Origin of the sequence: Ruegeria sp. HKCCD7221, assembly GCF_013031225.1 — a bacterium.
Taxonomy (GTDB): Bacteria; Pseudomonadota; Alphaproteobacteria; order Rhodobacterales; family Rhodobacteraceae; genus Ruegeria.
The window spans coordinates 57,672-113,621 of sequence record NZ_WPZE01000002.1 but is presented as its reverse complement, the minus strand read 5'-3'; the positions used below and the strand labels follow the sequence as shown (position 1 = coordinate 113,621).

Sequence of the window (55,950 nt, the reverse complement as noted above, 5' to 3'; positions counted from 1 at the left end):
CGCACCAAGCTGTTGGAATTCGCCGAACAGAACCAGATTCCGATTGCCAAGGACAAACGCGGTGAGGCTCCGTTCTCGGTCGATGCGAACCTGCTGCATACCTCGTCCGAGGGTAAGGTTCTGGAAGACCCCGCCGATATGGCACCGGATTACGTCTATCAGCGCACCGTCCACCCCGAAGATGCGCCGAACGAGCCTGAGTTCATCGAAATCGGCTTTGAAAAAGGCGACGCAGTCAGCATCAATGGCGAAGCGATGAGCCCGGCCACCATCCTGACCAAACTGAACGAATATGGCGGTAAGCACGGCATTGGCCGTCTGGACCTGGTCGAAGGCCGTTTTGTTGGCATGAAGTCGCGCGGTATCTATGAAACGCCCGGCGGCACCATCCTGCTGGAAGCGCACCGTGGCATTGAATCCATCACCATGGACCGCGGCGCGATGCACCTGAAAGACCAGTTGATGCCGCAATATGCTGAGTTGATCTATAACGGCTTCTGGTACTCGCCCGAACGCGAAATGCTGCAGGCGGCCATCGACAAGAGCCAGGAACACGTAACCGGCGCCGTGCGGGTGAAACTGTACAAAGGTCTGGCCTCGACCGTGGGCCGCTGGTCGGATCACTCGCTCTACTCCGAGGCGCACGTCACCTTCGAGGAAGACGCGGGTGCGTATGACCAGACAGATGCGGCGGGCTTTATCCAGTTGAACGCCCTGCGTCTTAAACTGCTGGCAGCCCGCGACAAGCGTTTGTCCAAGTGACCGAAGACGACGGCATCGGTGATGAGCTTGATCTGTTCATCGAAGCGCAGGACACGGTTTGGTCCGACGTCCTGCGCGAGTTGAAGCAGGGGCAGAAAACCAGCCACTGGATGTGGTTCGTCTTTCCGCAACTGGCCGCGCTTGGCCGGTCCGACATGGCGCAGCTCTACGGCATTGAAGATCTGGACGAGGCGACCGCCTATCTGGATCACCCAGAACTGCGCAAACGCCTGATAGAAACAGCGCAGTTGATGCTGCTGCACAAGGGCCGCGATGCCACGGACATTCTGGGCGGGGTAGATGGCAAGAAGTTGCGGTCTTGCATGACGCTGTTCTCATCCGTACCCGATGCCCCGCCGGAATTTCTGGCTGTTCTGGACGCATTCTATGACGGTCAGCGGTGCGAACGCACTGTCCAGCTTTTGCAGGGGTCGTAGGCAGTGGTTCTCGTGGGGTCATCCTTGCCTGGCTAACCGGTTTAGCCTTACGCACAGGTCAACCGAGGAGAGATACCATGTTGCAATCAATTGCGGACGACATTCAGAAAAACCTGGTTGGCAAAAGCTTCGAAGGCTCGTTGAAGTTCGATTGCGGCGATGACGGTGTGATCGTCCTGTCTGACAATCAGGCCACCACGCAGGATCGGGAAACCGACTGCACCATCCGTATTTCGCAGAAGAACCTGACCAAACTGCTGACCGGCAAGCTGAACCCGATGACAGGAGTGGCTTTGGGCAAGCTCAAGATTTCGGGAAATATGGGCGTTGCGATGAAACTAGGGCAGTTGCTCGGATAAACTCCTCTCACCAGCGCGTGACAAACGATGTCAGGTGATTGCTTCGGGCAAAAAGACAAGGCAGCTTAATCTCAGAAGGAGACCTGCCATGACCCGCATCGCTTTTCTCGACTACGTCAAACCGACGCTTCTTTTTACTCTGATCGCAATTGCCGCTCTGTTGCGAGCGACCCCGGCACCCGCCGCGGGAACCGAAACCCTGACGGTAGCCGGCGGGTGTTTCTGGTGTGTCGAATCCGACTTTGAATCCGTGAAAGGTGTGACTGGGGCAGTTTCCGGATTTACCGGCGGCAAAACCACAAGCCCTACGTATGATCAAGTCTCCAAAGGGGGCACCGGTCATTACGAAGCCGTCCAGATCACCTTTGACCCATCGGTCGTTTCCCGTGAAACGCTGTTGAACCTCTTTTTCCGGTCCGTAGACCCTACCGATGCCGGAGGGCAGTTCTGTGATCGGGGGGATAGTTATAGAACTGCCATTTTTGTCTCTAATGCAGGCGAAAAAGCGTCTGCTGAACAGGCCAAGGCAGATGCACAACGTGCGCTGGGGCAGACCGTGGTTACGCCGATCCTGCAGGCTGGCACGTTCTATCCTGCCGACGCATATCATCAGGATTACTACAAAGGGTCCAAGCTGGTTCTCACGCGGTTTGGCCCAAAACGCCAACACAGCGCATACAAGGCTTACCGCAAAGCCTGCGGCCGGGACGCCCGTGTCAAACAACTTTGGGGCGGCGACGCGCCATTTGCCGGATCCTAATCGAGCTTCGCGTCCCGGACCTCTTTCAAATCCGGGATGACATCTGCTGTACCGTGCCGCGTGACCATCAGGGCCGCGGCACGGTTTGCTTGGGAAATCGCCTGCGGGATCGGCATTCCGCGATCCATCCCGGCCAGAACATAGCCGGTAAAGGTATCCCCCGCGCCGGTCGTATCCACAGGCTGCACTTTATAGGCCGGGAACTCCGACGTCGCAGCGCAATGATGGTACAGCGCGCCTTTTGATCCCAAGGTGACAATTACATGCTCGACCTTCAAATCCGAGACCGATTGACCGGTGGCTTGACGCAGTTGATCGGCCTCAACTTCGTTCAATATCAAGAAATCCAGATAGGACAGCACGGCCTGCACCGCATCGGCCTGAAACGGGGCTGCGGCATAGCAGACAGTCAAACCCATCTCACGACCCATCTTCGCGGCCTCAACCTGAAGATTGGTTTCGTTCTGCATCACCAGCAAATCACCGCGCGAAGCTGAAGACAGCGCCTGCCCCAACTGATCCTGCGAGATTGCGTGGTTCGCCCCCTGAAACAGGATGATGTTATTCTCACCTTCGGCATCCACGGCAATGATGGCGTGACCTGTCGGCACGTCGACCTGGGCGATATGGCGTGTGTCCACGCCATATTCCGTCAAACGATCCAACGCCCAGCGCCCATCCGACCCCACGGCCCCAACATGCGCCACCTGCGCCCCGGCCCGCGCCGCCGCCACGGACATGTTCGCGCCTTTGCCGCCCAGAAAACGATCCAAACGGTTGGCCGAGAGCGTCTCCCCCGGCCCGGGAAGGTGCGGTACGTCGTAAATCATGTCCGCGTTGATCGAGCCGAGGTTCCAGATCGTCATCGCTTATCCAATGTCACAAGACGCCAGGATAGCCATGTTCAAGATGTCATTCGCCGTCGAAACGGTCGAACAAATCTGAATCGGCTTGTCGACACCTGACAGGATCGGACCGATGACCGTAGCACCGCCCATTTCCTGCATCAGCTTGGTCGAGATCGACGCCGAATGGCGCGCGGGAACGATCAGGATATTTGCCGGGCCTGTCAGACGCTGGAATGGATAGCTGGCCTGTTGATCCACATTCAGGGCTACGTCGACGGTCATCTCGCCCTCATATTCGAAGTCAACGCCACGCTGGTCCAGAACCGCAGGCGCACGGTGCATTTTTTCAGCCCGCTCCGACATCGGATAGCCGAATGTCGAAAAGCTGACGAAGGCCACGCGCGGCTCGAGCCCCATGTGGCGCGCAACGGCGGCCGAGCGCTCAGCGATGTTGGCCAGATCATTCTCGTCAGGCCATTCATGAACCAGTGTATCGCCGATCAACACGATCCGCCCCTTGTGCAATAACGCCGTTACACCAGCCGCGCCATGCGCCGCGTCCGCGTCGAACACGTGATTGATCCGGTCCAGAACATGCGCCGACTTGCGCGTGGCCCCGGTCACAAGACCATCGCCATGCCCATGCGCAAGCATCAGCGAGGAAAACACGTGACGGTCCCGCGCGGCAAGGCGGTGAATGTCCTTGCGGTCGAAACCCTTACGCTGAAGCCGATCGTACAGGAAGTTCGAGTAGGTCTCGAGATGCGCGGTATTGGCAGCGTTTACCACCTCAAGCTCACGCACGGCATCGCCCAGACCGGCCTCTTCCAGCTTGGCCTTTACGTCATCGGCACGCCCCACAACCAGCGCCTTGCCAAAGCCCGAACGCTGATAGGTGACAGCCGCGCGCAGCACGCGGGGATCGTCGCCCTCGGCAAAGATCATCCGGCTTTGCGCCTGACGCGCCCGCGCATTAAGGCCCCGCAGAATGCTGGCGGTCGGGTCCATGCGGGACTTGAGGCTCAGCTCATAGGCATCCATGTCGATGATCGGACGCCGCGCGGCCCCGGTATCCATACCGGCCTTAGCGACGGCAGGTGGAATACGGTGGATCAGGCGCGGGTCAAACGGCGTAGGGATGATATAGTCGCGCCCAAAGGTCAGCGATTTGCCATAGGCCATCGCAACCTCATCCGGCACATCCTCGCGCGCCAGGTTGGCAAGCGCGTGGGCACAGGCGATCTTCATCTCATCATTGATGGCGCGGGCATGGATATCCAGCGCGCCGCGGAACAGATAGGGAAAGCCCAGAACATTGTTCACCTGGTTCGGATAGTCGCTGCGCCCGGTGGCAACAATGGCATCAACACGAACTTCGTGCGCCTCTTCCGGGGTGATCTCGGGGTCGGGGTTGGCCATGGCGAAAATCACCGGGTTATCGGCCATCGACGCAACCATATCCTGCGTCACGGCCCCTTTGACCGACACGCCCAGAAACACATCCGCGCCCTTCATGGCTTCTTCCAGCGTGCGCAGTTCGGTCGTGATCGCATGAGCCGATTTCCACTGGTTCATACCTTCGGTCCGACCCTGATAGATCACGCCCTTGGTGTCACACACGATGCAGTTCTCGTGCCGCGCGCCCATTGACTTAAGCAGTTCGATACAGGCGATCCCCGCCGCACCCGCACCGTTCAGAACAATCTTCACATCTTCGATCTTCTTGCCCGAAATATGCAGCGCATTCAGCAAGCCCGCCGCACAGATCACCGCTGTACCATGCTGATCGTCGTGGAAGACGGGGATATCCATCTCTTCCTTGAGGCGCTGTTCAATGATGAAGCACTCGGGCGCTTTGATGTCTTCAAGGTTGATGCCGCCAAATGTTGGCCCCATCAGGCGGACCGCGCGACAGAACTCATCCGGATCTTCAGTGTCCAGTTCGATGTCGATCGAGTTCACGTCGGCAAAACGCTTAAACAGAACGGCCTTGCCCTCCATCACCGGCTTGCCGCCCAGCGCGCCCAGATTGCCGAGACCCAGCACAGCCGTCCCGTTCGAGATCACGGCGACCAGATTGCCCTTGTTGGTATAGTCATAGGCAGTCTCGGGTGCTTCGGCGATAGCTTCACAGGGAACGGCCACGCCAGGGCTATAGGCCAATGACAGATCGCGCTGCGTGGTCATGGGAACGGTGGCCTGCACCTCCCACTTGCCGGGGGTGGGGTCCAGGTGAAAGGCCAGCGCCTCTTCTTTGGTGATCTTCGCTTTGGGCATCTTATCGGTCGTTTCCATGAATTCGGGGCTGTTGCGTCATAGCGCAGGCGGGGCTGCGCCTCAACGACAATACGTTTTCACCTTTCGTCGCGGTTGGGGGATTTGTAAGGTCGCCACCGGAAGACGCCAAAAGGGGGCCGCTTTTGTCCACAGTCACGCCAATGATGGCGCAATATCTTGAGATCAAAGAGGCCCATTCAGACGCCCTGCTGTTCTACCGCATGGGTGATTTCTACGAGATGTTTTTCCAGGACGCGGTGAATGCCGCCGAGGCGCTGGACATCGCCCTGACCAAACGCGGCAAGCACAATGGCGAGGATATCCCCATGTGCGGCGTTCCCGTTCATGCGGCCGAGGGCTATCTGCTGACCCTGATCCGCAAAGGCTTTCGCGTGGCTGTGTGCGAGCAGATGGAAAGCCCGGCCGAAGCCAAGAAAAGAGGCTCTAAATCAGTGGTTCGGCGGGATGTTGTGCGTCTGGTGACGCCCGGCACACTGACCGAGGACGCCCTGCTAGAGGCCCGTCGCCACAATTTTCTGGCCGCCTACGCCGAGGTTCGTGATGAAGCCGCGCTGGCCTGGGCCGATATTTCGACCGGAGCGTTCCACGTGATGCCTTTGACCTCGATCAGGCTTAGCCCCGAACTGGCGCGGCTTGCTCCGTCCGAGCTGATCGTGGGCGACGGGATGGAGCAGGCGTTAAATGAAACCGTCCGCGATCTGGGCATTTCGCTGACCCCGATCGGACGCGCCAGTTTCGACAGCACTGCGGCGGAAAAACGCATCTGCGGGTTGTTTCACGTGGGCGCTTTGGATGCGTTCGGGTCATTTGGGCGCGCCGAAGTGTCGGCCATGGGCGCGCTGGTCGACTATCTTGAGATCACGCAAAAGGGCAAACTGCCCCTGCTGCAAACGCCGCTCAAGGAATCCGAGGACCGCGTGGTGCAGATCGACGCCGCCACGCGCCGGAATCTGGAGCTGACCCGGTCGCTCTCCGGTGGGCGCGCCGGATCACTGCTGTCAGTGGTTGACCGTACCGTAACCCCGGGTGGTGCCCGGCTGCTGGAACAGCGTCTGTCCAGCCCGTCCCGCAATCTGGACGTGATCCACGCCCGGTTGGACGCGGTAAGTTTTGCCGCCGAAGACAGCCTGACCACCTCGGACTTGCGCGAGATCCTGCGCAAAACCCCTGATTTGGACCGTGCCCTGTCGCGCCTGTCATTGGAGCGCGGAGGCCCCCGCGATCTGGCTGCCATTCGCAATGGGCTGACACAGGCGTCGGCAATCGCTGATTTGTGCGAAGGTCAGGATCTTCCGGTCCTGCTGGCGACCGCAGTACAAAACCTTGTCGGCTTTGATGATCTACTGAACCTGCTGGACGAGGCGCTTGTTGCTGAACCACCCTTGCTTGCGCGCGATGGTGGCTTCATCGCCCCCGGTTTCGACGCCGAACTGGACGAAGCGCGCACGCTGCGCGACGAAGGTCGATCCGTCATAGCCGGGTTTCAGCAAAAATACGCAGAGCACACGGGCATCACATCGTTGAAGATCAAGCACAACAACGTGCTGGGCTACTTCATCGAAACCACGGCCACTCATGCCGAAAAAATGCTGAACCTACCGTTCAGTGAAACCTACATCCATCGTCAGACCACTGCGAACCAAGTCCGGTTCACCACGGTAGAACTGTCCGAGATCGAAACCCGCATCCTGAACGCCGGAAATCTGGCTTTGGAAATCGAAAAGCGGCTCTATCAAAGGCTGTCTAGCGAAATTCTGGCCTTCGCGGCCCGCCTCAATCAAGCGGCCAGAGGGTTGGCCGAACTGGACCTGACCACAGCTCTCGCTAATCTGGCGCGCGAAGAAAACTGGTGCCGTCCGCAGGTCGACAATTCGCGTGCATTCGGCATTAAAGGGGGTCGCCACCCGGTTGTAGAACACGCGCTCCGCCAGCAATCAGGCGATGCCTTCATAGCCAACGACTGCGACCTGAGCGCCGATCAAGGGGCCGCGATCTGGCTGCTGACTGGTCCCAACATGGCCGGTAAATCAACCTTCCTGCGCCAAAATGCCCTGATCGCCCTGCTGGCCCAAATGGGCAGTTACGTTCCCGCCGAACGGGCCCATGTCGGCTTAGTTAGCCAACTTTTCAGCCGAGTAGGAGCGTCAGACGATCTGGCGCGGGGGCGTTCGACTTTCATGGTCGAAATGGTGGAAACCGCCGCAATCCTCAATCAGGCCGACGACCGCGCGCTGGTGATCCTCGACGAAATCGGGCGCGGCACCGCCACCTATGACGGCCTCTCCATCGCTTGGGCCACACTGGAACATCTGCACGCCGCCAACCAATGCCGCGCGCTGTTTGCCACCCACTACCACGAACTCACCGCCTTAGCCGGAAAACTCGAAAGCGTCGACAACGCCACTGTCGCCGTCAAAGAATGGGAGGGCGAAGTCATCTTCCTGCACGAGGTTCACAAAGGCGCCGCCGACCGATCTTATGGCGTGCAGGTCGCGCAATTGGCCGGGCTTCCCGCATCCGTAGTCGACCGTGCCCGCGTCGTGCTGGACCAATTGGAAAAAACTGAACGTGAAGGCGGAAAGCAAAAGGCATTGATCGACGATCTCCCCCTATTCTCAGCCGCATCACCCCCGCCGCCGCCCGCGCCAAAAACCTCACCAGTCACGAATATGCTGGACGACATCCTGCCCGATGAACTGACACCCCGCGAAGCGCTCGACCTGATCTACAAACTGAAAGAGGTGGCCAAGTCCTGACCACCCCTTCTTCTGTTCAAAAATACTTCCGCCGGAGGCTTGGCCTCGCAGAGGTCAATCAGCTTGCAGGTGTTGAAGAAACGCCCACCTGCGCCGGACGCAGCAAACGGTCGTGCAGCATGAACCCCTCAGCCGAGACCTGAATGATATCGCCAGCCTTGGTGCCCGGAACAGGGGCCTCGAACATGGCTTCGTGAAGATTGGGATCAAACCGGTCGCCGACTTCGGGTGTGATCACCTCGATCCCGTGTTTCTGGAACACGTTCGTCAGTGCGCGCATGGTCAGCTCGACACCTTCGATCAAACCGGCAGCAACCTCTTTCTGCTCGTCGGTTGCGGCCTCAAGCGCACGTTTCATGTTGTCATATACCGGCAGCATATCGCGCGCCAGCTTGGACCCGCCATACTGCTCTGCATCCCGACGCGCTTTGTCGCCCCGTTTGCGCGCGTTTTCAGCATCAGCCAGTGCGCGCATGAACTTGTCCTTGAAATCATCACGCTCAGCGCGCAGGGCATCAATTTCCAGCGCCTCTTCACTGATTTCAGCAAACTCCTCGGCCAACTCTTCTGCCTCGGCTGTTGCGATATCGTCCAGAAAATCTTCGTTTTTGGGTTCCGCCATCTCTTACCCTCTAGCTCCGGTCGGAAATAAGCTTGCCGACCAGTTGCGCCGTATAATCCACGATCGGCACGATCCGTCCATAGTTGAGTCGTGTGGGTCCAATAACCCCGACCGCACCGATTATCTTTCGATCAGCGTTCATATATGGAGACACCACCAAAGAGGAACCCGAAAGTGAGAAAAGTTTGTTCTCAGAGCCGATAAAAATGCGTACACCCTCGCCTTCCTCGGTCAATTCAAGGAATTCGGCAATATCGCGCTTACGTTCCAGGTCATCAAACAAGGTGCGGATTCGATTCAGCTCTTCCGTTTGACCGGGTTCATTCAGCAGATTCGCGCGCCCACGCACAATCAATCGCGCTGAATCGCCTCCGTCTCCGTCCCAGGCGGCCATGCCGCTCTCGATCATCTCGCGCGCCAGTACGTCGATTTCCTGCTTACGGGCGTCAATCTGCGTCTGCATCTGCCGGCGGACTTCGCTTAGCGTTCGCCCCTCGATCAGCGCGTTCAGAAAATTCGCGGCCTCTCGCATCGAACTGGGTGTCTGTCCCGGCGGAGGAGTAAACAGCCGGTTTTCGACAGTTCCATCAGCAAAGACCAGCACGACAAGGGCGCGGTCATGAGCCAGAGAAACAAACTCGATATGCTTGATCTCGGATTCCTGTTTGGGCGTCAAAACCAATGAGGCACCATGGGTGACATGTGACAAAGCCGATCCCACACGATCCAGCATACCGCCCACATCGCCTGCGTTAGAGCCTAAAGTCTCATCCAATTTCTGTCGATCATCCGCCCCCAGATCGCCGACCTCAAGCAGCCCGTCGACAAACATCCGCAGTCCTTGCTGCGTAGGAATCCGGCCCGCGCTGACATGGGGGCTGTCCAACAGGCCCAGAAATTCCAGATCCTGCATCACATTGCGCACGGTCGCGGCGCTGACTTTTTCCGACAAGGTGCGGGTCAGGGTGCGGCTGCCCACCGGTTCTCCGCTATCCAAATAGCTTTCGACGATCAGCCGGAAAACCTCACGCGACCGGTCGTTCATCTCGTTCAGAATTTTGCTCGCTTCGCTCATCGGCGGTCCCCTGCTGGATCATCATTAAATCGCAGGCAAATGAAAGGTCAATCGGGGTTGCATCGTAGCGCCACGGGGCGGTATCCCCAACCCAGCAAACAAAGGATTTTCCATGCGACCCTCAGGACGTAATCTAGACGAAATGCGCGCTGTTTCCATCGAGACAGGTTTCACCAAACATGCCGAAGGTTCCTGCCTGATTAAAATGGGCGATACCCATGTGCTGTGTACCGCCACGATCGAGGACCGCGTGCCGCCCTTCATCAAAGGCTCGGGCCTGGGTTGGGTGACAGCGGAATACGGGATGCTGCCCCGCGCAACCAACACACGGATGCGGCGTGAAGCGGCAAGCGGCAAACAAGGTGGCCGCACCGTGGAAATCCAGCGCCTGATCGGCCGGGCGCTACGCGCTGGTGTCGACCGGGTTGCTTTGGGCGAACGTCAGATCACCGTCGATTGTGACGTGATCCAGGCCGATGGCGGCACGCGCTGCGCTTCGATCACCGGGGGCTGGGTCGCGCTGCGTCTGGCTGTGAACAAGCTGATGAAAGCGGGTGATGTAATTTCTGATCCGCTGGTCGATCCCGTCGCTGCTGTGTCCTGCGGCATCTACGCGGGTCAGCCAGTTCTAGATCTGGACTACCCCGAAGACAGCGAAGCAGGCGTTGATGGCAACTTCATCATGACCGGCTCGGGCAAACTGATCGAAGTGCAGATGAACGCTGAAGGTTCCGTCTTTAGCCGCGCGCAGATGGATCAGCTGATGGATCTGGCCGAAAAAGGCGTCGGTGAACTGGCCGCCGCGCAAAAGGCCGCCACCGCATGACCCGCAAGTTCGACGGTGACAGGCTGCTGGTCGCCACGCATAATAAAGGCAAGCTTGAGGAGATGGCGCATCTGCTTGAGCCCTTTGGCGTGACCGTGGTCGGAGCGGCAGAGATGAACCTGCCCGAACCGGACGAGACCGAGGATACATTCGTCGGCAATGCACGCATCAAGGCGCACGCCGCCGCCAAGGCCACCGGCCTGCCTGCCCTGTCGGACGATTCAGGGATTACCATTGATGCGTTGGACGGCGCGCCTGGTGTTTACACCGCCGATTGGGCTGAAACCGGTAATGGCCGCGATTTCCTGATGGCAATGACCCGCGCGCATGATGAGCTGGAAGCAAAAGACGCCCCACACCCCCGCGCCGCTCAATTCCGATGCACTCTGGTACTGGCCTGGCCCGACGGTCACGACGAAGTGTTCGAGGGTATAGCCCCGGGCCATCTTGTCTGGCCGATCCGGGGTAAAGACGGGTTCGGTTATGACCCGATGTTTGTCCCTGACGGCCACGATATTACGTTTGCCGAAATGGATCGCTGGGAAAAGAACAAGATCAGCCATCGCGGCCGCGCGGTTGAGATGTTCGTGAAGGGCTGTTTTGGCGGATGATTGGCGCAACGGGGGCTTTGGCCTGTATGTGCATTGGCCCTTTTGCGAGGCCAAATGCCCCTATTGCGACTTCAATAGCCATGTTTCCAGAAATATTAATCAAAAACAATGGCTTAACAGCTATTTAGGCGAATTGCGACGCTCCGCCCTGGAAACGCCAGATCGGGTGCTAAATACGATCTTTTTTGGCGGTGGTACGCCGTCCTTAATGCATCCAGACTCCGTAGCCGCCATTATTGATGAGGCCCGAAGCCTGTGGCGACCCGCCAATGACATGGAAATCACGCTTGAGGCCAATCCCGGTTCGGTTGAGGCCGGGCGGTTTGCTGCCTATCGCGACGCTGGGGTCAACCGGATCTCGATGGGTGTACAGGCGCTGAATGACGATGACCTACGCAGATTAGGTCGAATCCACACGGTCGCTGAAGCACAGGCAGCGTTTGATATCGCCAGAACTTGCTTTGACAGAGTCAGCTTTGACTTGATCTACGCCCGCCAGCACCAATCCTTGGCCGCTTGGCGTGCTGAACTGACCCAAGCTTTGTCCATGGCCGTCGACCACCTGTCCTTGTATCAACTGACCATCGAAGACGGCACCGCTTTCGGCGACAGATATGCCGTTGGGAAATTGCGCGGCCTGCCCGAGGATGACAGCGCGGCCGACATGTATCTTGCAACACAAGAAATTTGCGAAGCCCACGGCCTGCCTGCTTACGAGGTATCTAATCACGCCCGACCGGGGGCAGAATCCCGGCACAATCTGATTTATTGGCGCTATGGCGATTACGTTGGCATCGGTCCCGGTGCCCATGGCCGAATAACGCTTGGCGATAGAAAACTGGCGACTGAAACCCACCTGATGCCGAACACTTGGCTGGACGCTGTGCATAACGGCAGTGGAGAGCGGGAAAGAACCGAGCTTTCAAATCAGGATCAAGCAGTTGAATACCTGATGATGTGCCTAAGGCTAAAAGAAGGTCTATATATAGATCGTTATGAAGCCTTGTCTGGTTCTTCATTGCCGCAAGCAAAATTGGACGATCTGAGTGCCATCGGTATGATCGAACAGGTAAACGGACGGGTCATCGCCACCAAAGATGGGCGTGCAGTATTGAACTCCATCATTCGCGAATTGTTGGGATAAGACATGCAATACGTCTGGGCGGCATTGGGATTGTTGAGCGTTGCACTTGCCGTCGTCGGCATCGCCCTTCCATTGCTACCGACCGTTCCGTTCCTGCTGTTGGCCGCTTTTTTCTTTGCACGCTCGTCTTCCCGGCTTCACAACTGGCTGATCACGCACCGGGTCTTTGGCCCGATGATCCTGGATTGGCAGAGTTCCGGTGCCATCCGTCCCGCAGCAAAAAAGGCGGCAACCCTCTCGATTGCCGCCGTTTTTGGAATTTCGATTATTCTCTCGGTCCCGAATTATGTGTTGGCAATTCAGGCGATTGTCTTGGGGGGTGTTCTAACCTTTATCTGGACCCGGCCTAGCGGCTGAGCTTTGCACAAAGATCGTCAAGCTGGTCCAGATTTTCATATGTCAGAACAACCTGCCCGGTTTCTGTCCCAGACTTGTGGTTGATGGTCACTTTCATCGCCAAGATAGCAGAGAGGTCTTTTTCAAGCGCCCGCGTATCGGCGTCTTTACCTGCATCCAGATTTCTGGATTTCGGCGTAGCTTTAACCGGGTCGGCCTGCTCTTTTTTAACAAGCGCTTCGGTTGCACGAACCGACAATCCGTCGCGTACCACGATCTTCGCCAATTCAGAGGGGTTGCTTGACGTAATCAACGCCCTTGCATGCCCTGCAGAAAGCTTACCTTCGACCACCAATTGCTGAACATCCATCGGCAACGACAGCAAACGAAGAAGATTCGCAATGTGACTGCGGCTTTTGCCAAGGGCCTCGGCCAGCTTTTCCTGCGTGTGCCCGAAACGATCCATAAGCTGCTTGTATCCAGCCGCTTCTTCGACAGCATTCAAGTCAGCTCTTTGAATATTCTCAATAATCGCAACTTCCAACACTTCGGTATCGTCGAAATCACGAACAATGACAGGAATATCATGCAGTTGCGCCATTTGCGCAGCACGCCAGCGGCGCTCACCCGCGACGATCTCATAGTCGCCTTCCGCAATCTCGCGGACGATCAGCGGCTGAATAATACCCTTTTCCTTAACCGAAGCAGCAAGTTCATCCAGTTGTTCACGCGAAAAGGTACGGCGCGGCTGATTTGGGTTTGCATGAAGTTTTTCGATCGGAACCTTCATGTCCGCACGCCTTGGTTCAGATGGGCGCAACCCTTCTGTTTCCTGCGTTACGTCGGCCATCAAAGCCGATAGACCGCGGCCCAATCCCCTAGGTTTTGTTTTCTTAGCTGCCACTGGACCCTCCTACTGCCACTTATGCGGCTTTCTTGTTCTTGTGCATGACTTCGCGCGCCAAATGCCGATATGCCATCGCCCCCAGAGATCCGGAATCATATTGAAGTACAGGCAATGCGTAAGACGGCGCCTCACTGACCCGCACATTTCTGGGTATTTTGGTTTTAAATACCATCTCGCCCAGATTGTCACGCGCGTCTTTTTCGACCTGACGGGACAAGTTGTTGCGGTTGTCATACATCGTCAACACAACACCTTCGATCCGCAGGTCCGGATTGGCAGTTTGGCGGACCTCGCGAATAGTCAGCATCAACTGGGACAAACCTTCCAACGCGAAGAACTCACTCTGCAATGGAACAAGCACAGAATGCGCCGCGACCATCGCATTGACGGTCAACAAATTAAGGGACGGTGGACAATCAATCAGGACATAGTCCAGCTTGAACTGGTCAACTGACGTTTGCCGCAGCGCGTCGTGCAGCAGATAGCTTCGCTTTTCGTTGGAAATAAGCTCAATATCGGCTGAACTCAGGTCGACTGTGGCAGGAACCACGTACAAGCCGCCAATTTCAGTCTCCTGAATGACGGCTTCCAATGGGGCGTCGTCCAATATCAGGTCGTAGGTTGTCCAATCCCTGTCTTCAACGCCCAGACCTGTTGACGCGTTGCCCTGAGGATCCAAATCAACCACAAGAACGCGGCATCCGGCTTCGGCCAATCCCGCTGCAAGATTTATCGCAGTCGTCGTCTTCCCAACCCCACCCTTCTGATTGGCTACCGCAATAATCCGGGGCCCTGAGGGACGAGACAGATCAACCACGTGATACTCCTTTGATTTTAAGGATAACGGCCTGAGGTTCAGTTAAACTTGTAATCGGCTCGGCTTGGAAATTCCATTCCTTGCGCGCGTCTTCCAGTTCTTTTTTCCACGTTGCGCCTTTCGGCAACAGAGCCGTTCCAGAACTGCCTAAATGCCTGTCACAAAAGGACAATAAGACCGTCAGATCTGCCAAAGCACGGGCAGATAAGACATCCGCATCCAAGGGATTCACGGTTTCGATTCGTCTGGAAACAACGGAACACTTTGCACCACATTCCCGCGCCACTGTTCGCAAAAAGGCGGATTTCCTTTGATCACTTTCCACAAAAGTGAACTGCGCATTCGGGTTCTCTTCTATTGCCATGATCGCGCAAACCATTCCGGGGAACCCACCCCCGCTTCCCAAGTCCGCCCAATTCTGAAAGAATTCAGTGCAACGATATACCTGGATAGAATCTTTTATGTGTCGCGTCCAAATTTCGGGCAGGCTATTTCGGGAAACCAGGTTAATTTTCGGATTCCATCGCTTTACCAGCTCAACATATTTGGCCAAACGCTCAAATGTTTCACGTGAAACATCCAAATCGCCAAATTGCACGTCACTCATGCCTTGCGGACCTTTTGTTCACGACGCAGTTTCGCTAGAACAAGCGTCAAAGCGGCCGGAGTAACTCCTTCAACGCGACTAGCTTGCGCTATATTCTCTGGTCGCGCATTCGACAACTTTTGCTTCATCTCTGAAGACAAGCCATCCAGAGCGAAATAGTCGAAATCCCTTGGAATTTCATGAGATTCGTCGCGCTTCATAGCTTCGACGTCCCTTTGCTGGCGCGCAATGTAGTTTGCGTACAGGGCATCCCTTTCAACCTGCTTCTGGATTTCAGGATCTGTATCCCCCAAGCTTGGAACCAGTGGTATAAGATCCCCAAACGAAACATCCGGGAATGCGAGAATAGCCATCCCATTTCGCCTATTTCCGTCCTGATTGACGCTGATACCAACTGATCGCATGTCTTTTGGGGTATAGGTCCTGTCCATCAGAATGGATTTTACCGCCGTCAATTTTTCCATCTTGTCGGAAAAGTGGCGCTCTCTAACGTCCCCTACGCAACCGATTTTCAAGCCAATCGGTGTTAACCTTTGATCTGCATTATCTGCGCGTAACGACAGTCTGAATTCCGCACGGGACGTAAACATACGGTAAGGTTCTGCTACTCCGCGCGTCGTCAAATCGTCTATCATTACACCGATATAGCTATCTGCACGCGTGAAATGAACCGGATCCCGATCAAATGAAAACAAGGCGGCATTCAAACCGGCGACCAAACCCTGTGCCGCGGCTTCCTCGTATCCAGTGGTACCGTTAATCTGCCCCGCAAGATATAGGCCCGAGATTTCCGGAACGGACAGGGATGAAGTTAAAACGCGCGGATCTACATAATCATATTCAATCGCGTAACCCGGTTGCAGTATTTCTGTATTCTCTAGCCCCTTAATGGACCGGACATATTGAAGTTGAACATCCTGGGGAAGCGATGTCGAAATCCCATTCGGGTAGATCGTATGATCATTAACACCTTCAGGCTCAAGGAATATCTGATGAGAGTCCTTATCGGCAAACCTGACTATTTTATCCTCAATTGAAGGGCAATACCTTGGGCCAACCCCATCAATATGCCCCCCGTACATTGCTGAACGGCTTAGGTTTTTCTCAATAATTTCATGCGTTCGCGCATTTGTATGCGTTATACCGCAAGAAATTTGGGGGGCCACAACAGACTTAGACAGAAATGAAAATAATGTAGGTTCATCATCTCCATCCTGGCGCTCCAGATCGGACCAGTCGATCGTGCGGCCATCAAGTCGGGGCGGAGTACCTGTTTTCAATCTTCCCAACGGAAGCTGAAAACTGTCTAAGCGTTGCGCCAATTTAACTGACGGATTGTCCCCCATTCTTCCGCCAGGGCGGGAAACGTCTCCAATATGTATCACACCCCGAAGGAACGTACCGGAAGTAAGTATGACTGCCTTGGCTCGAATCTCGGAACCATCTGCCAATCTGACTCCGCGCACGCTCTGCCCTTCCATCAGAAAATCGACAACTTCGCCTACCACAATCGAAAGACGTGGCTGGGCGTCGGTCTCTTTCTGCATCGCTGCGCGATACAACGCGCGGTCCGCCTGTGTCCTCGGCCCTTGAACTGCGGGTCCTTTGCGCCGATTCAACAGACGGAATTGAATTCCGGCTTGATCCGCTACACGGCCCATAACTCCGTCCAGGGCATCAATCTCTCTCACTAGGTGACCTTTTCCAAGGCCTCCAATCGCTGGATTGCATGACATCACCCCGATGTCAGAAGCAGACAAGGTGACAAGCGCCGTTTCCGCCCCCATGCGGGCAGATGCATGTGCAGCCTCGGTTCCGGCATGACCCGCGCCGATAACAACAACATCAAAGTCTGAATGTTTCACGTGAAACACTCCCTATTTTCCCAGACAGAAGCTTGCGAAGATTTCATCCAAAAGATCTTCCACGCCTATTCTACCGACCAATGCCTCTAGCGCACGAATGGCTGTGCGCAATTCTTCGGCAGCGATATCATACAAGTCCGGGCCTGATTCCAGAACAGACATTGCTGCACCCAACGCCTCCTGAGCATTATTGAGCGAAATACGGTGCCTTTCGCGGGTTGCAATACCATAACTTGTGGCACGGCCACCCAATATACGCGATATATCGGAGATCAACTGATCCAAACCCTTACCAGTTTTACCCGATATCCCACCTTCTATATCATCCCTGAGGTCAGCCTTCGGCAAAACCTGAATATCACCGTCGCGCACTGAAACACCCAAAGACATCGGGTCCTCGGTCAGGAATACCCGTAAATCCGCGGCCTCTGCACGTTTAATCGCCAATTCGATTCCAAGGCTTTCAACATGATCTTCGGTTTCGCGAAGCCCGGCTGTGTCCAACAACGTGACTGGCAACCCCTCAAGATCCATTCGGACCTCGATCACATCGCGAGTCGTTCCGGCATATTCCGACGTTATCGCGGCGTCGCGCCCGGCAAGTGCATTCAGTAAGGTGGACTTCCCTGCATTAGGAAGGCCGACAATTGCGACTTCGAACCCTGAGCGAATACGCTCCGCAATCCGAACTCCGTCGGCTTCGCGTTGCACATCAGCCATGACACCAGTGACCAAAGAACGGACTTCGGGCGTAACATCCGTCGGAACCTCTTCGTCAGCGAAATCAATGACAGCTTCCAAAAGGGATGCGGCGCGGATCAGATCACGACGCCAACGTTCTGCAAGGGAACCCAGTTCGCCGGCTAATATTGTCTGTGCCTGTTTGCGCTGCGCTTCGGTTTCGGCATCAATCAAGTCGGCCAAGCCTTCGACCTGCGTCAAATCCATCTTGCCGTTTTCAAGCGCGCGACGCGTGAATTCCCCCGGCTCTGCAAGCCGCAAACCTTCAGTATCGCCAAGACAGCGCATCACCGCATTCACAGATGCCATACTTCCGTGAACCTGCAACTCTGCCACATCTTCACCGGTAAAGCTCGCAGGGGCCTGGAATGTTAGTACCAGTCCCTCATCCAGAATTGAGCCGTCAGTTGCAAACAAGGCGCGCACACGCATGCCACGGGCTGGAAGAGTATCCCTGGTTAATGCAGCCGCTGCGGAATGCGCCAAAGGACCAGAGAGGCGGATGACCGCCACCCCAGCTTTGCCCTGCGCGCTGGCCAAGGCGAATATCGTTTCCATTCGAAGGCCTCGCGTCAGTTAAGACCTGTGTCAGGTGTTCATTGAATCGAAGAACTCGCCATTCGTCTTCGTCTGCTTCAGCTTGGATAGCAGGAACTCGATCGCGTCGGTCGTACCCATCGGGTTGAGGATACGGCGCAGAACGAAAGTTTTGGCCAAATCGCCCTTGTCGACCAGCAAGTCCTCTTTCCGGGTACCGGATTTGAGAATGTCGATGGCCGGGAACACGCGCTTGTCGGCAATTTTGCGATCCAGCACGATTTCCGAGTTACCGGTGCCTTTGAATTCTTCAAAGATCACCTCGTCCATCCGGCTGCCGGTATCGATCAGAGCAGTCGCGATAATGGTCAGAGAACCGCCCTCTTCGATATTCCGCGCGGCACCAAAGAACCGCTTGGGCCGTTGAAGGGCGTTCGCATCAACACCACCTGTCAGAACCTTGCCCGATGATGGTACCACTGTGTTAAACGCCCTACCAAGTCTTGTGATCGAATCGAGAAGAATAACAACATCTCGTTTGTGTTCGACCAGACGCTTGGCTTTTTCGATCACCATTTCCGACACGGCCACGTGGCGCGTTGCGGGTTCATCAAAGGTCGAGGATACAACCTCACCCTTTACCGAACGCTGCATGTCGGTCACCTCTTCCGGGCGTTCGTCAATCAGCAAGACGATCAGATAACATTCGGGGTGGTTCTGCTCGATCGAGTGCGCGATGTTCTGCAAGATCACTGTCTTACCCGTCCGCGGGGGCGCCACGATCAACGACCGCTGGCCCTTACCAATCGGTGCCACAAGGTCGATGACACGAGCAGATTTATCCTTGATGGTAGGATCCTCGATCTCCATCTTCAGACGCTCTTCTGGATACAAGGGCGTCAGGTTGTCGAACAGGATCTTGTGCTTGGCCTTCTCGGGCTCTTCAAAATTGATCTTAGTAACCTTGATCAGCGCAAAATAGCGTTCGTTGTCATCAGGTGCCTTGATCTCACCTTCAACCGTGTCGCCGGTACGAAGCGAATGCTGGCGGATCATGTCGGGTGAAACATAGATGTCGTCTGGACCTGGCAGATAGTTCGCCTCGGGCGAGCGCAGGAAGCCGAACCCGTCCTGCAAAACTTCCAGAACGCCGTCACCACCGACGGTCCAACCCTCATCCGCGCGTTCGCGCAGAATCTGGAACATCATCTCGCCTTTACGCATGGTCGAGGCGTTCTCGATCTCCAGCTCTTCGGCCATTGCCAGAAGGTCTTTGGGGCTTTTGGCCTTAAGGTCGGCCAGATTCAGAGTTTCATTGGACATGATACAAACCTTCACCGCTGTCAGCGCGGCACGAAGTGGAATTTCAGTACGGAAGATACGCCGCCCGGACGGGCGTGTTGACCCCTACATAAGCGTGGCTTCAGGTGGAGTCAAACCACCTGTCTGACCCTTACGCGCAAAAGTGCCCTCAGAACTTCAGAATGACCGCCAGAACGATGATCACCATCAAAACGGTCGGAACCTCGTTCATCATGCGATACTGCCGCCCAGTGAGCTTATTTTGCCTCTCAAGGAAGTCTTTGCGCCGAGCCATCAGCCAATGATGAAACCAGGTCATACCAATCACGGATACGCCTTTGACCCAAGGCCATGCAAAATCCCAACCGACGATACCCGGTGTAAACACCATGATCAGGCCACAGACCCAAGCCACAATCATTGCGGGGCGCATGATCACACGCAGCAGCTTTTCTTCCATTTCAAAGAAGATTGCCTCAGCCCTTTCGACAGTCTGTGCTTTTTCGACGTGATAAACGAATAGTCTGGGCAAATAGAACAGGCCCGCCATCCACGAGATCACTGCCATGATGTGAAGAGACTTCACCCATGGGTAAATCGTGAAAAGAAAATCCGTCATCTTGGCTCCGAAGATTACTCGGAACCCTCCCTAATAAAAAAATAAGAAAAGAAAAAGGAAGATGGTTTTGTAGGGTGAACAAAATCAGTGGATTACTTTTTTACACATCTGTTTTCCCCAAGTGGATAGAATCCGGTTTAGATACGGTGATTCTGTTGAGGGAATAAATCCCACAACAATTACAGTATGTTATATATTAACCGAGTATGAATTGCTGGGGATAAGTCTTTGGGTAACCTTGGAAAACCGGGTTATTCCTGTTCTTGGACTTATCCTTGTCCCTGCTGGATACCATTCGGGCGAATCCGGGAAGTTTGGCGTGAAATTCCCGGGCTTGCGTGTCAACTGGAAAACCATACAAACCATCCCGGAACAGTTAACGGTTTACTCAAGGGGTTTTCCACATGTCTGTCCCCATCATTCTGGCCTCTGGGTCGTCGATACGAGCGCAGCTTCTCAGGAACGCGGGCGTGCCTTTCACCGTGCAAACCGCGCGCGTGGATGAAGAGACAGCCAAACGGGCATTGCTAGCTGAGGATGCAAGCCCGCGCGATATTGCGGATACGCTGGCCGAAATGAAAGCACGCAAAGTCAGTGACAAATTTCCGGGTGCAATGGTGCTGGGCTGCGATCAGGTGCTGGATTTCGACGGTCGGTTGCTGTCCAAACCCGAAACGCCAACGGATGCACTGTCGCAACTCAGGGCGATGCGTGGCAAGCGACATATGCTGCTGTCTGCCGCTGTGATTTATCAAGACGGGGAACCCATCTGGCGACATGTGGGTCAGGTTCGATTGCGGATGCGGATGAGCTCGGACGCATATCTGCGAGATTATGTTGATCGCAACTGGGACAGTATCCGGCACGCAGTCGGGGCATATAAATTGGAGGAAGAAGGCGTGCGTCTGTTCGCAACCATTGACGGAGACTATTTTAACGTCTTGGGTATGCCCCTATTAGAGCTGTTGAATTTTCTGGCGGTCAAAGGGGTGATTGATCAATGAGTGAAGACCGTACTCCTCTGGCAGGTGTGATTGGACACCCGGTTGCGCATTCAAAATCCCCGACCCTTCATGGACATTGGTTAAAATCCTATGGTCTGGCTGGGCACTATATTCCAATGGATGTTGCCCCGGATGATCTTGAAGTTGTCCTGCGCAGCTTACCTAAGGCTGGGTTTGTAGGGGCAAATGTAACGGTACCCCATAAAGAAGCGGCCTTGCGATTGGCGGATAACGTATCGGATCGGGCGCAGAAAATCGGTGCTGCGAACACGCTGGTCTTTCGTGAAGATGGCACGATCCATGCCGACAATACCGATGGCTACGGATTCATGGAAAACCTGCGCAGTGGGGCACCGGATTGGACGCCGGGCGATGGTCCGGCCGTGGTGTTTGGCGCTGGCGGAGCTGCGCGCGCCGTTTTGCAAGCATTGGTCGAGGCCGGAGTGCCTAAGATCATGCTGACCAACCGAACACGGACCCGGGCGGATAAGCTGAAAGAGGAATTCGGACAAACCATCACCGTTGTCGATTGGGTGCAGGCCGGAAATGTGGTCGAAGATGCCGAGCTGGTGGTCAATACGACGTCACTTGGGATGCAAGGGCAGCTTGAGCTGCGGGTCCCTTTGGATGGGTTGCAGCCGGGTGCTGTTGTTACTGATTTGGTCTATGCGCCGCTGAAAACCCATCTTTTGCAAACGGCCGAAGAAGCCGGATGCACGGTCGTGGATGGGTTGGGTATGCTGCTGCATCAGGCCGTTCCTGGATTTGAAAGCTGGTTCGGGGTGCGGCCCGAGGTGAATCTGGATTTGCGCGCGGCTGTTTTGTCATGAGTTTCGCGCTGGGTCTGACCGGCTCGATCGGGATGGGGAAAAGCACGACGGCCCAGATGTTCGTCGATGAAGACTGTGCGCTATGGGATGCGGATGCCGCGGTACATAGACTCTATTCAAGGGGTGGAGCGGCTGTTGAACCGATGCAGACGGCTTTTCCGGATGCAATTGTTGATGGCGCTGTCTGTCGTGATGCGCTGAAACGGATCATTGCGCGGGACGTATCCGCCTTAAAACAGATCGAGGAGATTGTTCACCCGCTGGTGGCGGCGGATCGGGCTGCGTTTCGGCAAAACGCGACCGCGGATATACTGGTTTTTGACATCCCTTTGTTGTTTGAAACCGGGGGTCATGTAGCGATGGACGCCGTGGCCTGTGTTTCGGTACCTGCCGATGAACAAAAACGCCGGGTGATGGATCGCGGCACGATGTCCGATGCGCAGTTTGAACAAATCCGCGCCAAGCAGATGCCGAACGAAGAAAAATGCGCCCGGTCAGATTTTGTGATCGTGACAGACAGTCTGGACCATGCCCGCGCACAGGTGCAGGATGTGGTCAAACAGATACGAGCGGGGCTGGCAGATGCGTGAGATTGTACTCGACACCGAAACCACGGGGTTCGATCCAGAAAGCGGTGACCGGATCGTGGAAATCGGTGCGGTTGAACTGTGGAACCACGTCGCCACAGGCGAAACCTATCACGTCTATATCAACCCCGAGCGCTCTATGCCTGAAGAAGCCTTTGGTGTGCATGGCATTGGCCCGGATCTGCTGGATAACCCGCGCCCGCCGGAAAAGGGTGAGGTGACGCTGAAGGACAAGCCGGTTTTCGCCAAGGTCGGTCAGGGATTTCGCGATTTCATCAAGGATTCGAAACTGGTCATTCACAATGCCTCGTTCGATATGAAATTCCTGAACGCCGAACTGAAATGGATGGGTCTGCCTCCGATCCCGATGGATCAGGCGATGGACACGCTGGCCATCGCGCGCAAACGCTTTCCCGGCTCACCTGCTTCTTTGGATGCGTTGTGCCGCCGGTTCAATATCGACAACTCGAACCGAACACTGCACGGGGCGCTGCTCGACTCCGAGATTTTGGCCGAGGTTTATCTGGAACTGATCGGGGGGCGACAGCCGGATTTCGGATTGTCGACCGCGGCGTCCTCATCTGCGGGTGGTGCCGAGGAATGGCGCCCAACAGCGCGCCCAAATGCGCTTACGTCCCGTATTACCGAAGACGAACGCGCCGCGCATGATGCTTTCGTGGAAAAACTGGGCGAAAACGCATTGTGGACCCGCGCCTGAGAAACATCCCGGCGCGGGTCCGGAGCTTTAGGCTTCGGTTTTCTGGGCTTCGGCCTGACGACGCATCAGTTCGTTGCGGTACAGGCTGACAAAGTCGATGTTGTCCAGATTTACCGGCGGGTAACCACCGTCGCGGGTCACATCGCTGACGATACGGCGCAGGAACGGGAACAGCATCCGGGGGCATTCGATCATCAGGAACGGATGCAGCTGATCTTCGGCAACACCTTCCACGTGGAACAGGCCGCAATAGTCCAGCTCACACAGGAACAGGATGTCTTCCAGACCCTTGGCCTTGGACTTGAGGTTCAGCTTGATCGACACTTCGTACTGATGGTCTGCCGGGCGCTTTTTCGCATCCAGATTGACCTGTACGGAAATCTCGGGCTGAACGTCGCCCGATACGCCCTTTTGGGCCATCACGTTTTCAAAAGACAGGTCACGGATGAATTGTCCCAGAACGCGCATCTGGATTTGCGGGGCGGCCTGGGCCGCGGTGTTTTCTTTGGCGTCTTCTTCGGCCATGGATCTACTCCGAAAATAAAATTCGTCACTGCTTAACAAGTTGGGGCAGACACCTCAATGCAGGTCACGGCCCTTCGACCCATTTCGAAGGCTTTGATGGGTCCTGACGCGGGCGAACTTCGGTAAATTCGCCGTCAATCACGTCGTCTTGTTGAAACGGATCAGGCCCGGAGCGAAATTGCGCGCCGGTTCCCATCTGAAACTGCGTGATGGTGGCTTTGGATTTAAGGTACCGGAATACAGCAACCCGGACGCCGGGAATTAGCAAAGCAAAACCAACGGCATCGGTGAAAAACCCCGGCGTCAGTAGCAAAACGCCCGACAGCAGGATCATTGCGCCATGGGCCAGCGGCTCGGTCGGGTCGTCCAGTTCAGCAAAGGAACGTTGCAGGTTTTCCAGCGCCATGCGACCTTGTGTCCGTACCAAAACAGTGCCCAGAACGGCTGTCAGGACTACAATGGCAAGCGTTGGCCACAGGCCGATCAAGCCGCCAACCTGAATGAACAGAGCGATCTCGATGATCGGGACCAATAAAAAAGCCAAGAACAGATACATTTGCGCTATCCTTTACAGCAGGGCGGACTGTGGACTTGCCGCCTTGTGTCACCTACATAGTGGCTTGAGGCCGCGTACACAAAGTCCCGGCACTGAAAAGAGAATGAAATGAGCGACAACCCAATGATCCAGTTGCTGGTCCTGGCCGGAATTGCCGTTTTCCTGATCCTTCGCTTGAAAAGCGTTCTGGGCACGCGTGAGGGGTTTGAAAAACCCCCGGTTCAGCAGCAACCAGAGGCGCACAAGTCGCGCCGCGACTTCGAGGTGATCGAAGGCGGCCCGGATCACGACATCACCGACCACGTCGCCGAAGACAGCGAACAGGCGCAAACTCTGACTGCGATGAAGCGGGTCGAGCCCAGCTTTTCTGTCAGTGAGTTCGTTCAGGGTGCGCGTGGCGCTTATGAGATGATCGTCATGGGGTTTGAAAAGGGCAATCTGGATGAAATACAGCCCTTCCTGTCCGAAGAGGTGTTCGACACGTTCGTATCCGTAGTCGCTGCCCGCGAAGATCAAGGTCTTACGATCGAGGCTGAATTTATTGGCGTGCGCGAGACATCCTTGGCAGATGTGAAGTTCGACAAGGATACCAACCAGGCCGAGATCACCATGAAGTTTGTTGGTGAGCTGACCTCGGTCGTGCGTGATCGCGGCGGGGACATCATCGAAGGCAACCCCAACACCGTCAAACGCCAGAAGGACAGCTGGACCTTTGCCCGCGTCATGGGCGCGGACGATCCGAACTGGCTGCTTGTCGCCACGGACGCATGATTGCTGCGCTTCGGTCGTTATTGCTGGGGGCTGTGATGGCAACCTCTGTCAGCGCCGAAGCGACGCGTTCCATACTGACCTTTGACGATCTAGATGGCTGGGCCGAGGATGACCACGGCGCAGCCCTTTCGGTTTTTCTGAATACATGCGGTGATCTGGACGACCCTGACTGGCGTGCGCTGTGCGCCGTTGCCCGGGCCTATGAATCTGACGCTGCCCGATTGTTCTTTGAGCTGTTCTTCCGTCCTGTTCTGGTCGAAGACGGCAAAGATGCCCTATTTACCGGCTATTTCGAGCCCGAGCTGGATGGATCTCTAACCCGATCCGAACGTTTCAGATATCCGATTTACAAGATGCCGCCGGAAGCTCGCGCCGAAGGTCCGTGGCTGAGCCGCCGCGAAATTCTGACCGGCGACAGCATGACCGGCCGGGGTCTGGAGATTGCCTGGGTCGATGACCCGGTGGAATTGTTCTTTTTACAGATTCAGGGCTCTGGCCGTATTCGTCTGCCGGATGGGGGCGCGGTGCGCGTTGGGTATGGCGGGGCGAACGGCCACCCCTATCGATCTATCGGGTCGGAACTGATCCGTCGCGGAGCGTTGGGTGCGCATCAGGTCAGCGCGCAGATGATCCGGGCTTGGGTGCGTAAAAACCCCGAAGCGGGTGCCGAACTGCTGTTCCACAATCCGTCATATGTGTTCTTCCGCGAAGTAAACCGCGTCGCGCCAGAATTGGGTCCCTTGGGCGCAATGAATCGGTCTGTCACCACACTGCGCAGCATTGCCGCTGATCCGGCCTATACGCCTTTGGGCGCGCCGGTTTGGGTTGAGAAAAACGGCAAAACACCGCTACGCCGATTGATGATCGCGCAGGACACAGGCGCCGCCATCAAGGGCGCCCAACGTGCAGACATCTTTTTTGGCACCGGGGATGAAGCCGGGGAAGCTGCCGGTCGATTAAAGGATTCGGGTCGAATGGTGCTTTTGCTGCCGATTCAACGCGCTTATGCGCTGTTGCCGGATGAGTTCTGATGACACGCCGTAAACTGACCGCGGAAGAGATTGAGCTGTGGCGCAAGGTGACCAATCAGGCCGAGCGCCTGCATCCCGAAGTGCCGCAAACTGTGCACCCGACGACGTTGCCCAAACCCAAGCCAACCAAAACGCCCAGGGTGCGGATTGAGCGGTTCGAGGTCGGGCAGAACGCCTTGGGAAAACCTGCGCGCAACGCGTTGAAGCCCACGGTCACAGAAAGCCTGCGCGCGACGCCGGTCCAGATGGATACCAAGGCTTTCAGCCGCATGAAACGGGGCAAGCTGAAGCCAGAGGGCAAGCTGGACTTGCATGGAATGCGCGTGGATACGGCGCATCCAACATTGATCCGGTTCATTCTGTTAGCGCAAGCATCAGGCAAACGTCTGGTTTTGGTCGTAACCGGAAAGGGCAAGGACCGTGATGAGCCCGGCCCCATTCCCACGCCGCGCGGTGTGTTGCGCAATCAAGTGCCGCAATGGTTATCTCTGCCACCCTTGGCGCAGGCTGTTCTGCAAGTGACACCTGCCCATGTCAGCCATGGCGGTGACGGGGCCTATTACGTGTATTTGCGCCGCGTTCGTTAAAGGGTTTGAGCGGCTCTTGCGATGCCAATGCGGGCAAGGACACTGACCAGTACGAAAAAGCCTCCGATCCACAGAAACTGGATGTCCAGCGGCACACCCAGATCAATCATCACGCCGGTCAACCCCGGCCCGATGGCTGATCCCAGAACCATGACCGCCGTTGCCATCGCCTTGATCGCGCCGATATGCCGGGTGCCATAGAATTCGGCCCAGAACGCGCTGGGCAGGGTGCTGTTGGCACCAACTGTCAGCGCCAGAAACATCAAGGCCAGCGTTGCGCCCCCGATCGACGATGTCATCCCCACGATCCCAAACCCAACGGCCATAGGCAGTTGATAAAACGGCATGATCCTAGCCGTGCCCCATTTATCCAGCGCCCAACCCGCCGCAAACATCGACAACATGGAAACGCTGGTGAAAATCGGAAACAGGGCAACCAGTTCGATATGTTGCCAGCCCTTCGAGCCCGCCAGATGAACCTGATGAAAGAAAAAGGCGGTGATAAAAGCAGACGGGCCCAGCAAGGCCGGTGCCATGAACCAGAACAGCGGATGAAAGATCGCTTCTTTCCGGGTCCAGTTACGACCTTCCATTCCCGTTGCCGAATATTCGCTGGACAGGCTTTGCGGGGTTCTTTCCTGACGAAGCAGCCGTAGCAGCGCAGGGATCCCCAAAAGGGTGACACACGCGGCAATCACCCAAAGCCACCGCCAGTCCAAGAAGGCCATGGCAGCCACAAAAGTGACCGGCAGCAACGCTTCGCCCACCGAGAAACCCACCGACGCGATCGCCAGCGCCTTGCCCCGTGTGGCAGTGAACCATCTGGCCATTGCCACCATCGCCAAGTGGGTGCTCATCCCCTGCCCAAACAGACGCAACAGAAACACCACAACAGGCAGCAAGGCAAGCCAGGCGTTCACCGCCATCGCCAACGCTGCCAGTGCCAGACCTGCCAGAACCGCGGGGCCCAGAACCCTTACTCGAAAGATGTCGGTCAGCCCTCCGGCCCAGATCATCACGACGGCCGATATGGTGGTTCCAAGAGAATACAAACCGCCCCACGCGCCATGACTCAGACCAAAAGCGGCGCGGATTTCCCCAGAAAAGATCGAAATGAAAAAGGTCTGCCCAAAGCTGGACATGAAGGTCAGCAAGACTCCGGCACTTAACCATGTTGCATTGTCCCGAAGATATTGCCCCAACCGGAACCGCGTCACGGAGAGCTGACCCGCGCCTGCCCCGTTTCGCTTAGAACGATTTCAGTTGCACCCGTCGGGTTGCGAACGCTGTTGGGGGCGATCACATCAAATCCGCGACCGTCCGGGTCGAAGGTTCGGCTCACCCTTCGGGCGGAATTGATGATGGCCAAAAGCGCGGGCGACGTCGCGGCCACGAAATGCGAGGAATCCGCATCCTTGTTGAACGCCGTCGTGTCCAGAATGCTGATCTTGTAATCCGCCAATGCATCAACGGAACTGATATTGCCAAGGCGCTCACCTTGAGTGGTGCCGCGCAGCCGGGCCGAAATGTTCAACAGTTTGTCTTTCTGCGACACCATCACGATGAAAGGGTCCGGTGGCGTTTTGATCGTATCCATTTGCGACCGGAACAGATCGACATCCAGATCGGGGGCAATCAGTACGACACCTTCGATATTTTTGCTGGCCCAACCGGGTTCGCGCAATTCGGCCTGTCGCATCATCTCCATCGTCAGGGCCGTACCCATGGAATGCGCCACAAGAATAACGCGCCTTACACCCATTGCCTTAAGCTGTCGCACAGTCTGCTCCAACCCGTCGCGCGCGAACAGCATACTGTCCAGATCATAGGCATATCCGGCACCACGGGCCTGGCTGGGCCAGGAATACACCATGATTGCACCGGGGATGTTGATGTCACGGCTTAGCTGGGCCGCGCGGAACGTGGTCTCGAACTGGGTTGTGTTATAGCCATGGATAAAGATGGACACCTCATCCTTGCCCCCCAATCGCGCCTTCATCTCACTTGGCCCTTGCAACTCATCCACACCGGCCATGACGAATTGCTTCTCGGGGTTCGGATTGGCATATGAAAAATCAAGGGTCCCGGGTGTGTGATTGGGCGGGATCGAAACCGTCATTTCCAGATATTGCAACGCCTCGCCCCGCTTAAATCCATAAGAACCGTCCGGCTCTCGCGCACGCGTTGTCGTTGCAAAAACGGTTTCAGGGCTTCCGACGGACAGCGCAGTTGGCACCGTCTCGGATATCGTACGGTCGACACAGGCGGTTAGAGGCACCGCCAGCAGGAAAATGAAAAAATAGCGCAGCAAAGGATTGGTCCTCGGGGCAATATGCGCCCACGCTATCTGATTTTCGCCTCAGGTCCAGCAGTGCCGTACAGAATGACCGGCGGAAACCGGCTGGACCTATTACAAGACGTAACGGCTAAGGTCTGTGGACTTGGTCAGTTCACCCAGATTGTCATCGACAAATTGCGCATTCACTGTGATCTCGGCCCCGGCCTGATCTGGGGCGGTGAAGGACAGTTCTTCGAACACACGCTCCATCACCGTGTACAAACGCCGCGCACCGATGTTTTCGACGCTTTGGTTCACGTCCGCCGCGATTTTAGCCAAGGCCGCGATGCCATCGTCGGTGAAGCTGACCGTGACCTCTTCGGTGCCCATCAGGGCGGTGTACTGGCGGGTCAGGGCGTTGTCTGTCTCGGTCAGGATACGCACGAAATCCTCTTCGGTCAGCGCGCGCAGTTCAACCCGGATCGGCAGACGGCCCTGCAATTCCGGCAACAGGTCCGAGGGTTTGGCGATGTGGAACGCGCCCGAAGCGATAAACAGGATATGGTCGGTTTTGACCGCACCGTGTTTGGTGCTGACAGTTGTGCCCTCAATCAGGGGAAGCAGGTCGCGCTGTACCCCTTCCCGGCTGACGTCGCCGCCGCGTGCATCTGATCGCGCGCAGACCTTGTCGATCTCATCCAGAAAAACGATGCCATTCTGTTCGACCGATTCCAAAGCCACGCGGTTGACGGTTTCATCATCCAGCAGCTTGTCGGCCTCTTCCCCGATCAGCGCGTCATAGCTTTCGGCGACAGTCATCTTCTTTTTGACGGTCCGCCCACCGAACGCCTTGCCGAAGATGTCGCCCAGATTCATCATACCCATCTGGCTGCCGGGTTGACCGGGAATGTCGAACATCGGCATTGGGTTCGCGCTGTCGGACAACTCCAACTCGATCACCGTATCATCCAGCTCGCCCGCTTTCAGTTTCTTGCGGAACATCTCGCGCGTGCCTTCCCGGGCATCGGTACCGGCGATGGCTTCGATCACGCGATCTTCGGCGGCCTGATGCGCCTTGGCTTTGACGTCCTCGCGCATGAATTCGCGGGTCTGGATTATCGCGGCATCTGCCAGATCACGCACGATCTGTTCCACGTCGCGCCCGACATACCCAACTTCGGTAAACTTGGTGGCTTCGACCTTGATGAATGGCGCGCGGGCGAGTTTCGCCAGTCGGCGGCTGATCTCGGTCTTGCCAACACCGGTGGGGCCGATCATCAGGATGTTTTTCGGATACACTTCATCCCGAATGTCATCGGTCAGTTGCTTGCGCCGCCAGCGGTTGCGCAGCGCGACGGCGACTGCGCGTTTGGCATCCTTCTGCCCGATAATGAAACGGTCCAGTTCCGAGACAATCTCGCGCGGGGTCAGGTCGGTCAAGGCGCAGTCCTTTCGGTCGGCATATGGAAACTTGGGCTTAGGTAATCACCGCTGGATCGAAAACAACAGCGGCAGCGTTGGTTAGCAATGCCCTATCCGGTTTGCAAATGCTTTCCTTAGGTGAAACGCACCCCCTCTGATACAGTAATTTCAAGGTGTTGAGGGTCAGGAGGGCGCGGATGACGAAAATTGCCAAGATCACCCTTCTGTTCGTGGTGTTTGTGGACCTGCTTGGGCAGGGGCTGGTTTTCCCGATCATCAACTCGCTGATCATGGAGACGAAATCCAACTTCCTGCCCGAAAGCACCGCAATGGGTATGCGGCATCTGTACTACGGGCTGGTGATCGGTTGTTTCTTTCTGTCCTGGTTTCTGGGCGTTGTGTATGTCTCGAAAGTCTCAGACTCGATCGGGCGCAAGAACGCATTGCTGGTCTGTCTGGGTGGAGCGTTGGCAGGCTATGCGCTGACCATTACGGCGCTGTATCTCAACAGTCTGATCCTGTTGATTATCGGCAGGTCGATTACGGGCTTTACGGCTGGGAACCAACCTATCGCACAGGCGGCAATGATTGACGGCAGCACCGACGCCGCCGACCGCGACCGCAATATGGGATATATCATCACCGGCGTTAGCTTTGGCCTTGTCGGAGGTCCGATCATTGGTGCCGTCCTGTCCGATGCCAACCTGCTGGGCAGTTATGCGACGCTGAAAACACCGTTCTACGGGGCCTTCGTTCTGGTGCTGATTGCGATTTTCCTTGTGATGTTCTTTTTCAAGGACACCCGCACGGAACGCGCAGCCTTTGTTTTTCGCCCCCGCGATATCACCGACAGCCTGATCGCGGTCCGCACGCATCCGTTGGTTCTGAAAATCTTGCCGGTTTATGCCTTGTTCATGATCGCGAATGTCACCTTCTATGTCTTCGTCGACAATTTCCTGACATCAGCATGGGGCTATGGCGTGATCGGCGGAAGCATGGCGATGGTTGTCATCGGCTTTGCGCTGGCCTTCTCAAGCACTTTCCTTGTGAAACCGGCACAAGAAAAGTTCAGCAAGCATCAGATCATCTACACATCGCTGGTGGTCATGGTGATCTGCGGCTTTGGGTTTGCCTTCAGTCCCAGCGGTGTGCTGAGTTACATCCCGGTCTTCTTTTTCTATTTCTTCTTTGGCGTATCCTACCCAACCTTGCTGGGCCTGTTTTCCTCGGCCGTCAGCGAAACCGATCAGGGTTGGGTGATGGGCGTGACCACGGCTGTCTTCTGTCTGGCCGGAGGGATCATGTCCCTGATCGGCGGCGGGTTGATGAGCATCGACATCCGGGTGCCCTACTACATCGTCATCCTCGCCGCGATACTGGGCTTGATCGGGATGCACCTGCGGTGGAAAGGGAAAGAGATCAAGGCGTTACTGGCCTGAGATTTCCTCAACCGTCAGGTTGCCATTGGTATAGACGCAAATATCGGCGGCAATCGCCATTGCCTCACGCGCCACCGTTTCGGCGGGCTTGTCGCTGTCCATCATCGCGCGCGCTGCGGCCAGAGCGAAATTGCCGCCGGATCCGATGGCGGCGACGTTGTGTTCCGGCTCCAGCACGTCCCCTGCCCCTGTGATCACTAGCAGATCCTTGCCATCCGTGACGATCAGCATCGCCTCAAGCTTTTGCAGGTATTTATCCGTCCGCCAGTCTTTCGCCAGCTCGACCGAGGCGCGGGCCAGTTGGCCTGGCGTGGCCTCCAACTTGGCTTCCAGCCGCTCCAGCAAAGTGAAGGCATCGGCTGTTGATCCGGCGAAACCCGCGACAACCTCGAACCCGCCCGGCGACAGGCGGCGCACTTTCCGGGCGGTGCCTTTGATCACGGTTTGACCCAGGCTGACTTGACCGTCCCCGGCAATCACCACTTGGCCGCCTTTCTTGACGCCAATAATTGTCGTGCCGTGCCATCCGGGAAAATCGCTGTCTGCCATGGAAGCCTCCGTTTTGTCTGGTCCCCTATATGGGCCGGGCGCGCGTGCAGCGCAACAGTTCACAAACCGCCCAAAAGATATGCATTAAATGCAATTCGGGGTTACCAGACTAGCAATTGTCAGTCTCAGGCAATGCTCCTACATGAGCCTCACAACCGACACGAGGTCGGCTGTTTCAGTCACAAGGAAATGCGCAAATGGCAACTACTGCAAATATCCATGCGCCGCTCGGAGCAGCTACCATCCTGCATGTAGTGGACGCGATCTACGGAACTTTCGAAAAGGCGGCTTTGTGGAATGAATCCCGCAAGACACGCAAGCTTTTGTCGAACCTGAGCGACGCCCAGTTGGAAGATGTCGGTCTGACCCGCGCGGAAATCGAGACGATCTGACCCGCACGATCATTACAAGAATAGTTGAGCCGCTCAGACTTGGGCGGCTTTTTCTTTTTCAGGATAATTTGTATCGGTCGGAAAGATCCGGCAGAAACGCCTCGACCGCAGCGGTGGCCACCACATGCCGCGTCCCGTCTTTGTCGTCGATATCCAGCCCGCCCTTTACGGCACGTACCTTGGCCCGCCCGCGTGGAAGATCTGTAGCGACCTGATCACAATCCACAGCTTCGGGATCTTGAACACCGATTGTCACCTGAACGCGCATCTCGTGGTGATCCACGCCCAGCTTGGAAAACAGCGTGATCGACGAGTGATGCAAGGCGTCTTGCACGGCCCGTCGTGCGGCCTTGGTGTAATCCTGTCCATACAGATCGTTGCCAGTACCCATTTCCAGAATGATACGTTTTTCGCTCATGTCGCAGGCTCCATGTCGAACGAGACTATAATGGCCGCGTTTGCAATGATGGTGCGCCCCTCGGCGTGGGGTTTGTCGATATTCAGTCCGCCTTCAGTGACAGTCACATTCGGCTGGCCATAGGGAAATACGGCTTTCAGCGCCTCCTGGTCCACCTGATCGGGCTTCTGCACCCCGATTTCAGCATCAATGATCATTGCCTCTTTCGGGAAATCGAACAGCTCTGCCATGTTGACCGAGTTGTGCCAAAGCGCATCCTTGATCGCACGCAGAGCGGCCTCGGTATAATCCTCGCGGCGCAGCGAGGTTCCCATTCCAAATTCAACAAGAACCCGAGTTTTTGTCATGTGCCCTCCCGGCAGAAAGAAAGGCGCCCCGGTTGGGACGCCTTTGAAAACAGTCTGTCCAATCAGATCAGATGGACTCGTCAATCCAGCTTTGCAGCGCGGCTTTGGGCGCGGCACCTGCGCGGTTCGAAACAACCTGACCGTCTTTGAAGATGAACAGTGCCGGAATACCGCGCACGCCCATGGCGGCCGCTGCGTTCGGGTTGCTGTCCACGTCTACCTTGGCAATCTTGACCTTGCCGCCATACTCAGTGGCCAGCTCTTCCAGAGCGGGGCCGATCTGTTTACAGGGGCCACACCATTCGGCCCAGAAATCGACAACAACGGGGATGTCGGAATTCTTGACTTCGGCGTCAAAGGTATCATCGGTTACGGCTACGGTCGACATATTCTGTCTCCTGAATGGGGAATGCTTGGTCACTGAACCTAGGTGCGGGGTTTTCCAAGGTCAAGGCATCGGCGCACGGGCCAGTGCATCCGTCACAACATCGTGTGGCAACCACATCAGCCCAGCGGTTCGGGTCCAGAGGATTGCAGTTCGGATATCCCGGTCCGGATAGATCTGCGACAGGGCTTGTGCATAAGCGCCCATCTGACGCAACAGCCCTTCAGGGCAGGCGTTCGCATCCTCGGGGATTGTGGCATTGGATTTGAAATCAATGGCTTGCACTGTATCGGCCGTGACGATCAACCGATCTATGACCCCGTGCATCCGGTGGCCGTTCAGGTCGGCGGTAATCGGAACCTCGGCCAGCGCGTCCGGGCCAAATATGTCCTGCAGATGTTCTGCAGTCAGGACTGTATCGGCTTCGTCAAACAGCTCTTGTCGGTCCATTTCCTGCATATCGGGAAGAACGCGGGCGCAGAGCTGCGGCCAGTTGTCCCGTGGCACCGACGGCAAATGCTCAAGCAGCAGGTGCAGGCGCGTGCCGCGAAGTTTGGCTGCGTCTTCGTCCTGGCCGCTGTCACCCGGCAACGCCTTAGCGCCACCCAGATCCGATGGGCTGATCGTTTGTTGCGCCGGGGACGGGGTTGCAGCCGCAGTTAGAAACACGGGAGGCAAATCGGCGTCTTCAACAAGTGCCTCTGCATGAGAGACAAGCGGCAAGCTGGTCCAGTCCCCATGTGACAGCCTTAATGTATCAGACCCCGACTCTTGAGTAGCCCCTGCCCGGCCCATCGCGGCCTCAACCATCTGATACCAACTGGTTCCGTCCTTTCCGACATCCCCAGCGGCCCCAACGATCAGCCATTTCTCTGCCCGTGTCAGCGCAACGTAAAGCAGCCGGAGGCGTTCATTTTCCTCTCGCGTTCGCGCCTCGGTCCGGGCCTGCGCGATCAGGCTGGGGGACGCATCTGAGGGAACCTTCCACAGTGGCGTGTCATCGGCCACCATGATTTCGGCATCGCGCGGGGCTTGCCGCTTGCCGGTATCCGGCAGGATGACAATCGGTGCCTCAAGACCTTTGGACCCATGTACGGTCATCACGCGGATCATGTTGCCCACACCGCTCATCTGCCGCTTGATTTCCAGATCATCTGTCTGCATCCAGACCAGAAAACCCGTCAGGCTGGGTATATCCGTCCGCTCATAGGCAAGCGCCTGAGAAAGCAAGGCGTTGATGCCATCCTCAGCCTCGGCCCCCAACCGGCCCAGCAGGTTTCGCCGCCCGTGATGGCGGGTCAAGATGCGTTCGATCAAGTCATATGGGCGAAGAAAGTCGATCTGGCTGCGTAGGTCATTCAGCACGGCCAGCGTTTCGGGAAACTCTTCGGCGCGGTTGCGCAGCGCTGCCCACAGGAATTGTTCCTGCCGTCGATGCGCCAGATCGAAAATCTGCTGCTCGGTCCACCCAAATAGAGGAGATTTCAGCACAGTGGCCAGCGACAGGCTGTCTTCGGGCGTGGCCAGAAAACTCAGCAACGCAGCAAGGTCCTTCACGGCCAACTCCGCGCCGACCTTCAACCGGTCGGCCCCAGCGATTGGCAGGCGCAATGCTTTGCAGGCTCGGATGATCTCGGCAAACAGATCCGAGCGGCGCTGCACAAGGATCAGAAAGTCCCCGGGCTGCACCTTGCGGCGAACGAACGTACCGGCGGTTTCGCCGTCCTTGGGGATCGTTTCGCCAGTGTCGATCATCGACTTGATCGAATGGGCTATCTTTTCCGCAAGAATGACGGTGTGATGCAGCGCACCGGGGCGGTCTACCGGATCGGTCCAGTCGGCTTCGTCATCGTCGGTCACCTTTTCGATCGCAGGCCAAAGGTCTACGCGACCCGGCAGGCTGGACTTGAACGCGCGGTGCAGGGCTTTGTCCTGAAACCCCGCCTCGGCGTGGCCTTCAAACAGGATATTCACCAAAGACAAGATCGCACTGGACGAGCGGAAGGAGTATTCAAGCTCCAAACTCTCCAATTTAGAGCCTGAATTGATCAGCCGCCGCCCAAACTCCTGCTGCATCCGGTCAAAGGCTGCGGGATCGGCCCCCTGAAAGGAATAGATCGACTGTTTCTTGTCCCCGACCACAAAGATCGTGCGCTCGACCCCGGATCGGGCCCCTTCCCCGCTGGTAAATTCCTGCGCCAGCTTTTCAACCACGTCCCATTGACCTGGGCTGGTATCTTGCGCTTCGTCCACAAGAATATGGTCGATGCCGCCATCCAGCCGATACAGCACCCATTCTGCGACCGCCGGGTCGTTCAGCACCCGCCGTGCGCGCAGGATCAGGTCGTCGAAATCCAGCCACCCACGCAACTGTTTACGACGTTCATATTCGGGCAGGAAAGCGGCGGCAAAGCGATGCAGTACATGGGTCTTACGTGCGGCAACCAAGGCCAAACGCAGCTCACGCGCGGCCTCGATACGTAACATCAGCGCCTCAAGCTGGGGCATTCGATCAGCCAACGCGCCTTCGCGCAGCGCCTTGGTCGAGAAGCTGTTAACCTTGGCCGAGAACGGTTCTTTGGCCCCTTTGCCGGTTAGAAAGACGCTTTCCAACATAGGCAGACTGGTCAGCCGGGGCTCGGTGAATGCCGCCAGTTTCGCCGCAGTTTTCGCGTTGGTGTTTCCGCCTTCGGAAAGCGCAGGCAGGATTGACTGAATTAATTCAACTTCTCCACCTAAAAATACTCGCTCCAGCAGCGCGTCTTCGTCAAACCCTTCGGGCAGATCAAATCGCCGTTGAATTTCTGCCCAGTCCAGCGGCTGTTCAAACAAGTTGCGTTTTTGGGTGATCGCGGCCGTTAGATTGTCGAACCCGGTATCTGTTACAAACCGGGCCACGTCCTCGATCAATGCGGCTTGCGGGCCTTCTGCAAAATCCTCGACGATTTCTTCGCGCAGCAGGGCCGCGGCGCGGTCTTCCATTTCCGCGAATTGTGGGCTGACCCCGGCCTCAAGCGGAAACCGTCGCAGCAATGAGGCGCAGAACGAGTGGATCGTCTGAATCTTCAGCCCGCCCGGTGTTTCAATCGCGCGCGCAAACAATGTTCGCGCCTGCGCCAGGCGACCGGAATTAATTGCGCCGGGCACACCCAGTTCCGTCAATTGCGCGCGCAAGGCGTCATCGCCCAGCATGGCCCATTCACCCAGTCGTTTGAACAGACGGTTCTGCATCTCGCTGGCGGCGGCCTTGGTGTAGGTCAAGCACAGGATATGCTGCGGCTGCACACCATCCAGCAGCAGGCGCGCAACCCGGTCCGTCAACACCCGCGTTTTGCCGGAACCCGCGTTCGCCGCAAGCCAGGTCGATGCATCGGGCCGTGCGGCTTGCACTTGCCGTTCGGTCGCGTCGTTGCGGTGGCTCATGTCAGAACCTCCGGCGCAGAGTCGCTGGTCCGATCCCATTCGCCGAAGCGGGCAAGATGATCATAGTCGCCTACATCCGTATCTTTGTGCAGCATCCTCCGCGCCGTGAAGCCCTGATCAGGCTCTAAATATGCGGAAATCAGTTCTCTTAGCTCTGCAATGACCTTATCTGGCGGTTCTTTTGCCAAGGGCGCAAGGACCTCTTTATACGTTCCGCCCATCCCCACAAACATGGCCTCGGCCACGGGCAGCGGATTCAGCCCCTCGATCCCGCCTTGTTCGGCGATGGCTGCCTCGATCAGCAATTGTTTTTCAAACTTCGCCTGCTGGCTTTCGCTCGGAGGTGCGCCGGTCTTGTAATCTATCAGACGCACTGCACCCCTGCTGTTCAGGTCGACCCGGTCGGCGCGGCCCACGATGGCGAAGTCCAAAGGAGCAAGAACAAGGTTCATTTTGGCCTCAAACGAAACCGGCCCCCCATCCCCGTGCCGAGCAGTTTCCGCGCTGAGAAAGTCATCCGCGATCCGGTCTAGCCGCGCCAGCCACAGCTTGCGCGCTGTCGGCCACGCGACGTGTTGCGCAAGCAGGTTTTCGGCGCGTTTCAGGAAATTCTCGCGTGTCAGAAGGGCTGTATCCAGAACACTGTCCTTGACGAAATGTTCCAGAATTTCATGAATCACGATCCCCCGTAGCAAGGCATCGGGCGCCTGAACCAACGGATCAAGGGGCCGTAGGCGCAGCACGTGCTTAGCGTAGATTGCGTATGGATCACGGATCAGCCGTTTGATTTCCGTAACGCTCAGGCGGCGCGGTCGCGCAGCGACCGGCGGACGCGGAGAGGGACGCGGCGCGGGTTCAATCCGAGGTGCAGCTTCAAGCTGTTCCGACCAGCGCAGCCATTTCCTGCCGCGGGCGCGCACCTGGGACAGCGCCTCGCGGCCTCCCTGATCCGGTAACCCCTGCAGCAAGTTCGTCAAACGGTTCAACCAGCGGGACGGTACGGTTTCGGCATCATCAGACCGGGTTGCGCGCGTCAGCCACACTTCGGGCGCGCCGATCGCCTGTTGGAAATCATGCGCCGACAGTCCAATCCTACGTTCCGGAAGCAATAGGCCGACCTTGTCGCGCATCTGCCGGTTCAGCCACGGGTCAGGCGCTGCGGCTTCGGGCCAACTGCCTTCATTCAGTCCGCCCAAAATCAGCAGATCGGCCCCCTGTACACGCGCCTCAAGCGTGCCCCAGATCATGATATGCGGATGTGGTGCGTCCCTGTCGCGGACCTCTTCTCCCGCCAGCAAAGCGCCAAGAAGATCCGCAAAATCACGCGCATTCATTGACCCGCCATGATGCGCTTCTGCCTCCAGCGCGCTTAGAACGGACTGTGCCTTTTGCCCGGCGTTCTTGTCCCACAGCGTACCCGCGTCCCCTGCACTTCCAGCGGAAATGCTTTCGGCCAGATCGCGCAGCCGCGCCGCCCAATCTGGCAGTGCAAGCTCCCCACCGATCTGTTGATCGCAGAAATGGCGTACAAGCCACTGCATCCATGCGTTTGGCGCTTCTTTTCGGATAGCAAAATCGGTCAGGCTGCGGCCATCGGGAAACGGCGGGCCATTGCGACGAAGATCCAGTTCAAGATCCCGCGTATGCAGCAGATGCGCCCCGCGATCGCCACCGTCATGGCACAGGGGGTGTTTCAACAGGGTCAGCAGAGCTTCGCCGTCCAACCGCCTTGCAAACAGGTTCGCAACGTGCCGCAGGAATCGGCCGGGCGGCGATAACTGCAACGGAAGGCCTGCGCTGTCATCGGGCAGGATGTCCCAGCGGTCCAGCGCTGCGCTGACCTGACGCGTCAACATCCGGTCCGGGGTTATCAGGGCAGCGGTTTGGCCCGATTCCGCAGCCTCGCGCAGGCGCAGGGCAATCGCTAAAGCCTCGGCGCGCGGAGATTGGGCCTCGACCAGAGTCAGGTCTGCAGTCGCGCTGTCCAGATCAGTAAGTTGCGGGCCTTCGGACATCCACGCATCCGTGATCGGCGCAGGACGCAACGCCAATGAAACCAGTCTGTTACGGGCAGGGGAAGGCGGGGTATCCTGTGTCCATGGCCTGATCTGATCGGGTTTTAACCCAAGTTGCGCCATCAGCTTGCGGAACCGGTATTGTGGGTGATCTTCTGATGTCAACGCATCATCCAGATCTGTCCAGACATCGGCGGGCTGATCGAAGTCGAACCCGGGCAGGATCAGCGCGCCCTGCGGCAACCGCGCGACAGCCTCCATCAGCATCAGGGTCGTCCCCCTTGATCCCGTGGACCCGGCAAGAATAACCGGATGTTGCGGCGGTTCCGCCGTCCAGCGGTCGATCAGGTTCAGGACGACGCGCCGTTGTCGGGCCTGCATGTCAAGCGCATCGACCCCGGTGTCGATGAAATTATCCGCGATCCCGATAAACGCCTGTGCTCGCGCCCAGTGTCCGGACAGATCGCTGATGTCCAGATTCCGGATCGCGTCAGGTGACACACCTTCGCCCTGCATTTCATCAATCAAAGCGGCCAAACTGTCGGACAGGTCAAACACGGATGACCGCGCCGCCAAATCCGGCTGCTGGTCCAGCAGCTTAGAAACCAGCTGCGTCAGTTCCAGGCGCCGTCTCAGGGGCGGGATTGCGGGCGGAACCTGCGCCAGATCAACACTTTCACCCAGATCGGTGATCAGCGACAGACGTGGCAAAAGGCAGGGTGGGCCTTGATCAAACAACTCTCGTACACGCCGGGCCATCCTTCGTGTGTTGACCACCAGTTGCACGCGAGCAAGGGCCTCGGGCGGGGTACCTTCGTGGCGGGCCTGCAGCCCCCGAACCAGCGCGTTGGGAAAGTCCGTACCGGGTGGAACCGCAAAAACGCGGGGTAGGGCGCTAGGCTCAAACACTTGCCAAAAGCTCCTCGGCGAGTGCGATCCCTTCGGGCCTTCCGACATCGCACCATCGGCCTGGATAAGACAGGGCAAACAGGCGGTTCTGACTGTGCATCTGGTCCCATAACAGGTTTAAAGAAAAAGACTTTTGCTGAAAATTCATCAATCCATCTGTCTTGGTGATTTGGATTCCGCCATAGATCAACCCCGGCCCACGCGTAATCCGACCTGACGCGTCGGCGGTGAAATCTCCTGTCCCCATATATCCAATGGTCCGAGTGACGGGCACACACATCAACAGGGCGTCCATTCTGTCCGGGTCCCATGCGTCGCGCAGCAGCGCAAGTGGGTTCGGGCCGGCCCAGATCGCATCCGAGTTTGCCGTATAAACAGGATCTGTGTCCAACATCGGCAGGGCCGCGCGCAATCCGCCACCGGTTTCCAGAATCTCGGCGTCTTCGCGGGACAGTAATACACCCTTGGGGGCCAGATGCGCCTCAAGCTGATCGGGCAGGTAATGCAGGTTTGCGACAATCCTTTTGGGGTGAATGTCGTTGATCAGGTCCAGCGCATAATCAATCAAGGGTCGACCCGCGACTTCAATCAGCGGTTTGGGCATAGTGCTGGTCAACGCGCCCATTCGGGTACCAAACCCGGCTGCGAACAGCATGACGGCTTCGGGAGTTCGGGTCATGCCTGTCTGAGCCTTTCCAAAGCCTCGGGTGTTGGGGCGGGTAGGGCGCGTCGCAGCAGATCGGCGACTGAAACCAGCGCCGGGTGTTCCAGATCGCGCATCAGGTGGGACCAAGTTGCCGGGATCAGGTCAATATACTGGGGCTTGCCGTATTCTGTTGCCAGCCGTGCAAACACCCCCAGAATTCGCAGGTTTCGCTGGGCGCCCAAAACGGCATAGGCCGTGCGGAAATCGTGGTCGTTGACACCTGTTGCCGCGATGTACCGTGTGATCATCCGCATCTCGGTGCCGGGTGCCACGTCGCGACGAACGTCCTGCAGCAGGGACACCAGATCATACGCCGGATGACCCAGCATAGCTGTTTGAAAGTCCAGAAGGCCGACGCGCTGAACCCCTGTGCGATCCGGCAGCCAGATCAGGTTTTCGGCATGATAATCGCGCTGGATGACTACCTTCTGGCCAGACGTTTCGGTGTGCAGGATATCGGCGAACCGATTCTCAAAACGGGCCCGCATATCTTCGTCATAAGCCCCCTGCACGGCTTGCGCGTATTTTGTGAAGGACAGCGCGGCCAGTTCGGTCATCAGGGATGGGCCGTAAGACTGCAAGGATAAGGTCGGCGCGTCGTGCAATGTGATCAGAACATCCGTGGCGGCCTCGTAGAGTTCGCGCTCTTGTTGCGGATGGTGTGCGAGAACGCGCGCAAACAGATCGTCGCCCAGATCCTCCAGCAATAAGAACCCGAACTCTATGTCTTCTGCATAGATCTTGGGTGCGCTCAAGCCAACTGACCGCAGGTATTCGGCCATGCGCACAAAAGCCTCCACCGGTTCAGCCCGACCTGGGGGGGAATCCATCAAAACAGCCGTATTTCCGGTATCAGGGTCCGTCAGGCGTTCGTACCTGCGGTTTGACGCATCGCCAGCCAAAGGCGCGCGCCGGGCATTTGCCCATGGCGTTTGGGCAATCAGGGCTTCGGCCAGAACCGCCCGGTTCGTCATGAGCAGGACTCCAACTTTTCTGACCATCTCGGGTCCGACCACGTCAGGGTCAGCATTCGTTTTTCCATCATATTAGGGTCTGTTTCGAACGTTAGTGTGAGGGCATTTTCAGGCCGAAGCGGACCCAGCTTGGCGGGCCATTCGATCAGGCAGATCGACGTGTAGAAGGCTTCGGTCAGGCCGAGTTCTTCAACCTCTTCTACCGCGGATAGGCGATAGAGATCGCAGTGCCAGATTTCGGCGGCGGCTGTGTCGTACACCTGTACCAACGTAAATGTTGGTGAGGGCACATCTTCCGGAATTGTCATCAATGACTGGATGAGGCTGCGCGCAAAATGCGTTTTACCGCTGCCAATCTCGCCCTCAAGCAGCACAATGTCACCGGGCAACAGTTTTGAGCCCAATCGAGCAGCAAACCCGGCTGTTTCTTCTGGGGAATTCAGGTCAATCGTCAGCGGCGCAGTCGTCATGGCGCCACAATGACCCTGTGTCCGGTTGGCTGCAACCCGGTTCAGGCGCTGATCTGTTGTATCTCGGCCGGACGGATAACCTGGGCGTCCGTGGAAAAGCGTATGATTGTGGCCCCGTTGTGCAAAGGGCTGACAGTGCAGGTCAATGAAGTGCCGTCACGCATCCTCAAATCACCGCTCCATTCGGCGCGGTTGTCGCGCATTTCGACGAAATCGCGAATTTCGCCCAGGATGGGTGTTGCGGCGCATTGTGTCTGCCACCCGCGCGTCACCTCCAACACAGAATCCGAGTCAAACCCGGTATCCGAACTTTCCCCCCAAAGCTTTTGGTAAGCATAGTTTGTAAAGGCCAATGTTCCGTCATCGCCAAACACGGCGATCGCGTCGGCCAGTTTGTCCAGAATGGATTGCATCAGGTCCATTTCCGAACGGAAGCGGCGGGTCAACGTGATCTCGGCCGTGATATCCTCGAACAAAAAAGGCCACAGCACCATCCGGGTGCGGGCGTCCGCTGACCGAGTAGACAGAGCCTGACGGCAAAGACCATGTCTCTTGGTAATTTCCGTCTTCGGCTGCCTCAAGAAGATCGTTCATCTGACTGCGCCATGTCCGGTAGTTCTTGGGCTCAGGCATCATGTGCTGGTCGCGCAACCTGTCAAAAAAGCTGGACAGGCTCGGGCGGCAACTCAGGAAATCGGGGGGCAGGGTGGTCAGGTCGATCAGGGCCGGATTGAACAGCGCCAATTGACGATTGCGATCAAATATCGCCAGCCCGATTGAAAGCTGGGCAAATGTTTTCGTCATGGTTTGTACGAATTTGCGTTGATGTCCACCGCATAGCACAGATGCCCCTCGGGATGGTCTACAAGGGTCAGGTCAAACCACAGCTTGTTTTCACTTTCCTCGGGTGAGATTGAAACCCGTGTCTTCGTGCTTAGACGCGTGTCTTCGTCTGATCCGGGAAACAGCGACGCCGTGAGATCGGTATCAGGGCCGCGCACCTTGCGCACCAATGAGATATAGGCCGCATTGCACCACCGTACATTGTCCTGATGATCCAACAGCCAGACCGGGTAGGGCGCCCGATCCATTGCCTGACGAATGGGATCGCTTGCGTCCCGGTGAATGGTTTCCGGGCGTTCGGCGTCGTCGCGCAACTGAATCCTGACGATACCGTCGATCCATTCACACAGAACATCACGATTAACGGTGCAATCAATTGCCGGGACGACCAGATTTCCTTCCTTTTGAATTGGGTCCGGGGTTTCCGGAAAGGTTGGAAAGTCCCGTTTCAACAGGCGGCGCAGGTCGGGCCAGTGCCGGACCTCTTCAAATCCGTCCAGCGCAATATCGGAATGGCTGATCAGGCGGTCCCCGTCGAACAGAAAGACTGTGTCAAATAAGGAGGATGGTGACGAAAGACCAAAGTTGTCGCCGCTGTGTCTGCGGCGGGGCAACAACCAATGGACGGCGGCACTGGCAGAAACCAGGCTGATAATGGCCAGAATGATCCAGTCGACCATGGATGCTCCGCAACAGAAATGATCGTTTCAGATTATGGTTACCATTGGTTAATGGGGTCTTAATTCAGATCTGAAAGCGCTGGTTTGCACCGGACGGGACTGGCGTGTCACCGATCTGGGCGTCCACCAGTTTGCGGGGCCATGCGACTTTGACGATCGCGCCCCGGTGTTCGGGATTGTCGGACAGGTTCTGATAAGGATCCGAGCCGTTGGCGAATTCCAGTTCAGCGCCGCTTCGCTCCAGCAGGGTTTTGGCGATGAACAGACCGAGGCCCATGCCTTCGTATTCTGGCCGTGCGCGTTGTTCGGTCTCGGCGCGGCGACGGCGCATGAAAGGGTCTCCGATCCGGCCGATCATGTGTGAAGGATAGCCGCGCCCATCATCCATGATACCGATCGAGATCTGATCGGGTGTCCATTCGGCTTCGACCCAGACATTTGCCCGAGAAAAATCCACGGCATTCTGGATCAGGTTTCTCAGCCCGTGGACGATCTCGGGTTTTCGCAGGATTGATGGCTGCTGCACGTCGCCTTCGCCTGCGGGGCCTTCAGTGAAATGAACGATCTTGCCGCGGTTGATATGGGGTTCGGCCGCTTCGTGAATGACGGTGGACAAAGGTGCCTGCCGAAGATGCAGGTCGTCTTTGCCCGCACGCCCCATGTCCCGCAGGATGTCCCTGCAGCGATTGGCCTGCTCACGGATCAGGGCGGCGTCGTCCTTCAGATCGGGGCGGTCATCCAGTTCCTCGATCAGTTCCGAACTGGTCAGCTTGATCGTGGCCAGAGGCGTACCCAACTCGTGCGCGGCTGCGGCGACAACACCGCCCAGATCGGTCAGCTTCTGTTCCCGCGCCAGTGCCATATGGGTGGCGGCCAGCGCCTCGGACATGGATTGCACCTCTGAACTGACGCGGTGGGAATAGGCACCAATAAAGACAATGGCGATCACAACCGCAGCCCAATTGCCGAATAGCAGCATGTCGGGGATTTCAAGCACCTGCCCAGTTTCGGTTCGTAGCGGCAGGTGGAACTCGACCAGCAGCGAGGTCAGCGTAATGGCCACCGCCCCCACGATCAGGGTCGAGCGAGTGCTCATTACGTTGGCCGAGATCGTCACCGGGCCCAACAGCAGCAATGCGAAGGGGTTGTTCAGGCCGCCGGTCAGATATAGCAGGATCGCCAACTGCATCAGGTCGAACAGCACCATCAGGAAGTTCTCGAACTCGGTCAGACGCTTGTTTTGCGGAAACAGCAGAATCGCAGTCATGTTGCCCAGAACCGACACGCCAATGGCGAGATAGCACAGCGTCAGCTCAAGCTGCAGGTCGAAATACTGCTGCGCCACAGTGATGGCGGTGAACTGGCCGATAATGGCGACCCATCGCAACAGAATAAGGGTACGCAGGCGAATCCAACTGCTTCGTTCCTGACCGCGCCATAATGTGATGTTGGAATTTGCCATTGGTCGATTATGTCCTGTTGCATAGGCTGCTCATCTTGATAGGTGTCCGGGCCGAAACGATCAACAACCCCTTTTTCTTTCAGGAAGCCCGCCATGATCCGTCTGTATGCCATTCTTGCAACCGTGGTTCTGGCCATAGGCGTTGGTGCCATGTGGCTGCTGACAAGGGGTGGCGGATCGGATGACAAGTTTGCACAATGTCGCTCGAGCCAAATTGCCGGCGGGTCGGCGGCAATCGGCGGGCCGTTCGAGTTGATCAACGGTGCGGGTGAAACGGTTACCGACGCGGACGTGATCACCGAGCCCACGTTGGTTTATTTCGGCTACACTTTCTGCCCGGATGTCTGTCCTTTTGACATGTCACGCAATGCCGAAGCCGTCGACATTCTGGCCGAGCGCGGCCAGTCGGTGACGCCGTTGTTCATTTCAATTGATCCGGATCGCGACACGCCCGAAGTGATGAGCGACTATGCGTTCAATCTTGGCGGAAAAACCATCGCCCTGACCGGATCGCCCGAGCAGGTCAAGGCGGCCAGCCAAGCTTATAAGACCTATTACAAGGCGCATGACAAAAGCGATGAGTTCTATTTGGTCGACCACTCGACCTTTACCTATCTGGTGACGCCGGAAGACGGATTTATCGAGTTTTTCAACCGCAACGATACGGCTGAACAAATGGCGGATAAGGTTGGCTGCTTTCTGGACCAGCTATAGCCGACGACTCTGCGCCGCCGGAACTATTTTTCTCTACATGCACATATTCACATAAAAAACACGCATGGTTGCTTGCTTGATTGACAGTCGCCCTACTGTGCGACGAAATAGTATTATGTCTAAGAACGAGTGACTTGCCGAACCGAACGTGACGGCCGATCGGGAAATGTAGTGATATGGGTTTTATATTTTATAATATCAGCGAGGTGACGGGGTTCACCGGTAGCGGCACTGCTAATCTGGATATCTGGACAACCTCAGCGGACTTAAGCGACCCTTCTGTAACAACGGTCACTGGCGACTTTGATCTGGACAACAATTTGGATGGGGTTGGCGGGAGTGAAGCGCAAGACGGTTATGTCTTCAATTTACCTGTAACCCCCTACGGTACATTTGTTACGAATTCCACAACCGGTGAATTCACCTTCATAATCGACCGGGCTGCAGTAATTGCATCCGGGTCTGATCAGGTTGTCAGCTTCACGGTTACAGGCAGTGATGCTTCCGGAGCCAGCGATACAGACACCGTTGTCATCAACCTGCTCATCTGCGTGTCCCGAGGCACGCTGATTGCGACTCCGGCTGGCGAGCGCCCGGTTGAGGATTTGCTGATCGGGGACGACGTTTTGACGGCGGATGGCCGGACGGAACAAGTTCGTTGGATTGGTAGCCGCTGCATTGACGCGGCAGAACTGGGCCGAAACGATAGCCTGTTTCCAGTAAGGATAAGGGGCAACGCCTTCGGTCACGATGTGCCTAATGGCGATCTTTTGGTTTCTCCTCAGCACCGAATTCAGGTTCAGGACCCCTTGGCAGAGATGTTGTTCGGCCATCCGGCAGTTCTGGCCCCCGCTAAAGGCTTGCTGAATGATTCAACGATAACTGTCGATCGTTCGGTTGCTGAGGTCGAATACTTCCATTTGGCGTTCGATCAACACGAAGTCATCGTAACCAACGGGCTTGCAACCGAAAGCTTCCACCCCGGCCCGACCAGCTTGGACGGAATTGATCGGGATGCCGCCAATGAGCTGTACGAGATTTTTCCCGGCCTTAAGTCCAACGCCAATGAATTTGGCCCCTCAGCGTTGCCCGGCCTCAAGCCGTGGGAAGCGGCCTTGCTCAGTAAATCTTCGAAAGTGGCATGAAACAGATCCTCGATGCCTCTGGCAAACCTCTTCCGCGTGAAGAAGCGCCCGACCCGAAACTTTTGCGCGCTTATGGCGACGCAATGTTTCTGGCCTTTCGCAGCAGCTATCACAATCGGATGACTGTTGCGAACCTGCGACTGGCGTTTGAACCGCCGCTTGTACTGGGCCAGTACAGGATATTCCGGTTCGATGAGGTCCCCCGCGCGATCTTCACCTGGGCCTTTCTGTCGGAAGACGCGGAAAAGAAACACATTCGGGGCGAACCGCTGATGCCGGAGGATTGGAAAGCCGAAGGCGGGCGGATGTGGGTGATTGATCTGATTGCCCCATATCGCAAACTTATGCCGAGCATATGGAACTGGGCCATGATTCCGGGAAATGTCAGCGATGAAGGGTTTCGTTTCTGTCGACATCAGACCGAAGACAGGAACCGCAAGATTGTGGACATCGACTTTGGCCGTCGGGGTCGCAAGCAGCGTATTCTGACGGAAAAGGACTTCGTCTGACTTCGCGGAATGGGAATGGTTAACAACGCCGAACCTAAACAAATAATGAAGGCCCCTGTGTCCAGGAAAGACACACTTTGAAACCGGAAATCAGTATGATTGAATACAAACCAGATGAAGATGTGGGGTCGCTTGAGCCCTGGCCTTTCGACAACCCCGAAAGCGACTATGTCATCAAGTCGGGATCACCCACTGTTTTCGGGCGCATGGATGCTGGTGGGTCAGGCCATACGATGCGAGCCGGTATTTGGCGTTGTACGCCCGGCGTATTTGAGTGCACCGAACAAGGTGATGAATTGATGACCATTTTGTCGGGCAAATGCCAGTTGACGGACAAGACTACGGGTGAGGTTAGCACCCTGTGCACAGGAGATAGCCTTTTCATCCGCGATGGCAGTCGCGTGGAATGGAACGTCACCGAAGAGGTCACCAAAGTTTTCTTCGGACAAAAGCGGGACGGCTATTAACAATTCAGGCATCTGCCAAGAGGCCGAATCCGGCAACAGTAAGGTGATATCGGGCCTATCGGATTAAGTTTGAACGCTAATAATGCTGTCTGATTCCGGACTGAACTCCTTTCGGCCCAATCAGGATCTAGATGGGCTTTCTAGTTTGCGCTTTCGCAGTTTTCACATTTTAACAATCTGAAAAATATAGAACTTTTTCAGGACCGAGAATGCGCAATCCATTTGGGTGGACCTTCTCATCCTGTGCAGAATTTTGACTTAATGGCAAAATTGTGTTCATAATCTGTCTTGCTCCGTTCATTTTTGGTTCATTTTCGGTTAACTTTGCAGTAACGAATCGAAAGATTTTTCAGTGTTCTGGCCTCACCAAATCGTGTGAATGCGCCCAGAGTTTGTGAGTGTTGAAAATGGTTAAGACGTATATTCAGCTTCCCGAGGACTCAATTTCCGAGTCAAAATCAAAAGAAAACTATTCGAACAAAAACAGCGCCCGCGATTTGTTTTCGCGGTTTCGCCAAGAGTCTGAAGGCGCGGTTCTTATCCTGCTGGCGATTTTCCTTGTCCCCATGATGGTGTTCATCGGGCTTGCCATGGAGCTTGCGCTGACGGAAGACATTAGGGTCAAGCTTCAGAACACATCGGATTCAGCCAGTCTTGCGTCGGCGGACCTTGAACAGGTTCTGGAACCTGAAGATGTGGTAAACGACTTTTTTGCGAAAGCGGGACTAGGCGATAATCTTCGGAACGTAACTGTTGTAAACACCGCCACCGAAAGAACGGTGGCGGTTGAATCGGATGCCTTTGTTCCAGCTTTGCTGACAAGGTTGGCTGGGCGCAACGGTTGGGATGTACCGGTTATTGGTGCCGCGACCGAGTCCCGCCGTGATCTAGAAATCGCAGTTGCACTGGACAATTCGGGTTCGATGTCCTGGGCACCTGGATCGACCAGCGGACCTGCCGCCAACCCGTCGCGCATGGACCTGCTTATTCCTGCAGCCGAAGCTTTCGTCGATGCGGTGCAACCGAAACCTGGGCAGCCGGGCACGACGACGATTTCACTTGTCCCTTTTGCCACACAAGTCTCTGTGGGTGAGGATTTGCTGAACAATTTCACGGTGTCGGCTGAACATTCGACATCGCATTGCGTGACGTTCAACTCCACCGCAGACTATACCACCACGGCCGTTCCGACGAATACGTTGCTGAACCGAACGGCGCATCACGATCCCTCCAGCACGGGATGGAACCTGAGTACATACAACACGGTTTGCCCAACGGATTCAGCACGACGCGACATCGTTGCGTGGTCGGAAGATCCGGATGTTCTGAAAACCCGTATCCGGGCGATGCAGCCTTATGGCTACACATCCATCGAGATGGCAGCGAAGTGGGGCGCTGCAATGCTGGACCCAACCATGCGTCCGGTCTTGTCGTCCTTGTCGGGAATGACAGGCTATGAACACCTGTCTGGCCCTGCAGGGCGTGGGATGCCTTATGATTTTGATAATCCCGACGCTATCAAATACCTGATCGTGATGTCTGATGGTGCAAACACTCTTAACTTCGATATCAGACCGCCCTATCGCGAGGGTAACTCACCGCTGTTCCGTTTGCCGGGCACGAACAACTATAGCTATTACCGGAACCGCCCCGGAACAGGTCGGGATTTCTATCGGGTTTCGGGCGATTTTTGGAGCTTCACACCCGGTAGCGGCGCGGTACAGATGACTTGGCCTGAGGTTTGGGCGGATATGCCGGTGGACAGGTTCGTGGACAGCATCCTGTCCGAGGCAGACACCAGCCGAAGCGCGAATGGTCACTATAACCGGATCGTGCGGACCCGGACGGGTACGTGGAAAAACAACCGTACCTCTGCCATCTGCCAAGCCGCCAAGGACAATGACGTGATCGTCTTTACGATCGGAATGGATACCTATGGTCAGGGCGATGCAACTTTGGCTGACTGCGCGTCCTCGCCCTCGCATTTTTACGATGTCGATGGGTTGGACATTGATGATGCCTTTGCGTCCATTGCGCGTCAGATCAACAAACTGCGGCTTACGCAGTAATTCGGCAGGGGGATTGATCTGATGACGCGATACCGGACAAAAGCCGATGCAACCAAAACGCCCGATGGGACATCGGCACAGCGCGACGGAGCCTTTTCCGGTATCGCCCGGCGAACGCGACGCTGGTGGCGGGACGAAGACGGTACGACACTGGTTGAATTCTCTGTTTGTCTGCCGCTGCTTCTGCTGTTTCTGTTCATAACGCTCGAATTCAGTTACTTGATCGTGCGCCAAGTTGCATTGGATCGCTCGACGGACGAAACCTTCCGCGAGCTGCGGCTGGGGCTGATCTCTGATCCGACGCACGAAAAGGTAAAGACCGCCATTTGCGCCAAATCTCTGGCGCAAGTGTCCTTGTGGGATTGCGACGAAAATCTGCTGCTGGAGGTGCGTCAGGTCGAAAAGTCGGATTGGGAATTCAACCTTAATGGCCGCGCGAATTGCCTGAATACATCGCCCCCGGATGGATATGAGCCGCCGATCGACTTCACGGAAGGGACCGAAAATCAGTTGATGATCGCCCGCGCGTGCCTTGTCCAAAGGTCACTTTTCCCACCTATGCCGATGCTGGCATCGCTTCGGCGCTACGATGACTTGGGCAATTTCGCTCTTATCTCACGGTCAGCCTTTGTGAACGAGCCTTTTTGATATGTTTGTTTTGTATAACGAGTTTAAGTTCAGGTTGCGGCGCGCAATAGGCTGTTTTGTACGCGACACAAGCGGTGCGGCCCTTGTCGAAATGGGGTTTGCCTTGCCCATTCTGATCCTGCTGACGACGGGTGCGTTGGTGGTGCAGGATGCGGTTCGCATGTCCTATTTGCGGTCTAAGGCGACCTATACAGTATCGGACATGATCAGCCGCGAAGATACCTTTATCGACGCGGATTACTTTGATGGTCTGAACAGCGTTTTCCGATATATCGTGGGGCCGCAGCATCCCAGCGAACTGCGGATTTCTACGATTGAATGCACAGCGGATTGCCAAGATGAGGCCCAGCGCGTGCTCGAGTTCTGTTGGTCGTATCCTTCTTCGGGATTGTCAGCGCTGACCAATGATCAGATCGCGAGCTACGAGGCGCGAACACCACTCTTTTCCGAAGGTGACACGCTACTTATGACCGAGGCGTTTTTGGATTATACGCCCTTGTTCGGCGACTTCATTATGTCGCCCCAAACCTACCAGACTGTCGCGTTTACCCGTCCACGGATTGCCGGACAGATCAAGTTTGATACCGGCGCTGTGGATACAGATGGTAACACAATCGTCAGAGACTGCTTTAACAACTAAAGTGCAACATAAGAAAAACTGTGCATGACTTTACCGGCGGGATCAACGCAATGTGCCGGGATATTTTGGCGCTGGTTAAGCGACTGGCGAACGGGTCAGATACTCTGCTGTTAAACTCGAAAACATGTGTGAAACAGTAGAACGCTCCCGCTGGCGTCATGGTCAAAAAACTAGAAAATACGGTTGTTTTTTCGCCTTGTGGTTCACGGCGTGGCAGGTATTGGCCTTGCCTTCCAAGTGTCTGCGAAAATACTTGAGCATGCGAGTGGGCCGGGGCGCAACCGGCCTGTGATCAGGGGCGGATGACTTTCCGAGTTGTTCGTCGAAGACCCGCGAGACTCTACTACTCAAGGCCTGTTTGACCTTTCTTATGGCGCTGCTATTACTCATAAACTAGCCAAAGGCGTGAAATAGCGGAAAGAACGGAATATGGCGGACAGCTCTAACCTGGATATCGGCCCGGATAAATCCCTGCTTCTGGTGGATGATGACGAGCCATTTCTGAGACGTCTCGCCAAGGCGATGGAAAAGCGCGGTTTCGAGGTTGAGACCGCAGGCTCGGTCGCGGCAGGCCGCGCAATTTCTACCGCCCGTCCACCGGCCTATGCGGTTGTGGATTTGCGGCTTGAGGATGGCAATGGGCTGGACGTGGTCGAGGTGCTGCGTGAGAAGCGCCCCGACAGCCGCGTTGTGGTTCTGACCGGTTACGGCGCCATCGCCACGGCTGTTGCTGCCGTCAAAATTGGCGCGACCGACTACCTGTCGAAACCCGCCGACGCCACTGACATCACCAACGCTCTGCTGACAAAAGACGACGAACTGCCCCCGCCGCCGGAAAACCCCATGAGTGCGGATCGCGTGCGGTGGGAGCATATTCAGCGGGTTTATGAGCTGTGTGACCGCAATGTCAGCGAAACTGCCCGTCGCCTCAACATGCACCGCCGGACGTTGCAGCGGATTCTGGCAAAACGCAGCCCGCGGTAGTGGTCACAGTTTCTTGACTTGTTATCTTTCGTCCCTTTGGCAAAGTTTTCGCTTTGGGACATCAGTTGCTAGACAGGGACCTTACAAATGATCGGTTACGTGACCATCGGCGTGTCGGATATGGAGCGCGCAAAGAAATTCTATACCGACCTTTTCTCGGATCGTGACGCGAAGGTGATTATCGACGCGGGACGCATCGCCTTTATCGGCAGCAAGCCCGGTGAACCTATGCTGGCTGTTTGCGAGCCCTATGACGGGGGCGAGTGTTCGGTTGGTAACGGCAGCATGGTCGCTATTGCCGCTCAGTCCAAAGAGGAAAGCAAGGCGTTGTATGACAAGGCTATCAGCCTTGGTGCAACCGACGAAGGAGAGCCCGGTCAGCGTGTGCCTGACCGTTTCTACGGGTCGTATGTCCGTGACCCGGATGGCAACAAGCTGTGCTTCTTCGTTTTCGGCTAAAGCTGACGTAACAGGGCTGCGTGCCGTTCCGTGTACGCCTGCCGCACCTCTACCGGCGGGCGTAAAACGATCTCCAGCCCCTCCATTACAGTCTTATCCGGGCGGCCAAAGAACTTGGTCGCCTCTGCCTCGGAAAAGCCCGCGATCTGGGTGGCCTCCATCCAGGCGCTGATCTTGTCGGCCTTTTTGATCTGTCGCTTGATCGTTTTGGGCACAGCGGCGGGCAGTCCGAACCGGATGTGGATCGCCGCCGCCAGCCTGTCATCCAGCGCGCCGTAATCCGGGCCGACTGCGGATTTGACCGGTGAAATCATGTCCCCAATCACATATTCAGGCGCATCATGTAACAAAGCGGCAAGCTGCCATTTAATGGGTGCTTTGGGGGCGATCCGGTGAAAAAGCGCCTCGACCAGTAGGGAATGCTCGGCAACCGAATAGGCAAAATCCCCTGCGGTTTGACCATTCCAGCGCGCCACAAACGCCAGACCGTGCGCTATATCTTCGATTTCAATGTCAACTGGCGTCGGATCCAGCAGGTCCAGCCTGCGACCGGATAGCATTCTCTGCCACGCTCTGGGTTGTGTTGCCATTATACCATGCCCGATTTCAACAGCGGCGATTGCGCAGCAGTTTTGTGGTATGGTTTACCTGTCAAGATCACCAGCTGCCAACTTTTTCTTGAGCGATCGTGCTTTGAACAAGTGCGCGGTGATACCGACATCTAGTACCGAGGGGGGCGCATGCTCCTCCCGGTGTGCCCCTCTCGATCGTAACACGTATCGAAAGGAGCTTGCTATGTTCAAGCGTTTGTTTGGAATTGCACTGGCCTTTGGAATGGCCGCCACCGCCCCTCCGGCTTTTGCCCAGAAAAGTACCTGCGCACAGCGTGAACACGTGATCGCCAAGCTTCAGGACAGCTACTCGGAACAGCTGGCCTTTGGCGGATTGCAGAAATCGCGCGGCTCGCAATCGGTGATGGAGGTCTGGACCTCCGAGGAAACGGGAAGCTTTACCGTTCTGGTGACGCATGCAAATGGCATCAGTTGCATCGTCTCTGTTGGCACCGACTTTTTCGAAGCCATTCCCAAGATCAAGGTAGACGGCACGCCAAGCTGATTTAGGCGTTAACAATCCCGTTTCCGGCCATCTGCGTTGCCACGTCCCCAAAGGGATGTTAGGGGCAACCCGGACCAAGATTTACCGGAATGGAGTACCTGATGGCCGGGGACTATATCGTCAAAGACATTTCATTGGCCGGGTTCGGCCGCAAAGAGCTGGATATTGCCGAAACCGAGATGCCGGGTCTGATGGCCCTGCGCGCGGAATACGGTGACAGCAAACCTCTGTCCGGTGCGCGTATCGTTGGCTCGCTGCACATGACCATCCAAACCGCTGTTCTGATTGAAACACTGGTGGCGCTGGGCGCAGATGTACGCTGGGCGTCGTGCAACATCTTTTCAACCCAGGACCACGCCGCTGCCGCGATTGCCGAGGCGGGTATCCCCGTTTTCGCCATCAAGGGTCAGACGCTGGAGGAGCATTGGGATTATCTGGACAAGTCCTTCTTGTTCGACCAAGGCCCCAACATGATCCTTGACGATGGCGGCGACGCAACGCTGTACATCCTGTTGGGCGCACGCGCTGAGGCCGGCGAAGACATCATCCCTGTTCCGGGTTCGGAAGAGGAAGAGGTGATCAAGAAACAGATCGCCAAGCGTATGGCCGCCAGCCCCGGTTGGTTCACCAAAATGCGCGATCAGATTCAAGGCGTGTCCGAGGAAACCACCACCGGCGTGAACCGTCTGTATCAACTGGTCAAAGATGGCCACCTGCCGTTTCCGGCGATCAACGTGAACGACAGCGTTACCAAGTCGAAGTTTGACAACAAATATGGCTGTAAGGAATCGCTGGTCGACGGTATCCGCCGCGCCACCGACACGATGATGGCCGGTAAGGTTGCCGTGGTCTGCGGTTATGGCGACGTGGGCAAAGGCTCGGCCGCTTCGCTGCGTGGTGCAGGTGCCCGTGTGAAAGTCACTGAAGTTGACCCGATCTGCGCACTGCAGGCTGCGATGGACGGGTTCGAAGTCACCCTGCTGGAAGACGAAGTCGCCAGCGCGGATATCTTCATCACCACAACCGGCAACAAGGATGTGATCCGCATCGAGCATATGCGCGAGATGAAGGACATGGCCATCGTCGGCAACATTGGTCACTTCGACAACGAAATCCAGGTGGCCAACCTGAAGAACCACAAATGGACCAACATCAAGGAACAGGTGGACATGATCGAGATGCCCTCGGGCAACCGTCTGATCCTGCTGTCCGAAGGCCGTCTGCTGAACCTCGGCAACGCCACCGGTCACCCTTCGTTCGTGATGTCGGCGTCCTTCACCAATCAGGTGCTGGCCCAGATCGAGCTGTTCACCAAGGGTGATGAGTACGAGAATAAAGTCTATATCCTGCCCAAGCATCTGGACGAAAAAGTCGCCCGCCTGCATCTGGACCGTATCGGCGTGAAGCTGACCCAGATGGACAGCGAGCAAGCCGCCTATATCGGTGTAAAACCAGAAGGCCCGTACAAGCCGGAACATTATCGCTATTGATTTCTGCGATAACGGAATTGAAACGGCGGCCCGTCAGGTCGCCGTTTTTTTTGTGCCTGATATTCAGCGCAAGGACGGAAAGAAATCGCCGCGACCTTCGGGCGTCAGGTCCAGTATATTCCAAAGCGGCCACGCGGCATCAATGTGCCGTGGGTGCCA

General features: G+C 56.5%; 59 protein-coding genes and 1 pseudogene (2 of these 60 running past the window's edge). 29 read left to right on the top strand and 31 right to left on the bottom strand.

What is annotated here, in order from left to right; translation table 11 throughout:
• From GOX73_RS06190 to msrA, 4 genes are all read left to right on the top strand, one after another.
• Positions 1-762, top strand: the 3' portion of a protein-coding gene (locus tag GOX73_RS06190) for an argininosuccinate synthase (protein ID WP_171123815.1). Its footprint begins 465 nt before the window's first position; 762 of the gene's 1,227 nt are visible here — the last part of the coding sequence; its start codon lies beyond the left edge, outside the window; it ends in the stop codon at positions 760-762.
• A complete protein-coding gene (locus tag GOX73_RS06185; RefSeq protein ID WP_171123812.1) occupies positions 759-1,199 on the top strand; it encodes a DUF1810 family protein in 441 nt (146 codons plus the stop codon). Before GOX73_RS06190 ends, GOX73_RS06185 begins: the two co-directional genes overlap by 4 nt.
• 77 nt (positions 1,200-1,276) lie before the next feature.
• Positions 1,277-1,558 carry an SCP2 sterol-binding domain-containing protein gene (locus GOX73_RS06180; protein WP_171123810.1) on the top strand — a complete coding sequence of 94 codons (282 nt, stop codon included), beginning with the start codon at positions 1,277-1,279 and terminating at the stop codon, positions 1,556-1,558.
• 88 nt (positions 1,559-1,646) lie between these two features.
• Positions 1,647-2,318: a peptide-methionine (S)-S-oxide reductase MsrA gene (gene msrA / locus GOX73_RS06175; protein ID WP_171123808.1), complete on the top strand. Its 672-nt coding sequence runs from the start codon at positions 1,647-1,649 to the stop codon at positions 2,316-2,318.
• On the opposite strand, the gene GOX73_RS06170 is transcribed toward msrA, so the two are convergent.
• Entirely contained in the window at positions 2,315-3,184 is an 870-nt protein-coding gene (locus GOX73_RS06170; RefSeq protein WP_171123806.1) for a ribokinase, read from the bottom strand. The two genes, msrA and GOX73_RS06170, sit on opposite strands and share 4 nt — an antisense overlap.
• 3 nt (positions 3,185-3,187) lie before the next feature.
• On the bottom strand, positions 3,188-5,443 hold the full coding sequence (locus GOX73_RS06165) for an NADP-dependent malic enzyme (RefSeq protein ID WP_171124101.1): 2,256 nt from the start codon (positions 5,441-5,443) through the stop codon (positions 3,188-3,190).
• Positions 5,444-5,604: 161 nt separating this feature from the next.
• Here GOX73_RS06165 and mutS point away from each other — a divergent pair, with 161 nt between their 5' ends.
• Positions 5,605-8,220, top strand: a complete 2,616-nt coding sequence (gene mutS, locus GOX73_RS06160) for a DNA mismatch repair protein MutS (protein ID WP_171124649.1) — start codon at positions 5,605-5,607, stop codon at positions 8,218-8,220.
• 58 nt (positions 8,221-8,278) lie between these two features.
• On the opposite strand, the gene GOX73_RS06155 is transcribed toward mutS, so the two are convergent.
• Entirely contained in the window at positions 8,279-8,842 is a 564-nt protein-coding gene (locus tag GOX73_RS06155) for a nucleotide exchange factor GrpE (RefSeq protein WP_171123804.1), read from the bottom strand.
• 10 nt (positions 8,843-8,852) lie between these two features.
• Positions 8,853-9,917 (bottom strand): heat-inducible transcriptional repressor HrcA, encoded by a 1,065-nt coding sequence (gene hrcA, locus GOX73_RS06150; protein ID WP_171123802.1) that lies wholly within the window; start codon positions 9,915-9,917, stop codon positions 8,853-8,855.
• Positions 9,918-10,029: 112 nt separating this feature from the next.
• On the opposite strand from hrcA, the gene rph reads away from it, so the two are divergent.
• From rph to GOX73_RS06130, 4 genes are read left to right on the top strand one after another with little or no spacing between them, the layout of a single operon-like run.
• The gene (rph, locus tag GOX73_RS06145) at positions 10,030-10,743 is read left to right on the top strand and encodes a ribonuclease PH (protein ID WP_171123800.1); all 714 of its coding nucleotides are present in this window, start codon (positions 10,030-10,032) and stop codon (positions 10,741-10,743) included.
• Positions 10,740-11,354, top strand: coding sequence for an RdgB/HAM1 family non-canonical purine NTP pyrophosphatase (rdgB, locus tag GOX73_RS06140; protein ID WP_171123799.1), 615 nt, complete (start codon positions 10,740-10,742; stop codon positions 11,352-11,354). Before rph ends, rdgB begins: the two co-directional genes overlap by 4 nt.
• Positions 11,344-12,498 carry a radical SAM family heme chaperone HemW gene (gene hemW, locus GOX73_RS06135; RefSeq protein ID WP_171123797.1) on the top strand — a complete coding sequence of 385 codons (1,155 nt, stop codon included), beginning with the start codon at positions 11,344-11,346 and terminating at the stop codon, positions 12,496-12,498. Before rdgB ends, hemW begins: the two co-directional genes overlap by 11 nt.
• 3 nt (positions 12,499-12,501) lie before the next feature.
• The gene (locus tag GOX73_RS06130) at positions 12,502-12,855 is read left to right on the top strand and encodes a YbaN family protein (protein WP_171123795.1); all 354 of its coding nucleotides are present in this window, start codon (positions 12,502-12,504) and stop codon (positions 12,853-12,855) included.
• Here the strand turns inward: GOX73_RS06130 and GOX73_RS06125 are convergent.
• From GOX73_RS06125 to GOX73_RS06095, 7 genes are all read right to left on the bottom strand, one after another.
• Positions 12,845-13,738, bottom strand: coding sequence for a ParB/RepB/Spo0J family partition protein (locus GOX73_RS06125; protein ID WP_171123793.1), 894 nt, complete (start codon positions 13,736-13,738; stop codon positions 12,845-12,847). The genes GOX73_RS06130 and GOX73_RS06125 overlap by 11 nt on opposite strands.
• 19 nt (positions 13,739-13,757) lie before the next feature.
• On the bottom strand, positions 13,758-14,558 hold the full coding sequence (locus GOX73_RS06120) for a ParA family protein (protein WP_171123791.1): 801 nt from the start codon (positions 14,556-14,558) through the stop codon (positions 13,758-13,760).
• A complete protein-coding gene (gene rsmG / locus GOX73_RS06115) occupies positions 14,551-15,165 on the bottom strand; it encodes a 16S rRNA (guanine(527)-N(7))-methyltransferase RsmG (protein WP_171123790.1) in 615 nt (204 codons plus the stop codon). Before rsmG ends, GOX73_RS06120 begins: the two co-directional genes overlap by 8 nt.
• The gene (mnmG, locus tag GOX73_RS06110; protein ID WP_171134823.1) at positions 15,162-17,030 is read right to left on the bottom strand and encodes a tRNA uridine-5-carboxymethylaminomethyl(34) synthesis enzyme MnmG; all 1,869 of its coding nucleotides are present in this window, start codon (positions 17,028-17,030) and stop codon (positions 15,162-15,164) included. The genes rsmG and mnmG overlap by 4 nt, the downstream gene beginning before the upstream one ends.
• 12 nt (positions 17,031-17,042) lie before the next feature.
• Positions 17,043-18,329: a tRNA uridine-5-carboxymethylaminomethyl(34) synthesis GTPase MnmE gene (mnmE, locus tag GOX73_RS06105; RefSeq protein ID WP_171123786.1), complete on the bottom strand. Its 1,287-nt coding sequence runs from the start codon at positions 18,327-18,329 to the stop codon at positions 17,043-17,045.
• Between the two features lie 30 nt (positions 18,330-18,359).
• Positions 18,360-19,631, bottom strand: coding sequence for a transcription termination factor Rho (gene rho / locus GOX73_RS06100; protein WP_171123784.1), 1,272 nt, complete (start codon positions 19,629-19,631; stop codon positions 18,360-18,362).
• A gap of 148 nt (positions 19,632-19,779) precedes the next feature.
• Positions 19,780-20,229 (bottom strand): CopD family protein, encoded by a 450-nt coding sequence (locus tag GOX73_RS06095; RefSeq protein ID WP_171123782.1) that lies wholly within the window; start codon positions 20,227-20,229, stop codon positions 19,780-19,782.
• A gap of 404 nt (positions 20,230-20,633) precedes the next feature.
• On the opposite strand from GOX73_RS06095, the gene GOX73_RS06090 reads away from it, so the two are divergent.
• The 4 genes from GOX73_RS06090 to dnaQ are packed head-to-tail and all read left to right on the top strand — an operon-like array spanning position 20,634 to position 23,368.
• On the top strand, positions 20,634-21,233 hold the full coding sequence (locus tag GOX73_RS06090) for a nucleoside triphosphate pyrophosphatase (RefSeq protein ID WP_171123780.1): 600 nt from the start codon (positions 20,634-20,636) through the stop codon (positions 21,231-21,233).
• Entirely contained in the window at positions 21,230-22,063 is an 834-nt protein-coding gene (locus tag GOX73_RS06085; protein WP_171123778.1) for a shikimate dehydrogenase, read from the top strand. Before GOX73_RS06090 ends, GOX73_RS06085 begins: the two co-directional genes overlap by 4 nt.
• Positions 22,060-22,653: a dephospho-CoA kinase gene (gene coaE, locus GOX73_RS06080; RefSeq protein WP_171123776.1), complete on the top strand. Its 594-nt coding sequence runs from the start codon at positions 22,060-22,062 to the stop codon at positions 22,651-22,653. The genes GOX73_RS06085 and coaE overlap by 4 nt, the downstream gene beginning before the upstream one ends.
• On the top strand, positions 22,646-23,368 hold the full coding sequence (dnaQ, locus tag GOX73_RS06075) for a DNA polymerase III subunit epsilon (protein ID WP_171123774.1): 723 nt from the start codon (positions 22,646-22,648) through the stop codon (positions 23,366-23,368). Before coaE ends, dnaQ begins: the two co-directional genes overlap by 8 nt.
• Positions 23,369-23,395: 27 nt before the next feature.
• Here dnaQ and secB read toward each other — a convergent pair whose 3' ends face one another.
• A complete protein-coding gene (gene secB, locus GOX73_RS06070; RefSeq protein WP_171123773.1) occupies positions 23,396-23,893 on the bottom strand; it encodes a protein-export chaperone SecB in 498 nt (165 codons plus the stop codon).
• A gap of 64 nt (positions 23,894-23,957) precedes the next feature.
• A complete protein-coding gene (locus tag GOX73_RS06065; RefSeq protein WP_171123770.1) occupies positions 23,958-24,449 on the bottom strand; it encodes an FxsA family protein in 492 nt (163 codons plus the stop codon).
• A gap of 108 nt (positions 24,450-24,557) precedes the next feature.
• Between GOX73_RS06065 and GOX73_RS06060 the strand changes: the two genes are divergently transcribed.
• Genes GOX73_RS06060 through GOX73_RS06050 form a run of 3 tightly spaced genes read left to right on the top strand, consistent with a single transcriptional unit; the run spans position 24,558 to position 26,838 of the window.
• Positions 24,558-25,220 carry a Tim44/TimA family putative adaptor protein gene (locus GOX73_RS06060; protein WP_171123768.1) on the top strand — a complete coding sequence of 221 codons (663 nt, stop codon included), beginning with the start codon at positions 24,558-24,560 and terminating at the stop codon, positions 25,218-25,220.
• The gene (locus tag GOX73_RS06055; protein ID WP_171123766.1) at positions 25,217-26,251 is read left to right on the top strand and encodes a murein transglycosylase A; all 1,035 of its coding nucleotides are present in this window, start codon (positions 25,217-25,219) and stop codon (positions 26,249-26,251) included. The genes GOX73_RS06060 and GOX73_RS06055 overlap by 4 nt, the downstream gene beginning before the upstream one ends.
• Positions 26,251-26,838: a Smr/MutS family protein gene (locus GOX73_RS06050; protein ID WP_171123764.1), complete on the top strand. Its 588-nt coding sequence runs from the start codon at positions 26,251-26,253 to the stop codon at positions 26,836-26,838. The genes GOX73_RS06055 and GOX73_RS06050 overlap by 1 nt, the downstream gene beginning before the upstream one ends.
• Here GOX73_RS06050 and GOX73_RS06045 read toward each other — a convergent pair.
• The 3 genes from GOX73_RS06045 to hslU all read right to left on the bottom strand — a co-directional run bounded on the left by GOX73_RS06045 (position 26,835) and on the right by hslU (position 30,556).
• Positions 26,835-28,055, bottom strand: coding sequence for an MFS transporter (locus GOX73_RS06045; RefSeq protein ID WP_371808572.1), 1,221 nt, complete (start codon positions 28,053-28,055; stop codon positions 26,835-26,837). The two genes, GOX73_RS06050 and GOX73_RS06045, sit on opposite strands and share 4 nt — an antisense overlap.
• A complete protein-coding gene (locus GOX73_RS06040; protein WP_171123762.1) occupies positions 28,052-29,149 on the bottom strand; it encodes an alpha/beta hydrolase in 1,098 nt (365 codons plus the stop codon). The genes GOX73_RS06045 and GOX73_RS06040 overlap by 4 nt, the downstream gene beginning before the upstream one ends.
• Positions 29,150-29,248: 99 nt before the next feature.
• A complete protein-coding gene (gene hslU, locus GOX73_RS06035) occupies positions 29,249-30,556 on the bottom strand; it encodes an ATP-dependent protease ATPase subunit HslU (protein WP_171123760.1) in 1,308 nt (435 codons plus the stop codon).
• Between the two features lie 179 nt (positions 30,557-30,735).
• Between hslU and GOX73_RS06030 the strand changes: the two genes are divergently transcribed.
• Entirely contained in the window at positions 30,736-31,977 is a 1,242-nt protein-coding gene (locus tag GOX73_RS06030; protein ID WP_171123758.1) for an MFS transporter, read from the top strand.
• Here the strand turns inward: GOX73_RS06030 and hslV are convergent.
• Complete coding sequence (gene hslV / locus GOX73_RS06025) at positions 31,966-32,526, bottom strand: ATP-dependent protease subunit HslV (protein ID WP_170771306.1); 561 nt, start codon at positions 32,524-32,526, stop codon at positions 31,966-31,968. The genes GOX73_RS06030 and hslV overlap by 12 nt on opposite strands.
• Before the next feature lie 197 nt (positions 32,527-32,723).
• Here hslV and GOX73_RS06020 point away from each other — a divergent pair, with 197 nt between their 5' ends.
• On the top strand, positions 32,724-32,918 hold the full coding sequence (locus GOX73_RS06020) for a DUF1127 domain-containing protein (protein ID WP_171123756.1): 195 nt from the start codon (positions 32,724-32,726) through the stop codon (positions 32,916-32,918).
• A gap of 58 nt (positions 32,919-32,976) precedes the next feature.
• On the opposite strand, the gene GOX73_RS06015 is transcribed toward GOX73_RS06020, so the two are convergent.
• The 12 genes and pseudogenes from GOX73_RS06015 to regB form a co-directional block, all read right to left on the bottom strand.
• On the bottom strand, positions 32,977-33,336 hold the full coding sequence (locus GOX73_RS06015) for a Lin0512 family protein (protein ID WP_171123754.1): 360 nt from the start codon (positions 33,334-33,336) through the stop codon (positions 32,977-32,979).
• Positions 33,333-33,683, bottom strand: coding sequence for a Lin0512 family protein (locus GOX73_RS06010; RefSeq protein ID WP_171123752.1), 351 nt, complete (start codon positions 33,681-33,683; stop codon positions 33,333-33,335). Before GOX73_RS06010 ends, GOX73_RS06015 begins: the two co-directional genes overlap by 4 nt.
• 67 nt (positions 33,684-33,750) lie before the next feature.
• Entirely contained in the window at positions 33,751-34,071 is a 321-nt protein-coding gene (trxA, locus tag GOX73_RS06005; protein WP_039542610.1) for a thioredoxin, read from the bottom strand.
• Between the two features lie 60 nt (positions 34,072-34,131).
• Complete coding sequence (gene addA, locus GOX73_RS06000) at positions 34,132-37,491, bottom strand: double-strand break repair helicase AddA (protein WP_171123750.1); 3,360 nt, start codon at positions 37,489-37,491, stop codon at positions 34,132-34,134.
• Complete coding sequence (gene addB, locus GOX73_RS05995) at positions 37,488-40,415, bottom strand: double-strand break repair protein AddB (protein WP_171123748.1); 2,928 nt, start codon at positions 40,413-40,415, stop codon at positions 37,488-37,490. The genes addA and addB overlap by 4 nt, the downstream gene beginning before the upstream one ends.
• On the bottom strand, positions 40,408-41,094 hold the full coding sequence (locus tag GOX73_RS05990; RefSeq protein WP_171134822.1) for a nucleotidyltransferase family protein: 687 nt from the start codon (positions 41,092-41,094) through the stop codon (positions 40,408-40,410). The genes addB and GOX73_RS05990 overlap by 8 nt, the downstream gene beginning before the upstream one ends.
• Complete coding sequence (locus tag GOX73_RS05985; protein WP_171123744.1) at positions 41,091-42,095, bottom strand: aminoglycoside phosphotransferase family protein; 1,005 nt, start codon at positions 42,093-42,095, stop codon at positions 41,091-41,093. Before GOX73_RS05985 ends, GOX73_RS05990 begins: the two co-directional genes overlap by 4 nt.
• On the bottom strand, positions 42,092-42,565 hold the full coding sequence (tsaE, locus tag GOX73_RS05980; protein WP_171123742.1) for a tRNA (adenosine(37)-N6)-threonylcarbamoyltransferase complex ATPase subunit type 1 TsaE: 474 nt from the start codon (positions 42,563-42,565) through the stop codon (positions 42,092-42,094). Before tsaE ends, GOX73_RS05985 begins: the two co-directional genes overlap by 4 nt.
• Positions 42,566-42,606: 41 nt before the next feature.
• The gene (locus GOX73_RS20725) at positions 42,607-43,059 is read right to left on the bottom strand and encodes a hypothetical protein (RefSeq protein ID WP_254429157.1); all 453 of its coding nucleotides are present in this window, start codon (positions 43,057-43,059) and stop codon (positions 42,607-42,609) included.
• A gap of 49 nt (positions 43,060-43,108) precedes the next feature.
• Positions 43,109-43,369 (bottom strand): annotated as a pseudogene (locus GOX73_RS20720) (PAS-domain containing protein); the annotation flags it as partial.
• Positions 43,366-44,088 carry a hypothetical protein gene (locus GOX73_RS20715; RefSeq protein WP_254429130.1) on the bottom strand — a complete coding sequence of 241 codons (723 nt, stop codon included), beginning with the start codon at positions 44,086-44,088 and terminating at the stop codon, positions 43,366-43,368. The pseudogene GOX73_RS20720 and the gene GOX73_RS20715, both read right to left, overlap by 4 nt.
• A gap of 64 nt (positions 44,089-44,152) precedes the next feature.
• The gene (gene regB, locus GOX73_RS05970) at positions 44,153-45,550 is read right to left on the bottom strand and encodes a sensor histidine kinase RegB (RefSeq protein ID WP_171123740.1); all 1,398 of its coding nucleotides are present in this window, start codon (positions 45,548-45,550) and stop codon (positions 44,153-44,155) included.
• Between the two features lie 93 nt (positions 45,551-45,643).
• Between regB and GOX73_RS05965 the strand changes: the two genes are divergently transcribed.
• The 9 genes from GOX73_RS05965 (at position 45,644) to GOX73_RS05925 (ending at position 53,185) form a co-directional block, all read left to right on the top strand.
• On the top strand, positions 45,644-46,264 hold the full coding sequence (locus GOX73_RS05965; protein WP_171123738.1) for an SCO family protein: 621 nt from the start codon (positions 45,644-45,646) through the stop codon (positions 46,262-46,264).
• A gap of 176 nt (positions 46,265-46,440) precedes the next feature.
• Entirely contained in the window at positions 46,441-47,409 is a 969-nt protein-coding gene (locus GOX73_RS05960; protein WP_171123727.1) for a Hint domain-containing protein, read from the top strand.
• Positions 47,406-47,918, top strand: a complete 513-nt coding sequence (locus GOX73_RS05955; protein ID WP_171123725.1) for a toxin-activating lysine-acyltransferase — start codon at positions 47,406-47,408, stop codon at positions 47,916-47,918. The genes GOX73_RS05960 and GOX73_RS05955 overlap by 4 nt, the downstream gene beginning before the upstream one ends.
• 95 nt (positions 47,919-48,013) lie before the next feature.
• Entirely contained in the window at positions 48,014-48,385 is a 372-nt protein-coding gene (locus tag GOX73_RS05950) for a cupin domain-containing protein (RefSeq protein WP_171123723.1), read from the top strand.
• Positions 48,386-48,792: 407 nt separating this feature from the next.
• On the top strand, positions 48,793-50,454 hold the full coding sequence (locus tag GOX73_RS05945) for a TadE/TadG family type IV pilus assembly protein (protein WP_171123721.1): 1,662 nt from the start codon (positions 48,793-48,795) through the stop codon (positions 50,452-50,454).
• A 21-nt stretch (positions 50,455-50,475) separates the two neighbouring features.
• On the top strand, positions 50,476-51,102 hold the full coding sequence (locus tag GOX73_RS05940; RefSeq protein ID WP_171123718.1) for a TadE/TadG family type IV pilus assembly protein: 627 nt from the start codon (positions 50,476-50,478) through the stop codon (positions 51,100-51,102).
• A gap of 1 nt (position 51,103) precedes the next feature.
• Positions 51,104-51,742: a TadE/TadG family type IV pilus assembly protein gene (locus GOX73_RS05935; protein ID WP_171123716.1), complete on the top strand. Its 639-nt coding sequence runs from the start codon at positions 51,104-51,106 to the stop codon at positions 51,740-51,742.
• Between the two features lie 429 nt (positions 51,743-52,171).
• Positions 52,172-52,726: an ActR/PrrA/RegA family redox response regulator transcription factor gene (locus tag GOX73_RS05930; protein ID WP_171123714.1), complete on the top strand. Its 555-nt coding sequence runs from the start codon at positions 52,172-52,174 to the stop codon at positions 52,724-52,726.
• Positions 52,727-52,813: 87 nt separating this feature from the next.
• Positions 52,814-53,185 carry a VOC family protein gene (locus GOX73_RS05925; protein ID WP_171123712.1) on the top strand — a complete coding sequence of 124 codons (372 nt, stop codon included), beginning with the start codon at positions 52,814-52,816 and terminating at the stop codon, positions 53,183-53,185.
• On the opposite strand, the gene GOX73_RS05920 is transcribed toward GOX73_RS05925, so the two are convergent.
• Positions 53,182-53,775 (bottom strand): HD domain-containing protein, encoded by a 594-nt coding sequence (locus tag GOX73_RS05920; RefSeq protein WP_171123710.1) that lies wholly within the window; start codon positions 53,773-53,775, stop codon positions 53,182-53,184. The two genes, GOX73_RS05925 and GOX73_RS05920, sit on opposite strands and share 4 nt — an antisense overlap.
• 205 nt (positions 53,776-53,980) lie before the next feature.
• Here GOX73_RS05920 and GOX73_RS05915 point away from each other — a divergent pair, with 205 nt between their 5' ends.
• Both GOX73_RS05915 and ahcY read left to right on the top strand, forming a co-directional pair.
• On the top strand, positions 53,981-54,301 hold the full coding sequence (locus tag GOX73_RS05915; protein ID WP_171123708.1) for a hypothetical protein: 321 nt from the start codon (positions 53,981-53,983) through the stop codon (positions 54,299-54,301).
• Positions 54,302-54,402: 101 nt separating this feature from the next.
• Positions 54,403-55,791 carry an adenosylhomocysteinase gene (gene ahcY, locus GOX73_RS05910; RefSeq protein WP_171124645.1) on the top strand — a complete coding sequence of 463 codons (1,389 nt, stop codon included), beginning with the start codon at positions 54,403-54,405 and terminating at the stop codon, positions 55,789-55,791.
• 63 nt (positions 55,792-55,854) lie between these two features.
• Here ahcY and GOX73_RS05905 read toward each other — a convergent pair whose 3' ends face one another.
• On the bottom strand, positions 55,855-55,950 hold the final stretch of the coding sequence (locus tag GOX73_RS05905; RefSeq protein WP_171123706.1) for a DUF899 family protein. Its footprint extends 552 nt past the window's final position; 96 of the gene's 648 nt are visible here — the last part of the coding sequence; its start codon lies off the right edge, out of view — the gene reads right to left on this strand; the stop codon is at positions 55,855-55,857.

What these genes read in the sequence shown, in the direction of transcription:
- GOX73_RS06180 (WP_171123810.1), top strand. Translation starts at nt 1,277, where the DNA reads ATGTTGCAATCAATTGCGGACGACATTCAGAAAAACCTGGTTGGCAAA.
- msrA (WP_171123808.1), top strand. Translation starts at nt 1,647, where the DNA reads ATGACCCGCATCGCTTTTCTCGACTACGTCAAACCGACGCTTCTTTTT.
- GOX73_RS06170 (WP_171123806.1), bottom strand. Translation starts at nt 3,184, where the DNA reads ATGACGATCTGGAACCTCGGCTCGATCAACGCGGACATGATTTACGAC.
- GOX73_RS06165 (WP_171124101.1), bottom strand. Translation starts at nt 5,443, where the DNA reads ATGCCCAAAGCGAAGATCACCAAAGAAGAGGCGCTGGCCTTTCACCTG.
- mutS (WP_171124649.1), top strand. Translation starts at nt 5,605, where the DNA reads ATGATGGCGCAATATCTTGAGATCAAAGAGGCCCATTCAGACGCCCTG.
- GOX73_RS06155 (WP_171123804.1), bottom strand. Translation starts at nt 8,842, where the DNA reads ATGGCGGAACCCAAAAACGAAGATTTTCTGGACGATATCGCAACAGCC.
- hrcA (WP_171123802.1), bottom strand. Translation starts at nt 9,917, where the DNA reads ATGAGCGAAGCGAGCAAAATTCTGAACGAGATGAACGACCGGTCGCGT.
- rph (WP_171123800.1), top strand. Translation starts at nt 10,030, where the DNA reads ATGCGACCCTCAGGACGTAATCTAGACGAAATGCGCGCTGTTTCCATC.
- rdgB (WP_171123799.1), top strand. Translation starts at nt 10,740, where the DNA reads ATGACCCGCAAGTTCGACGGTGACAGGCTGCTGGTCGCCACGCATAAT.
- GOX73_RS06130 (WP_171123795.1), top strand. Translation starts at nt 12,502, where the DNA reads ATGCAATACGTCTGGGCGGCATTGGGATTGTTGAGCGTTGCACTTGCC.
- rsmG (WP_171123790.1), bottom strand. Translation starts at nt 15,165, where the DNA reads ATGAGTGACGTGCAATTTGGCGATTTGGATGTTTCACGTGAAACATTT.
- mnmE (WP_171123786.1), bottom strand. Translation starts at nt 18,329, where the DNA reads ATGGAAACGATATTCGCCTTGGCCAGCGCGCAGGGCAAAGCTGGGGTG.
- rho (WP_171123784.1), bottom strand. Translation starts at nt 19,631, where the DNA reads ATGTCCAATGAAACTCTGAATCTGGCCGACCTTAAGGCCAAAAGCCCC.
- GOX73_RS06095 (WP_171123782.1), bottom strand. Translation starts at nt 20,229, where the DNA reads ATGACGGATTTTCTTTTCACGATTTACCCATGGGTGAAGTCTCTTCAC.
- GOX73_RS06090 (WP_171123780.1), top strand. Translation starts at nt 20,634, where the DNA reads ATGTCTGTCCCCATCATTCTGGCCTCTGGGTCGTCGATACGAGCGCAG.
- GOX73_RS06085 (WP_171123778.1), top strand. Translation starts at nt 21,230, where the DNA reads ATGAGTGAAGACCGTACTCCTCTGGCAGGTGTGATTGGACACCCGGTT.
- coaE (WP_171123776.1), top strand. Translation starts at nt 22,060, where the DNA reads ATGAGTTTCGCGCTGGGTCTGACCGGCTCGATCGGGATGGGGAAAAGC.
- dnaQ (WP_171123774.1), top strand. Translation starts at nt 22,646, where the DNA reads ATGCGTGAGATTGTACTCGACACCGAAACCACGGGGTTCGATCCAGAA.
- secB (WP_171123773.1), bottom strand. Translation starts at nt 23,893, where the DNA reads ATGGCCGAAGAAGACGCCAAAGAAAACACCGCGGCCCAGGCCGCCCCG.
- GOX73_RS06065 (WP_171123770.1), bottom strand. Translation starts at nt 24,449, where the DNA reads ATGTATCTGTTCTTGGCTTTTTTATTGGTCCCGATCATCGAGATCGCT.
- GOX73_RS06060 (WP_171123768.1), top strand. Translation starts at nt 24,558, where the DNA reads ATGAGCGACAACCCAATGATCCAGTTGCTGGTCCTGGCCGGAATTGCC.
- GOX73_RS06055 (WP_171123766.1), top strand. Translation starts at nt 25,217, where the DNA reads ATGATTGCTGCGCTTCGGTCGTTATTGCTGGGGGCTGTGATGGCAACC.
- GOX73_RS06050 (WP_171123764.1), top strand. Translation starts at nt 26,251, where the DNA reads ATGACACGCCGTAAACTGACCGCGGAAGAGATTGAGCTGTGGCGCAAG.
- GOX73_RS06030 (WP_171123758.1), top strand. Translation starts at nt 30,736, where the DNA reads ATGACGAAAATTGCCAAGATCACCCTTCTGTTCGTGGTGTTTGTGGAC.
- hslV (WP_170771306.1), bottom strand. Translation starts at nt 32,526, where the DNA reads ATGGCAGACAGCGATTTTCCCGGATGGCACGGCACGACAATTATTGGC.
- GOX73_RS06020 (WP_171123756.1), top strand. Translation starts at nt 32,724, where the DNA reads ATGGCAACTACTGCAAATATCCATGCGCCGCTCGGAGCAGCTACCATC.
- GOX73_RS06015 (WP_171123754.1), bottom strand. Translation starts at nt 33,336, where the DNA reads ATGAGCGAAAAACGTATCATTCTGGAAATGGGTACTGGCAACGATCTG.
- GOX73_RS06010 (WP_171123752.1), bottom strand. Translation starts at nt 33,683, where the DNA reads ATGACAAAAACTCGGGTTCTTGTTGAATTTGGAATGGGAACCTCGCTG.
- trxA (WP_039542610.1), bottom strand. Translation starts at nt 34,071, where the DNA reads ATGTCGACCGTAGCCGTAACCGATGATACCTTTGACGCCGAAGTCAAG.
- addA (WP_171123750.1), bottom strand. Translation starts at nt 37,491, where the DNA reads ATGAGCCACCGCAACGACGCGACCGAACGGCAAGTGCAAGCCGCACGG.
- GOX73_RS05990 (WP_171134822.1), bottom strand. Translation starts at nt 41,094, where the DNA reads ATGACCCGAACTCCCGAAGCCGTCATGCTGTTCGCAGCCGGGTTTGGT.
- GOX73_RS05985 (WP_171123744.1), bottom strand. Translation starts at nt 42,095, where the DNA reads ATGACGAACCGGGCGGTTCTGGCCGAAGCCCTGATTGCCCAAACGCCA.
- tsaE (WP_171123742.1), bottom strand. Translation starts at nt 42,565, where the DNA reads ATGACGACTGCGCCGCTGACGATTGACCTGAATTCCCCAGAAGAAACA.
- GOX73_RS20725 (WP_254429157.1), bottom strand. Translation starts at nt 43,059, where the DNA reads ATGGTGCTGTGGCCTTTTTTGTTCGAGGATATCACGGCCGAGATCACG.
- GOX73_RS20715 (WP_254429130.1), bottom strand. Translation starts at nt 44,088, where the DNA reads ATGGTCGACTGGATCATTCTGGCCATTATCAGCCTGGTTTCTGCCAGT.
- regB (WP_171123740.1), bottom strand. Translation starts at nt 45,550, where the DNA reads ATGGCAAATTCCAACATCACATTATGGCGCGGTCAGGAACGAAGCAGT.
- GOX73_RS05965 (WP_171123738.1), top strand. Translation starts at nt 45,644, where the DNA reads ATGATCCGTCTGTATGCCATTCTTGCAACCGTGGTTCTGGCCATAGGC.
- GOX73_RS05960 (WP_171123727.1), top strand. Translation starts at nt 46,441, where the DNA reads ATGGGTTTTATATTTTATAATATCAGCGAGGTGACGGGGTTCACCGGT.
- GOX73_RS05955 (WP_171123725.1), top strand. Translation starts at nt 47,406, where the DNA reads ATGAAACAGATCCTCGATGCCTCTGGCAAACCTCTTCCGCGTGAAGAA.
- GOX73_RS05950 (WP_171123723.1), top strand. Translation starts at nt 48,014, where the DNA reads ATGATTGAATACAAACCAGATGAAGATGTGGGGTCGCTTGAGCCCTGG.
- GOX73_RS05945 (WP_171123721.1), top strand. Translation starts at nt 48,793, where the DNA reads ATGGTTAAGACGTATATTCAGCTTCCCGAGGACTCAATTTCCGAGTCA.
- GOX73_RS05940 (WP_171123718.1), top strand. Translation starts at nt 50,476, where the DNA reads ATGACGCGATACCGGACAAAAGCCGATGCAACCAAAACGCCCGATGGG.
- GOX73_RS05935 (WP_171123716.1), top strand. Translation starts at nt 51,104, where the DNA reads ATGTTTGTTTTGTATAACGAGTTTAAGTTCAGGTTGCGGCGCGCAATA.
- GOX73_RS05930 (WP_171123714.1), top strand. Translation starts at nt 52,172, where the DNA reads ATGGCGGACAGCTCTAACCTGGATATCGGCCCGGATAAATCCCTGCTT.
- GOX73_RS05925 (WP_171123712.1), top strand. Translation starts at nt 52,814, where the DNA reads ATGATCGGTTACGTGACCATCGGCGTGTCGGATATGGAGCGCGCAAAG.
- GOX73_RS05920 (WP_171123710.1), bottom strand. Translation starts at nt 53,775, where the DNA reads ATGGCAACACAACCCAGAGCGTGGCAGAGAATGCTATCCGGTCGCAGG.
- GOX73_RS05915 (WP_171123708.1), top strand. Translation starts at nt 53,981, where the DNA reads ATGTTCAAGCGTTTGTTTGGAATTGCACTGGCCTTTGGAATGGCCGCC.
- ahcY (WP_171124645.1), top strand. Translation starts at nt 54,403, where the DNA reads ATGGCCGGGGACTATATCGTCAAAGACATTTCATTGGCCGGGTTCGGC.